This is a genomic window from Rhizobium sp. RAF36 (assembly GCF_052114105.1).
Lineage (GTDB): Bacteria > Pseudomonadota > Alphaproteobacteria > Rhizobiales > Rhizobiaceae > Rhizobium.
The window spans coordinates 443,630-498,905 of record NZ_JBFREC010000001.1 but is presented as its reverse complement, the minus strand read 5'-3'; the positions used below and the strand labels follow the sequence as shown (position 1 = coordinate 498,905).

At 62.0% G+C, this 55,276-nt stretch carries 56 protein-coding genes and 1 other RNA gene (1 of these 57 only partly in view); 26 read left to right on the top strand and 31 right to left on the bottom strand.

Annotation, left to right across the window (positions count from 1 at the left end; translation table 11 throughout):
- The 3 genes from ilvC to AB4Z25_RS02490 form a co-directional block, all read right to left on the bottom strand.
- A protein-coding gene (gene ilvC, locus AB4Z25_RS02500) for a ketol-acid reductoisomerase (RefSeq protein WP_112387060.1) crosses the window boundary here: on the bottom strand, window positions 1–425 show its 5' end (the start). Its footprint begins 595 nt before the window's first position; the window shows 425 of its 1,020 coding nt (coding positions 1–425); the start codon lies at window positions 423–425; its stop codon lies off the left edge, out of view.
- 51 nt (window positions 426–476) lie between these two features.
- A complete protein-coding gene (locus AB4Z25_RS02495) occupies window positions 477–1,142 on the bottom strand; it encodes a TetR/AcrR family transcriptional regulator (RefSeq protein WP_310294738.1) in 666 nt (221 codons plus the stop codon).
- A 96-nt stretch (window positions 1,143–1,238) separates the two neighbouring features.
- Window positions 1,239–2,147 (bottom strand): AraC family transcriptional regulator, encoded by a 909-nt coding sequence (locus AB4Z25_RS02490; protein ID WP_112537699.1) that lies wholly within the window; start codon window positions 2,145–2,147, stop codon window positions 1,239–1,241.
- A gap of 189 nt (window positions 2,148–2,336) precedes the next feature.
- On the opposite strand from AB4Z25_RS02490, the gene AB4Z25_RS02485 reads away from it, so the two are divergent.
- A complete protein-coding gene (locus AB4Z25_RS02485) occupies window positions 2,337–3,383 on the top strand; it encodes an NAD(P)-dependent alcohol dehydrogenase (protein WP_112537701.1) in 1,047 nt (348 codons plus the stop codon).
- A gap of 83 nt (window positions 3,384–3,466) precedes the next feature.
- On the opposite strand, the gene AB4Z25_RS02480 is transcribed toward AB4Z25_RS02485, so the two are convergent.
- Window positions 3,467–4,732, bottom strand: a complete 1,266-nt coding sequence (locus AB4Z25_RS02480) for an NAD(P)/FAD-dependent oxidoreductase (RefSeq protein ID WP_112537994.1) — start codon at window positions 4,730–4,732, stop codon at window positions 3,467–3,469.
- Window positions 4,733–4,821: 89 nt separating this feature from the next.
- Window positions 4,822–5,286: an Lrp/AsnC family transcriptional regulator gene (locus AB4Z25_RS02475; protein WP_442207837.1), complete on the bottom strand. Its 465-nt coding sequence runs from the start codon at window positions 5,284–5,286 to the stop codon at window positions 4,822–4,824.
- Between the two features lie 156 nt (window positions 5,287–5,442).
- Here AB4Z25_RS02475 and AB4Z25_RS02470 point away from each other — a divergent pair, with 156 nt between their 5' ends.
- From AB4Z25_RS02470 to AB4Z25_RS02455, 4 genes are all read left to right on the top strand, one after another.
- Window positions 5,443–6,156, top strand: coding sequence for an aspartate/glutamate racemase family protein (locus AB4Z25_RS02470; RefSeq protein ID WP_112537703.1), 714 nt, complete (start codon window positions 5,443–5,445; stop codon window positions 6,154–6,156).
- A 59-nt stretch (window positions 6,157–6,215) separates the two neighbouring features.
- Window positions 6,216–7,133, top strand: a complete 918-nt coding sequence (locus tag AB4Z25_RS02465; protein WP_442207836.1) for a bifunctional helix-turn-helix transcriptional regulator/GNAT family N-acetyltransferase — start codon at window positions 6,216–6,218, stop codon at window positions 7,131–7,133.
- Between the two features lie 61 nt (window positions 7,134–7,194).
- Window positions 7,195–7,812 (top strand): TetR/AcrR family transcriptional regulator, encoded by a 618-nt coding sequence (locus AB4Z25_RS02460; RefSeq protein WP_112515950.1) that lies wholly within the window; start codon window positions 7,195–7,197, stop codon window positions 7,810–7,812.
- Window positions 7,813–7,886: 74 nt separating this feature from the next.
- A complete protein-coding gene (locus AB4Z25_RS02455; RefSeq protein WP_112537705.1) occupies window positions 7,887–9,095 on the top strand; it encodes an MFS transporter in 1,209 nt (402 codons plus the stop codon).
- 287 nt (window positions 9,096–9,382) lie between these two features.
- On the opposite strand, the gene AB4Z25_RS02450 is transcribed toward AB4Z25_RS02455, so the two are convergent.
- Entirely contained in the window at window positions 9,383–9,793 is a 411-nt protein-coding gene (locus AB4Z25_RS02450; RefSeq protein WP_112537706.1) for a winged helix-turn-helix transcriptional regulator, read from the bottom strand.
- Window positions 9,794–9,907: 114 nt separating this feature from the next.
- Between AB4Z25_RS02450 and AB4Z25_RS02445 the strand changes: the two genes are divergently transcribed.
- Window positions 9,908–10,795: an SDR family oxidoreductase gene (locus AB4Z25_RS02445; protein ID WP_112537707.1), complete on the top strand. Its 888-nt coding sequence runs from the start codon at window positions 9,908–9,910 to the stop codon at window positions 10,793–10,795.
- A 49-nt stretch (window positions 10,796–10,844) separates the two neighbouring features.
- Here the strand turns inward: AB4Z25_RS02445 and AB4Z25_RS02440 are convergent, their stop codons facing one another.
- The gene (locus tag AB4Z25_RS02440; RefSeq protein ID WP_112537995.1) at window positions 10,845–11,597 is read right to left on the bottom strand and encodes a pyridoxine 5'-phosphate synthase; all 753 of its coding nucleotides are present in this window, start codon (window positions 11,595–11,597) and stop codon (window positions 10,845–10,847) included.
- On the opposite strand from AB4Z25_RS02440, the gene AB4Z25_RS02435 reads away from it, so the two are divergent.
- Together AB4Z25_RS02435 and AB4Z25_RS02430 are read left to right on the top strand one after the other, a co-directional pair.
- The gene (locus AB4Z25_RS02435) at window positions 11,596–11,889 is read left to right on the top strand and encodes a hypothetical protein (protein ID WP_162698673.1); all 294 of its coding nucleotides are present in this window, start codon (window positions 11,596–11,598) and stop codon (window positions 11,887–11,889) included. The two genes, AB4Z25_RS02440 and AB4Z25_RS02435, sit on opposite strands and share 2 nt — an antisense overlap.
- A gap of 141 nt (window positions 11,890–12,030) precedes the next feature.
- Window positions 12,031–12,723, top strand: coding sequence for a MerR family transcriptional regulator (locus tag AB4Z25_RS02430; protein ID WP_112537708.1), 693 nt, complete (start codon window positions 12,031–12,033; stop codon window positions 12,721–12,723).
- 66 nt (window positions 12,724–12,789) lie between these two features.
- Here the strand turns inward: AB4Z25_RS02430 and AB4Z25_RS02425 are convergent, their stop codons facing one another.
- A complete protein-coding gene (locus AB4Z25_RS02425; protein ID WP_112387048.1) occupies window positions 12,790–13,917 on the bottom strand; it encodes an ATP-dependent DNA helicase in 1,128 nt (375 codons plus the stop codon).
- Between the two features lie 172 nt (window positions 13,918–14,089).
- Here AB4Z25_RS02425 and AB4Z25_RS02420 point away from each other — a divergent pair, with 172 nt between their 5' ends.
- From AB4Z25_RS02420 to AB4Z25_RS02395, 6 genes are all read left to right on the top strand, one after another.
- The gene (locus tag AB4Z25_RS02420) at window positions 14,090–14,641 is read left to right on the top strand and encodes a DUF922 domain-containing protein (RefSeq protein ID WP_112537996.1); all 552 of its coding nucleotides are present in this window, start codon (window positions 14,090–14,092) and stop codon (window positions 14,639–14,641) included.
- Window positions 14,642–14,663: 22 nt separating this feature from the next.
- Window positions 14,664–15,872, top strand: a complete 1,209-nt coding sequence (locus AB4Z25_RS02415; RefSeq protein ID WP_162698674.1) for a YcaO-like family protein — start codon at window positions 14,664–14,666, stop codon at window positions 15,870–15,872.
- Window positions 15,869–16,582 carry a TfuA-like protein gene (locus tag AB4Z25_RS02410; RefSeq protein ID WP_112537709.1) on the top strand — a complete coding sequence of 238 codons (714 nt, stop codon included), beginning with the start codon at window positions 15,869–15,871 and terminating at the stop codon, window positions 16,580–16,582. The genes AB4Z25_RS02415 and AB4Z25_RS02410 overlap by 4 nt, the downstream gene beginning before the upstream one ends.
- Before the next feature lie 67 nt (window positions 16,583–16,649).
- Complete coding sequence (locus AB4Z25_RS02405) at window positions 16,650–17,030, top strand: hypothetical protein (protein WP_112537710.1); 381 nt, start codon at window positions 16,650–16,652, stop codon at window positions 17,028–17,030.
- Between the two features lie 10 nt (window positions 17,031–17,040).
- Entirely contained in the window at window positions 17,041–17,556 is a 516-nt protein-coding gene (locus AB4Z25_RS02400; RefSeq protein WP_112537711.1) for an RNA polymerase sigma factor, read from the top strand.
- A complete protein-coding gene (locus AB4Z25_RS02395; protein WP_112537712.1) occupies window positions 17,553–18,335 on the top strand; it encodes an anti-sigma factor family protein in 783 nt (260 codons plus the stop codon). The genes AB4Z25_RS02400 and AB4Z25_RS02395 overlap by 4 nt, the downstream gene beginning before the upstream one ends.
- Before the next feature lie 3 nt (window positions 18,336–18,338).
- On the opposite strand, the gene AB4Z25_RS02390 is transcribed toward AB4Z25_RS02395, so the two are convergent.
- From AB4Z25_RS02390 to AB4Z25_RS02375, 4 genes are all read right to left on the bottom strand, one after another.
- Window positions 18,339–18,710 carry a nitrile hydratase accessory protein gene (locus tag AB4Z25_RS02390; protein WP_112537713.1) on the bottom strand — a complete coding sequence of 124 codons (372 nt, stop codon included), beginning with the start codon at window positions 18,708–18,710 and terminating at the stop codon, window positions 18,339–18,341.
- Window positions 18,697–19,356 carry a nitrile hydratase subunit beta gene (gene nthB / locus AB4Z25_RS02385; RefSeq protein ID WP_112515941.1) on the bottom strand — a complete coding sequence of 220 codons (660 nt, stop codon included), beginning with the start codon at window positions 19,354–19,356 and terminating at the stop codon, window positions 18,697–18,699. Before nthB ends, AB4Z25_RS02390 begins: the two co-directional genes overlap by 14 nt.
- Window positions 19,353–20,012, bottom strand: a complete 660-nt coding sequence (gene nthA, locus AB4Z25_RS02380; protein WP_112537714.1) for a nitrile hydratase subunit alpha — start codon at window positions 20,010–20,012, stop codon at window positions 19,353–19,355. The genes nthB and nthA overlap by 4 nt, the downstream gene beginning before the upstream one ends.
- Window positions 20,013–20,085: 73 nt before the next feature.
- Window positions 20,086–20,679 carry a LysE family translocator gene (locus tag AB4Z25_RS02375; RefSeq protein WP_112537715.1) on the bottom strand — a complete coding sequence of 198 codons (594 nt, stop codon included), beginning with the start codon at window positions 20,677–20,679 and terminating at the stop codon, window positions 20,086–20,088.
- Window positions 20,680–20,841: 162 nt separating this feature from the next.
- Here AB4Z25_RS02375 and AB4Z25_RS02370 point away from each other — a divergent pair, with 162 nt between their 5' ends.
- Window positions 20,842–21,690, top strand: a complete 849-nt coding sequence (locus AB4Z25_RS02370) for an aldo/keto reductase (protein WP_112537998.1) — start codon at window positions 20,842–20,844, stop codon at window positions 21,688–21,690.
- A 73-nt stretch (window positions 21,691–21,763) separates the two neighbouring features.
- Here AB4Z25_RS02370 and ilvN read toward each other — a convergent pair whose 3' ends face one another.
- Both ilvN and AB4Z25_RS02360 read right to left on the bottom strand, forming a co-directional pair.
- Window positions 21,764–22,336: an acetolactate synthase small subunit gene (ilvN, locus tag AB4Z25_RS02365; RefSeq protein WP_112387039.1), complete on the bottom strand. Its 573-nt coding sequence runs from the start codon at window positions 22,334–22,336 to the stop codon at window positions 21,764–21,766.
- Window positions 22,337–22,358: 22 nt separating this feature from the next.
- Window positions 22,359–24,155 (bottom strand): acetolactate synthase 3 large subunit, encoded by a 1,797-nt coding sequence (locus AB4Z25_RS02360; protein WP_442207835.1) that lies wholly within the window; start codon window positions 24,153–24,155, stop codon window positions 22,359–22,361.
- A 348-nt stretch (window positions 24,156–24,503) separates the two neighbouring features.
- Between AB4Z25_RS02360 and AB4Z25_RS02355 the strand changes: the two genes are divergently transcribed.
- Window positions 24,504–26,549: a helicase HerA domain-containing protein gene (locus AB4Z25_RS02355; protein WP_112537716.1), complete on the top strand. Its 2,046-nt coding sequence runs from the start codon at window positions 24,504–24,506 to the stop codon at window positions 26,547–26,549.
- A gap of 4 nt (window positions 26,550–26,553) precedes the next feature.
- Here AB4Z25_RS02355 and miaA read toward each other — a convergent pair whose 3' ends face one another.
- Window positions 26,554–27,453, bottom strand: coding sequence for a tRNA (adenosine(37)-N6)-dimethylallyltransferase MiaA (miaA, locus tag AB4Z25_RS02350; protein WP_112537717.1), 900 nt, complete (start codon window positions 27,451–27,453; stop codon window positions 26,554–26,556).
- On the opposite strand from miaA, the gene serB reads away from it, so the two are divergent.
- Both serB and AB4Z25_RS02340 read left to right on the top strand, forming a co-directional pair.
- Window positions 27,454–28,344 carry a phosphoserine phosphatase SerB gene (gene serB / locus AB4Z25_RS02345; RefSeq protein ID WP_112537718.1) on the top strand — a complete coding sequence of 297 codons (891 nt, stop codon included), beginning with the start codon at window positions 27,454–27,456 and terminating at the stop codon, window positions 28,342–28,344.
- The gene (locus AB4Z25_RS02340; RefSeq protein WP_112387034.1) at window positions 28,341–28,898 is read left to right on the top strand and encodes a GNAT family N-acetyltransferase; all 558 of its coding nucleotides are present in this window, start codon (window positions 28,341–28,343) and stop codon (window positions 28,896–28,898) included. Before serB ends, AB4Z25_RS02340 begins: the two co-directional genes overlap by 4 nt.
- A 2-nt stretch (window positions 28,899–28,900) precedes the next feature.
- On the opposite strand, the gene AB4Z25_RS02335 is transcribed toward AB4Z25_RS02340, so the two are convergent.
- From AB4Z25_RS02335 to AB4Z25_RS02305, 7 genes are all read right to left on the bottom strand, one after another.
- Window positions 28,901–30,553: a Do family serine endopeptidase gene (locus AB4Z25_RS02335; RefSeq protein WP_112537719.1), complete on the bottom strand. Its 1,653-nt coding sequence runs from the start codon at window positions 30,551–30,553 to the stop codon at window positions 28,901–28,903.
- Between the two features lie 103 nt (window positions 30,554–30,656).
- Window positions 30,657–30,842: a DUF2065 domain-containing protein gene (locus AB4Z25_RS02330; RefSeq protein ID WP_112387032.1), complete on the bottom strand. Its 186-nt coding sequence runs from the start codon at window positions 30,840–30,842 to the stop codon at window positions 30,657–30,659.
- 10 nt (window positions 30,843–30,852) lie between these two features.
- Window positions 30,853–31,791 carry a protease modulator HflC gene (gene hflC, locus AB4Z25_RS02325; protein ID WP_112387031.1) on the bottom strand — a complete coding sequence of 313 codons (939 nt, stop codon included), beginning with the start codon at window positions 31,789–31,791 and terminating at the stop codon, window positions 30,853–30,855.
- Between the two features lie 3 nt (window positions 31,792–31,794).
- A complete protein-coding gene (hflK, locus tag AB4Z25_RS02320) occupies window positions 31,795–32,886 on the bottom strand; it encodes an FtsH protease activity modulator HflK (RefSeq protein WP_112387030.1) in 1,092 nt (363 codons plus the stop codon).
- A gap of 149 nt (window positions 32,887–33,035) precedes the next feature.
- Window positions 33,036–33,557, bottom strand: coding sequence for a dihydrofolate reductase (locus AB4Z25_RS02315; protein WP_112537720.1), 522 nt, complete (start codon window positions 33,555–33,557; stop codon window positions 33,036–33,038).
- Between the two features lie 58 nt (window positions 33,558–33,615).
- A complete protein-coding gene (locus AB4Z25_RS02310) occupies window positions 33,616–34,581 on the bottom strand; it encodes a GGDEF domain-containing protein (RefSeq protein ID WP_442207834.1) in 966 nt (321 codons plus the stop codon).
- 150 nt (window positions 34,582–34,731) lie between these two features.
- Window positions 34,732–35,526 (bottom strand): thymidylate synthase, encoded by a 795-nt coding sequence (locus AB4Z25_RS02305; protein ID WP_112387455.1) that lies wholly within the window; start codon window positions 35,524–35,526, stop codon window positions 34,732–34,734.
- 115 nt (window positions 35,527–35,641) lie between these two features.
- On the opposite strand from AB4Z25_RS02305, the gene ssrA reads away from it, so the two are divergent.
- From ssrA to AB4Z25_RS02285, 4 genes are all read left to right on the top strand, one after another.
- Window positions 35,642–36,006: a transfer-messenger RNA gene (gene ssrA / locus AB4Z25_RS02300) on the top strand.
- Between the two features lie 129 nt (window positions 36,007–36,135).
- On the top strand, window positions 36,136–36,651 hold the full coding sequence (locus AB4Z25_RS02295) for an SspB family protein (RefSeq protein ID WP_112387028.1): 516 nt from the start codon (window positions 36,136–36,138) through the stop codon (window positions 36,649–36,651).
- Window positions 36,652–36,718: 67 nt separating this feature from the next.
- On the top strand, window positions 36,719–36,916 hold the full coding sequence (locus AB4Z25_RS02290) for a DUF4169 family protein (RefSeq protein ID WP_112537721.1): 198 nt from the start codon (window positions 36,719–36,721) through the stop codon (window positions 36,914–36,916).
- Between the two features lie 72 nt (window positions 36,917–36,988).
- Window positions 36,989–37,198, top strand: a complete 210-nt coding sequence (locus AB4Z25_RS02285) for a ribbon-helix-helix domain-containing protein (RefSeq protein ID WP_112537722.1) — start codon at window positions 36,989–36,991, stop codon at window positions 37,196–37,198.
- A gap of 169 nt (window positions 37,199–37,367) precedes the next feature.
- Here the strand turns inward: AB4Z25_RS02285 and AB4Z25_RS02280 are convergent, their stop codons facing one another.
- The 4 genes from AB4Z25_RS02280 to AB4Z25_RS02265 all read right to left on the bottom strand — a co-directional run bounded on the left by AB4Z25_RS02280 (window position 37,368) and on the right by AB4Z25_RS02265 (window position 44,755).
- Window positions 37,368–38,207: a glycosyl transferase gene (locus AB4Z25_RS02280; protein ID WP_112515906.1), complete on the bottom strand. Its 840-nt coding sequence runs from the start codon at window positions 38,205–38,207 to the stop codon at window positions 37,368–37,370.
- 121 nt (window positions 38,208–38,328) lie between these two features.
- Window positions 38,329–42,078, bottom strand: a complete 3,750-nt coding sequence (locus AB4Z25_RS02275) for an AsmA family protein (protein ID WP_112537723.1) — start codon at window positions 42,076–42,078, stop codon at window positions 38,329–38,331.
- Between the two features lie 89 nt (window positions 42,079–42,167).
- Window positions 42,168–43,580 carry an FAD-linked oxidase C-terminal domain-containing protein gene (locus tag AB4Z25_RS02270; RefSeq protein ID WP_112537724.1) on the bottom strand — a complete coding sequence of 471 codons (1,413 nt, stop codon included), beginning with the start codon at window positions 43,578–43,580 and terminating at the stop codon, window positions 42,168–42,170.
- Window positions 43,581–43,720: 140 nt separating this feature from the next.
- Window positions 43,721–44,755 (bottom strand): aldo/keto reductase, encoded by a 1,035-nt coding sequence (locus AB4Z25_RS02265; RefSeq protein WP_112537725.1) that lies wholly within the window; start codon window positions 44,753–44,755, stop codon window positions 43,721–43,723.
- Window positions 44,756–44,847: 92 nt separating this feature from the next.
- Between AB4Z25_RS02265 and AB4Z25_RS02260 the strand changes: the two genes are divergently transcribed.
- The 3 genes from AB4Z25_RS02260 (at window position 44,848) to AB4Z25_RS02250 (ending at window position 47,386) form a co-directional block, all read left to right on the top strand.
- A complete protein-coding gene (locus tag AB4Z25_RS02260; RefSeq protein WP_112537726.1) occupies window positions 44,848–45,750 on the top strand; it encodes a LysR family transcriptional regulator in 903 nt (300 codons plus the stop codon).
- Window positions 45,751–45,869: 119 nt separating this feature from the next.
- The gene (locus AB4Z25_RS02255) at window positions 45,870–46,085 is read left to right on the top strand and encodes a DUF6719 family protein (RefSeq protein WP_442207833.1); all 216 of its coding nucleotides are present in this window, start codon (window positions 45,870–45,872) and stop codon (window positions 46,083–46,085) included.
- Between the two features lie 203 nt (window positions 46,086–46,288).
- Entirely contained in the window at window positions 46,289–47,386 is a 1,098-nt protein-coding gene (locus AB4Z25_RS02250) for an AbrB family transcriptional regulator (RefSeq protein ID WP_112537727.1), read from the top strand.
- Here AB4Z25_RS02250 and AB4Z25_RS02245 read toward each other — a convergent pair.
- Window positions 47,346–48,251, bottom strand: coding sequence for an AraC family transcriptional regulator (locus AB4Z25_RS02245; RefSeq protein ID WP_442207832.1), 906 nt, complete (start codon window positions 48,249–48,251; stop codon window positions 47,346–47,348). The genes AB4Z25_RS02250 and AB4Z25_RS02245 overlap by 41 nt on opposite strands.
- Window positions 48,252–48,266: 15 nt before the next feature.
- On the opposite strand from AB4Z25_RS02245, the gene AB4Z25_RS02240 reads away from it, so the two are divergent.
- Window positions 48,267–48,674, top strand: coding sequence for a DUF2000 family protein (locus tag AB4Z25_RS02240; protein WP_112387019.1), 408 nt, complete (start codon window positions 48,267–48,269; stop codon window positions 48,672–48,674).
- A 50-nt stretch (window positions 48,675–48,724) separates the two neighbouring features.
- On the opposite strand, the gene AB4Z25_RS02235 is transcribed toward AB4Z25_RS02240, so the two are convergent.
- The 4 genes from AB4Z25_RS02235 to AB4Z25_RS02220 all read right to left on the bottom strand — a co-directional run bounded on the left by AB4Z25_RS02235 (window position 48,725) and on the right by AB4Z25_RS02220 (window position 55,206).
- Window positions 48,725–49,390: an OmpA family protein gene (locus tag AB4Z25_RS02235; RefSeq protein ID WP_112515899.1), complete on the bottom strand. Its 666-nt coding sequence runs from the start codon at window positions 49,388–49,390 to the stop codon at window positions 48,725–48,727.
- 205 nt (window positions 49,391–49,595) lie between these two features.
- Window positions 49,596–50,594 (bottom strand): flagellin N-terminal helical domain-containing protein, encoded by a 999-nt coding sequence (locus AB4Z25_RS02230; protein ID WP_112537728.1) that lies wholly within the window; start codon window positions 50,592–50,594, stop codon window positions 49,596–49,598.
- 266 nt (window positions 50,595–50,860) lie between these two features.
- Window positions 50,861–54,013, bottom strand: coding sequence for an efflux RND transporter permease subunit (locus AB4Z25_RS02225; protein WP_112537729.1), 3,153 nt, complete (start codon window positions 54,011–54,013; stop codon window positions 50,861–50,863).
- Window positions 54,010–55,206, bottom strand: a complete 1,197-nt coding sequence (locus AB4Z25_RS02220; RefSeq protein ID WP_112537730.1) for an efflux RND transporter periplasmic adaptor subunit — start codon at window positions 55,204–55,206, stop codon at window positions 54,010–54,012. Before AB4Z25_RS02220 ends, AB4Z25_RS02225 begins: the two co-directional genes overlap by 4 nt.
- Window positions 55,207–55,276 lie beyond the last annotated feature (70 nt).

The following is a 55,276-nucleotide window of genomic DNA, read 5'->3' as shown; positions in this document are numbered from 1 at the left end:
TGGTATTCGCCGCGAACCGTGTGGCCCGGGCCCTTCGGCGCGATCATGACGATGTCGACGGATGCCTTCGGCTCGATGAGGCCGAAATGGATGTTGAGGCCGTGGGCGAAAGCGATCGCAGCGCCGTCACGGATGTTGGCAGCGATGTCGGCCTTGTAGATGTCGGCCTGGAGCTCGTCCGGGGTCGCCATCATCATCAGATCGGCCCAGCCGGCAGCTTCGGCAACGGTCATGACCTTGAAGCCGTCGGCTTCGGCCTTCTTGATCGTCGGCGAACCGGCCTTGAGGCCGATGACGACGTTCTGTGCGCCTGAATCCTTCAGGTTCAGCGCATGGGCGCGGCCCTGCGAACCGTAGCCGATAATGGCGACCTTCTTGGACTTGATCAGGTTGAGATCGGCATCACGATCGTAATAGACGCGCATTGTAAAGTTCCTTCCCTTTTGCTTGTCGCATCGTTTGATAGAAGCGGAAAATCAGGCGAGTGCCGGCATTTCCGCGAGAACCTTCTCCGTTCCGTACAGACGCAGGAAGGCGGTGACCGCCCTCTCCGCCTGACGGGCGGTATCCTTGAGGCCCGGTTCGCCGAGCAGCATGCGCACATGCAGATCGGAGACAACAAGGCCGTAAAGCGTGTGATATGCCTCATCGGCATCATGGAAGCGCAGGAGCCCTGCCCGCTTGCCGGCATCGATCAGCGCCATGGCGCGGCGGTCGATCTGGCGGCGGCCGCGTTCGAGCAAAAGCTTTCCGAGCTTGGAGCCGTCGCGATGCGACTGGCCGATCGCCAGCCGGTTCAGCGCCAGCGACACGTCGCCCGCCAGAACCTCCAGCAAATCGCGTGCAAAAATGACGACGTGATCGTGCAGGCTGGCGGATGTCAGGCGTTCGCCGTTGCGCTCGAAAGTGCGCACCTTGCTGGCCTGATAGGCAATCATCGCCGACAGCAGGCCGTCGCGGTCGCCGAACCACTTGTAGAGGCTTTCTTTCGAGCAGTTGGCGGCGCGCGCCACACCCGAGGTCGTCAGCGCTTTTTCTCCGCCATCGACGAGAAGCTGCAACGCCTGCTCCAGAACGGCGTTCTGACGCGGCGAAAATTCGCTGGGCTCCAAGGTTTCGACAGACACGATATGCGCTCCCAAATACGTACCGTACCGTACGGTTCGCGACGTCTTATGCCGGAGCCTATAATCGCCGTCAAGCGAAATTCGTTGCTGCAACGCATCAAAAAACAGCGGCTATTCGGCGGCCATCTGCCCGCGCATGGCGTCGATGTCCTTCAGCGGCGGCAGACCGTAGAGGCGGCCATATTCGCGGCTGAATTGCGACGGGCTCTGGTAGCCGACGCGGTAGCCGGCGGTGGCGACATCCACACGCTCGGTCAAAAGCAGGCGCCGCGCCTCGTGCAGCCGCAGCTGCTTCTGATATTGCATCGGCGTCATCGCCGTCACCGCCTTGAAATGGTGATGCAATGACGAGACGCTCATGCTGACATGATCGGCCAGCGCCTCGATCCGCAACGGTTCAGCAAAATTCGTCCGCAGCCAGGCGACGGCGCGGGCAACCTTGTGGCTCTGGCTTTCCGCCAGCGTCATGTCGAGCAGCCGCGAACCATCAGGTCCCGTCAGCAGCCGGTAGGAGATCTCCTGCTCGATCAGCGGCGCCATGGCGGCGATGTCATCGGGATTGTCGAGAAGCCGCAGCAGCCGGGCAGATGCATCGATCAGCTCCGGCGGCGCCGTCTTCACGACCAGGCCGCGCGAATCCTCCGGCGGCGGCGTGGCGCGCGAAACCTTGGTGCGCGGCAACAGGTCGCTCAGCTTCTCGCTGTCGATGAACAGCGTGAAGCAGAGATAGGGAACATCGGCCGTCGCCTGCGTCACATGCGAGGCGACAGGCAGATCGAGCGACGTCAGCACATATTGACCGGCGCCGTAGACATGCACGTCGGAGCCGACCATCAGCCGCTTGCTGCCCTGGAGAACCAGCGAGAAACTCGGCTTGTAGGCTACGTGCTGCAGCCGTGTCGGACAGCTGCCCTTGAACACATGCAGGTTCTCGATCGCCGTTTCGGAATTCCCGTCCTTCTTGGCATAACGGGCAATGATCGATGTCATCTCATCGAAGGGGCCAATATGTAACGTCATAACATTACCGTTTATTTTCTTGATATTACGCCTGCGGCGCTTGCCCAAATGATGGGATGGATCGTGCTCTTGCGCAAGGAGATTTGCAGGATCGTACAAAAAGCTTGCAGGATCGCTATACCGCTTTTGATGCGACCCGGGGCATAGTCCGCCATCCCTTCCACCCTCCTGAAAAGAAGGAAACTACCCATGCCCATCGCTAAAGGCTATGCCGCAACCGATGCCTCCAAGCCGCTGACACCGTTCACCTTCGAACGGCGCGAGCCCAATGCCGACGACGTCGTCATCGACATCAAGTTTGCCGGCATTTGCCATTCGGACATTCACACTGTCCGCAACGAGTGGAAGAACGCCGTCTACCCGATCGTTCCGGGCCACGAAATCGCCGGCGTCGTCACGGCCGTCGGATCCGCCGTCACCAAGTTCAAGATCGGCGACCACGTCGGCGTCGGCTGCTTCGTCGACAGCTGCGTTGGCTGCGCCAGCCGCGATGTCGACAACGAGCAGTACATGCCCGGCCTCGTCGGCACCTACAACAGCGTCGAAGCCGACGGCAAGACGGCGACCCAGGGCGGCTATTCCGACTCGATCGTCGTCAAGGAAGGCTACGTCCTGTCGATCCCGGAAAACCTGCCGCTCGACGCTTCCGCGCCGCTGCTCTGCGCCGGTATCACCCTCTACTCGCCACTCAAGCACTGGAATGCCGGCCCCGGCAAGAAGGTTGCGATCGTCGGTATGGGCGGTCTCGGCCATATGGGCGTGAAGATCGGCGCCGCCATGGGCGCTGACATCACCGTGCTCTCGCAGTCGCTGTCGAAGAAGGAAGACGGCCTGAAGCTCGGAGCCAAGGAATATTACGCGACGAACGATGCCGAGACCTTCACGAAGCTCGCCGGTACCTTCGACCTGATCATCTGCACGGTCAGCGCCGAAATCGACTGGAATGCCTATCTCGGCCTGCTCAAGGTCAACGGCTCGATGGTCGTGGTCGGCGCCCCTGAAAACCCGATCCCGGTTCACGCCTTCTCGCTGATCCCGGGCCGCAAGAGTATTTCGGGCTCGATGATCGGTTCGATCAAGGAAACCCAGGAAATGCTGGATTTCTGCGGCGAGCACAACATCGTCTCGGAGATCGAGAAGATCAACATCCAGCAGGTCAACGAAGCCTACGAACGCGTTCTGAAGAGCGACGTCCGCTACCGCTTCGTCATCGACATCGCCTCGCTGGCGGCCTGATTCCTTTAGGAGGTGGCGCCAAGCGCGCCACCTCTCATCCTTTGCCTGTCACAGAAATCCGGCCCGAGCGCGCCAAACTTCTCCTAATTCTCCTCCCGCATCGTCTCCTTCTGCGTGATCAGCCGCGCGCTGTGCTGGCCGCTGAGATAGATCCACAGCCAGCTCCAGGCGACGGCGAAGCGCGAGCGTGTGCCGATCAGGAAGTAGATGTGGGCAAGGCCCCAGACCCACCAGGCCAGCCACCCTTTCAGCTTGATCCTGCCGAAATCCATGATCGCCGCGCTCTGGCCGATGGTCGCGAGGCTGCCCTGATGCCGGTAGCGGAAGTCGCCGGGCGGCTGCCGGCTCGCAATCCGGGCGCGAATGACTTTCGCGGCATAGGCGCCCTGCTGCTTGGCGGCCGGCGCAATGCCCGGCACTGGCTTGCCGCCCTCCTGGATCACCGACGCCGTGTCGCCGATGACGAAGACATCGGGTAGTCCCGGCGCCGTCAGGTTCTTCTCGACCACGGCACGCCCTGCCCGGTCGGCCTCCACACCCAGCCATTTCGCCGCCGCCGACGCCTGGACGCCTGCAGCCCAGACGATCGTCCGGCTCGGAATGAACTTCTCGCCGATCGATACGCCCTCGACGCTGCAATTGGTGACGGGTTCGCGAAGATGCACCTCGACGCCGAGCTTTTCGAGCTCGCGCTGCGCGTAGGCCGACAGCTCCCCGGCAAAGGCAGGCAGCACGCGCGGCCCGGCCTCGACCAGCACCACCCGCGTCTTGCGGGTATCGATGTTGCGGAACTCGCCGGGCAAGGTCTTGTGCGCCAGCTCGGCGATGATGCCGGCCAGTTCCACGCCTGTCGGACCCGCGCCGACGATGGTGAAGGTCAGGAGCGCCTCGCGGGCAACAGGATCGGTTTCGACCTCGGCACGTTCGAAGGCGATCAGCAGGCGGCGGCGGATGGTCGTCGCGTCCTCCAGCGTTTTCAGCCCGGGCGCCACCGGCTCCCACTCGTCGCGGCCGAAATAGGCATGTGTCGCACCGGTCGCGAGCACCAGCGTGTCGTAAGGTAACGATATCCCGTTACGCAAGGTCACGATCTTTGCCGCGGTATCGACACCGGCGACCTCCCCAAGCAATGTCGTTACGTCAGGACGGTTGCCATAGAGATGGCGGATCGGCCAGGCGATCTCGGAGGTGGAAAGGATGGTCGTTGCGACCTGATAGAGCAGAGGCTGGAAAAGATGATGATTGCGCCGGTCGACGAGCGTGATTGCCGCCCCCGCGCCCTTCAGATCGTTGACGAGCTGTAGCCCGCCGAAACCGCCGCCGACAACGACGACGCGATGTTCGCTCATGACAACCCCCTTGTGCGCCATTCAGCCAACGCCAATGTCGTCAATTCCGCGGGGCTTTCAATGGATGTTTGCGAATAGCTCCCTTGCACTTACCCGGCATAACTAACGGGAATGGTGGTGCCGCTCTTCAATATCTCCATCGAGATCGATGCCGAGACGTCGAAGAGCTCTATCTTGCGGACGATCTGCTTGTAGATCACGTCGTAATGCTCGACGCGCGGCAGAACGATCTTCAGGATATAGTCGTAATTGCCGGTCAGCCTGTGCGCCTCGACGATCTCAGGAACGCTGCTGATCGCTCTGCGGAAGCTCTCGATCCATTCATCCGAATGATGCGCCGTCTTGATCAGTGCAAAGACCGTGGTCGGCACGCCCATCTTTTCGCGGTCGAGGACGACGATCCGCCGGGCGATATAGCCGCTTTCCTCCAGCCGCTGGATGCGACGCGAGCAGGCCGAGACCGACAGCGAAACACGCTCGGAGAGATCGCTGACGGAAACGCCTGCGTCCGCCTGTAGCAGGTCGAGAATCTTCCGATCGCGATCATCCAGCATTGCCAAACCTTAAATTCACGCCGATTTTTTGCACATTACTGGAAAATGGCGCAAACTCAAAGCCGCTTGCTGCAATATCGCCCGAACAATGCAAACATTCGGCGCCACGCCTGCGGCATGATCTGCCTATCGAAATCAACAAACGGGAACACGGAAATGCGGACAATCGGCCTGATCGGCGGCATGAGCTTCGAAAGCTCCGCGGTCTACTATCGCCTGGTCAACGAGATGGTGCGCGAGCGCCTCGGCGGCCTCGCCTCGGCCGAAGTGCTGATGCATTCCGTGAATTTCGAAGAGATCGTTTCAATGCAGAAGGCCGGCGATTGGGATGGCGCGGCGCGCCGTCTCGGCGACGTTGCGCTGAAGCTCCAGGTCGGCGGCGCCGACTGCGTGCTGATCTGCACCAACACCATGCACCTGATCGCCGAACAGGTCGCCGCGCGCATTTCCGTGCCGTTGATCCATATCATCGACGAAACGGCTTCGGCGCTGAAGGCTGCCGGGCGCAAGCGCCCCTTGCTGCTCGCCACCCGCTACACGATGGAACACGGATTCTATGCCGACCGCATGAAGAGCCTCGGCGTCGAGATCGCCGTGCCGGAAGTCGAAGACCGCACAGTCGTTCATGACATCATCTTCAACGAACTTTGCGCCGGTAAGGTGCTGGATTCGTCGCGCGAAAAGCTGATGCGGATCATCGAACGCGAGATGGCCAAGGGTGCAGACAGCATCATTCTCGGCTGCACAGAGATCTGCCTGATCCTCGACCCGAACAATCTGCCACTGCCGGGATTCGACACCACGACGATCCATGCGAAGGCCGCGATTGAATTTTCGCTAGGTGCCGACCGCAAGCGGGAAGCCGCCTGATAAATATTTGACTCAGTCAACTAAATATTGGACAAGGTCTCCAATAGGAGATCTTGTCCATGACCGATTCAGCGCTCATCGAAGCCGCCCGCGATTTCAACCGCTTCTATACGAACCTGCTCGGCGTGCTGAACAAGGCCTATCTCGATACGCCCTTCGCGCTGACGGATGCACGGGTGCTGTTCGAAATCGGCTCGCATGACGGCATCGGCGCCGCCGCACTTGCCGCCGATCTTCATCTCGACCCTGCCTATCTCAGCCGCATCCTCAAACGCTTCAAAGCCGAAGGGCTGGTCGAGACTGAGGCCGATCAAGGTGACCGGCGCAGCCAGACCATCCGCGTCACCAGCAAGGGACAGGCGCAATTCCAGGATTTCGGCCGCCGCTCCAATGCCCAACTGGCCGAACGCTTCGACCGGCTGGCGGATGGCGAGCCGCAGAACATCGTGTCCGCAATGCAGACGATCCGCTCGCTTCTCGATCCCAAGACGCAGCCGCCCGCCCCGGTCATCCGCGCCCACCGCCCCGGCGACATGGGCTGGATCGTCCAGAGCCAGGGCAAGGCCTATGTCGAGGAATATGGCTGGAACATGCGCTTCGAAGGCCTCGTCGCCGAGGTCGCCGGCAAGTTCCTGGCGAATTTCGATCCCGCGATGGAATATTGCTGGATCGCCGAGCGCAACGGCATCAACATCGGCTCAGTGCTGATCACCAATGGCGGCGACGGCATTGCCAAGCTCCGCTTGCTCTATATCGACAAGGCGGCGCGCGGCCTCGGCCTTGGCAGGACGCTGGTCAACGAATGCATTCGCTTTGCCCGCGCGAAGAATTACCGGCAGATCTCGCTCTGGACCAACGATGTCCTGCATTCGGCGCGCGCGATCTACGTCAAGGCGGGATTCCAACTTGTCTCCGAAGAGAGACACAGCATGTTCGGCACCGAAGAGAACGGCCAGACCTGGGTGCTGGATCTCTGAAATCAGCTGTCACGAATATTTCGCTTGATTTGGAAACGATCATTTCCTAATTGAGTGAACCATGAGCACGCTTGCCCCCGAAGATATAAGCCGCAGCCGCGGCCGCCCGCGCGAATTCGACATGGACGCCGCCCTCGACAAGGCGCTCGCCGTCTTTTCCGAACGCGGCTACCACGCCACCTCAATCAGCGAACTGACCGAGGCGATGGGGCTAACCTCCGGCAGCGTCTACAAGGCCTTCAAGGACAAGCGCGGCGTCTTTCTCGCCGCCTTCGACCGCTATCGCAAGATCCGCCGCGGCAAGATTACCGAGAGCATGGCGGGTGCAGAGACCGGACGGCAGAAACTGCGCGCCCTGCTCGGCCTCTACGCCGTCTCGTCGCACGGCGAATCCGGCCGCCGCGGCTGCCTCGTCGTCGGCAGCGCCAATGAGATCGCCACCTTCGATCCGGAAGCCGCCAAGCGCATCGAGGATGCCTTCACCTCGAACGAGGAATTCATCCTCGACCTCATCCTGATCGGACAGGCCGACGGGTCCGTTGCGCCGTCGATCGATGCCGCATCGGCGGCGATCAGCCTGCTCTGCGTGATGAACGGCATGCGCGTCGTCGGCAAGACCGGCAGTACCGCGGCCGAAATGAATGCCGTCGCCGACACCGCCATGAAATTACTGACCTGACGCCGCCGCCAAAGCGGCTGACCTGAACCGACTTTTATACCGATCCTCCCCCAGATCCGCATACTGGAGTTCCCATGAGCATTTCTTCAGCAACGGATGAGACGGCCGCCGCCCCGGCCATCTCGTCCCTGATGACATTTCTGTTTGCAGCCACCTGCGGCCTCGTCGCCGCCAATCTCTATTACGGCCAGCCGCTGGCAGGCCTCATCAGCGCCGATCTCGGCTTCACGCCCGCCGCAACCGGTCTCATCGTCACCTTGACCCAGATCGGCTACGGCCTTGGCCTGCTGCTGATCGTGCCGCTCGGCGATCTTCTCGAAAACCGCCGCCTGATCTTGCTCCTGATCGGCGTCTCCGCCGTCGCCCTCATTGGTGCATCCTTCGCCTCGACCCCGGCGCTCTTCCTGCTGGCCTCGCTCTGTATTGGCCTGTCCTCCGTCGCCGTTCAGGTGGTCGTGCCCTTCGCCGCCCATATGGCGCCGGATGAAAGCCGCGGCCGTGTGGTCGGCAATGTGATGAGCGGCCTGCTCTGCGGCATCATGCTGGCCCGTCCCTTCGCCAGCTTCGTCGCCGAAGCCTCCTCCTGGCACATGGTCTATTACGTCACCGCCGTCTTCATGGTGCTGCTGGTCCTGCTGCTCCGCGCCACGCTGCCGGTGCGCACACCGCATACGAAGCTGAGCTATGGTGCGCTCCTCGCCTCCATGGGCCATCTCGCCATGACCTCCCGGGTCCTGCAGCGCCGCGCGCTCTACCAGGCCGGTATGTTCGGGGCCTTCAGCCTGTTCTGGACGACGACGCCGTTGCTGCTCTCCAGCCCGGCTTTCGGCTTCAGCCAGAACGGCATTGCGCTCTTCGCCCTTGCAGGCGCTGCCGGCGCCATCGCTTCCCCGATCGCCGGACGCCTCGCCGACCGCGGCCTGACGAAGGTGGCATCGACGCTTGCCATGGTGCTTGCGATGGTATCGTTCCTCGTCAGCCATTTCGCCACCGACGGATCGACGCTGGCAATCGGCCTCCTGACGGCTTCCGCCATCCTGCTCGACTTCGGTGTCACCACCAATCTCGTCTGCAGCCAGCGCACGATCTTCTCGATCAGCGCCGAACATCGCAGCCGCCTCAACGGCCTGTTCATGGCGACATTCTTCATGGGTGGTGCTGCGGGCTCGGCGATCGGCGGCTGGGCCTATGCCACCGGCGGCTGGACGATGACGGCCTGGATCGGCTTCTGCTTCCCGGCCTTCGCCTTCCTGCTCTTCCTCACCGAGGGACGCGGCAAGTAAGCCGCGTCTCAGCCTTCCTAGAGCGTTTCCTGGTTATATTGAAGCATTCTGTTGGCTCAAACGGAGTCGGATGATCGACCGGCTGGCGCGCGGCGTAGCCAGATCTACGGCCAAGCCAGCCGGTCGATCAGGCGGCCCGTTTCAGCCAACCCTTCGGGCCGGGCATCTTTCCGCCAGGATCAAAGGCGATCGGCTCGACCGTACCTTTGGGTATGCCCTTCGCCAATCGCCTTTGCCCTGTCGAAAACCTGCGCCGGCAGAATGCTTCAATATAACCAGGAAACGCTCTAGGCATCGAAACGAATTCGGGCGGCGCGAACAGCTTCATGGTTCGCTTCCGCCCAATTCAGCAAAAGCGCCAGCGTTGCGTAGAGCGAGACGCCAAGCTCGGTGATCCGGTACTCGACGCTCGGCGGCTTCGTCGCAAACACCTCGCGCTCGATATAGCCTTCGCGCTGCAGGTCCCGCAGCGTCTGCGTCAGCATGCGCTGTGAGATATCGGGGATCTTGCGTCTCAGTTCACCAAAGCGGTACGGCCGCGCTGCAAGCGCTTCCAGCATCAGCGTCGACCATTTTCCGCCGATCTGCTGCATCATGTCCCTGACCGGGCAATTGCCGAAATCGAGCTGCTCGAAATCGATCTCGCGGCGAACGCCGGAGGCAGGCTTGCTCTTCAGGCTGACGACAGTGCCACTCATAACGGGTGGTTCCCTTTTGGTAACGTAGAGCTAAAAAACTGCCTCCTTTACAGAAGGACGTCAATTCCTATTTTAGTGCTAGTCTCTTTTAGAGACCATAAAAAGGATAGATCCATGAGCGATACAATTCTCGTCACCGGCGCCGCCGGTCAGCTTGGCCAGCGCGTTCTCCACCACCTGCTTGAGACCTACAAGGTACCCGCTTCACGGATCATCGCCGCAACGCGCGATCCGTCGAAGCTTGCCGATCTGGCCGCCAAGGGCGTTGCCACCCGCAAGGCGGATTTCGACGATGCCGCAGGCCTCGTCTCGGCCTTTGAAGGCGCAGGCACGGTCCTGATCATCAGCACCGACGCGCTTGCCGTCCCAGGTCAGCGCCTGAAGCAGCATACGGCTGCCGTCGATGCCGCCAAAAAAGCCGGCGTCAAGCAGCTCGCCTACACCTCGATGCCCTCGCCCGACAAATCGCTCGTCACCTTCGCGCCCGACCATCTCGGCACCGAGAATGCCATCAAGGCCAGCGGCCTCTCCTACACGATCCTGCGCGACGCCTGGTATTTCGACAATTTCATGCATTCGCTGCCGCATAATCTGGAAGGCGGCAAGTGGTACACCGCCACCAAGGGCGGCAAGGTGCCTTACATCTCGCGCGAAGACTGCGCGCTGGCGATTGCCGCCGCGCTCGCTTCCGGCAAGGCTGAAAACAAGACCTGCACGCTGACCGGCTCGACCTCCTATTCGATCGCCGATGTCGCCTCCGCCGTCAGCGCCATCACCGGCCGCCCGCTGGATGTCGTCGAGGTCAGCGACGAACAGCTCTCCGCCGGCATGACCGGCGCCGGCCTGCCCTCTTTCGTGGTCGAGATGCTGGTGTCTGCCGATGCCAATATCCGCGCCGGCAATTTCGATAGCCTGAGCGGCGACTTCACGGCGCTGACAGGCAGGGAGCCGCAGACGCTGCGCAGCTTCATCGAAGAGAACAAGGCAGCGCTTACCGCCTGAGCGAAGCCTGACAGCCCGCCGTGCACCACCGCGGCGGGCTCTTTTCAGATCAGATCTTCTGGCCGCAGGCGCGGCAGAAGCGGCGCACGGTTTCGGCCATCCCGTATTCCAGCGCATCCGCCGTCAGCCCATGGCCGATCGAAACTTCCGCGAGAGCCGGAATCCGCTTCACCAGCGGCGGCAGATTGGCAACCGTCAGATCGTGACCGGCATTGACGCCGAGGCTGATCGCCAGCGCCGCATCCGCGGTCTTGCCAAGCGCTTCGAGAATGGGGCCGACCCGCTCCGGCGCGTCGTAACAGCCGCCATAGGGGCCGGTATAGAGCTCGATCCGGTCGGCGCCGACAGCCTTGGCGATCTTCACCGCTTCCACATCGCCGTCACCATCGGCAAACAGCGACACCCGGGTTCCCATCGCCTTCAGCTTGGCGATCACATCGGTCAGGAAACGCTCGTCCTTGCGGAAATTCCAGCCGTGATCCGATGTCGCCTGGGTCGGATCGTCGGGCACCAGCGTCACCTGTTCAGGCGCAGCGCTGCGGCAAAGGTCGAGAAATTCCCCGGTCGGATATCCCTCGATGTTGAACTCGGCTTCGGGGAATTCGTCGTCGATCAGGTTGCGGATCACCGGCAGGTCGGAGAAGCGGATATGCCGCTGGTCGGGCCGCGGATGCACCGTCAGCCCGCTTGCCCCCGATTTCAGCGCGATGCGGCCAAGGCTTTCGACGCTCGGCCACGGCAGATCGCGGCGATTGCGCAGCATGGCGACGGCGTTGAGGTTCACGGAAAGCGTGGTCGGCATGACGATGATCCATTCGATGGCAGATGCGTGCTCCGCTTTTATGCCAATGGCGCCGCCAAGGCCAACGAGATTCGCAGATGGCAGCATGCAAATTCGTGATGCTTCACGCTGCGTGACGCGATCCGTACCGCAAGGAGTATTTCCCGTTCCGCTGGAAGAAACGCTGACGCTCGCGCAAACGGCATCCGGCTATCTTTTCGCGGCGTTTCAAGCTTTTCCGCCCGCATTGCTATCCTATTTAAAAACGATTATTTTTAGCACTTACAAAAAAGACCGTTCACGCATAACGTGAAGAATATGTATCGAGTTTAGTACGCCGCGTACTGCTTCCTTCCCCAACGACAAGAACGCCTCGAGGAAAACCCCACTCCGCAGCGCCGTCGAAAGCAACTGGCAACCGCATGAGGTGCAACAGTATGCCCTAGGAGGGTTCATGCCAGACGGTTCCAAACGCATGTTTGCTGCCGCCGGCAACGCTTCGGAGGCCCGGTCGAAATACCGGTTCCTGCCTTCTGCCGCGCTGCCGCCGGATCTCCCTGATGGACCGGTGCCAATCGCCGACATGGCGAATGCATTCGGTGTCACCCACAGGACATTACATTTCTACGAGGAGAAGGGCCTGCTTTCGGCCAATCGCATCGGCCTGATGCGAGTCTACGGTCAGGACGACGTGATGCGCATGGCCGTCATCAACGTCTGCCGCGAGACCGGCATGCCGATCGCCGTCATCCAGGATCTGATGGATGAGCTGCGCCATGCGCGATCGCAGGAGGAAGCAGAGATCATGTTTCGCGAGGCGCTCGGGGTGCGCAAGCGCGAACTGACGGCCGAAATGTCGACGCTGCACCGCCAACTGCAGCAGGTCGGCGACCTGCTCGATCTCGATGCCCACGGCGAAATGCCGCCGCTCAACGACAACGAGGATCCCGATGGGCTCTCGGAGAAGGAACGGCGCTGCCTGTCGCTGATGGCCGAGGGCTATTCGACACAGCGGATCGCCAGGGCGCTCAGCCTTTCCCATGACGAGGCAAAAGCGCTGGAATCGGCAATCATCCTGAAGTTCCGGGCCAATAACCGCTTCCAGGCAATCGCCAAGGCTGTTCTGCTCGGCATCGTCCAGGTCTGAAGACTTTTCACTCCCACGGGAACGGCGTCCGCCACGCCTGCCCGCTGATCGCACGATCGTCCCGGCCTATCGAACGATGGTCAAAGTCTCGGCTGCACGGGTGATTGCCGTGTAGAGCCAGCGCTCGCGCGTATCGCGGAAAGCCCAGCTTTCATCGAACAGCACGACATTGTTCCACTGCGAGCCCTGCGCCTTGTGAACCGTCAGCGCATAGCCGTAATCGAACTCGTCGTAGCGCTTGCGGGTATTCCAGGGGATCTCGCCCTCGACATCCTCGAAGGCCTGCTTCAGCAATTTGATTTTCGCAGCACCACGATCCATGTCGTCGTCTTCCGGACGGATCAACAGGTTGATACCGGGTTTCGTCGTTTCCTTGGAAGACGTCATCACCTGCCACAGCGAGCCGTTGAGCAGTCCCTTGGCCGGATCGTTGCGCAGGCAGACCAGCTTGTCGCCGGTCTGGGGATATTCGGCATTGAAGCCCTTCAACTCGCGCAGCCGCTGGTTATAGCGCCGTCGCGTCCGGTTGGTGCCGACGAGCACCTGATCGGCCTTCATCACCAGGTCCTGATTGACCTCGTTTTTCGAGATCACCTGCGCGGCGCCATAATCGCCATACATGATCTCATTGCCTTCGCGCACCTGCATCGCAAGCTTGATGATCGGATTGTCGCGCGCCTGGCGGTGAATATCCGTCAGCAGGTAATCCGGATCCTGATTGGTGAAATAACCCCCGCCCGAAACCGGAGGCAGCTGGCCGGGATCGCCGAGCACCAGGATGGGCGTGCCGAAGCTCATCAGGTCCCTGCCGAGCGCCTCGTCCACCATCGAGCATTCGTCGACGATGATCAGCGCCGCCTTGGCGACCGGGCTCTGGCGGTTGATGGTGAACATCGGCGCGATCGAGGTCTTGCCGGTTTCTTCGTCCTCGACCGCCTCCTCGCCGCGCGGGCGATAGATCAGCGAATGAATCGTCTTGGCGTTGGAGGCTCCGCGCGAGCGCAAAACCTGTGCCGCCTTGCCGGTGAAGGCCGCAAACAACACGTCACCGTCGACATTCTCGGCGAAATGGCGCGCAAGCGTCGTCTTGCCGGTTCCGGCATAGCCGAAAAGACGGAAGAGCGGCGACCGTCCCTCCTTCAGCCATTTCGAAACGGCCTTCAGGGCTTCATCCTGTTGCGGGGCAAATTGCATGATGCGCGACTTGGCAGGATTCGTGCGCCGGACGCAAGGCGAAAACGCCTCTCAGTTGCGCGATCGCCAGATTGAAAGCCGGAGCGCGCGCCTCTAGTCTCGCAGCAGTCCGGCGAAAGGGATTCGTGTGAAGAAAGCGGCCGCGTTGTTTCTCCTGACGGTATCAGCATCGATGCCGGTTGCCGCCCATGCCGACTGGCAACCTGTCGAACAGATCAAGACCTATGCGATCTCGGGCACGACAGGCGCCGGTCTTTACCAATCGATCGGCGAACGCGGCCCGGCGGCCGGCAACGGTCAGGTCATCGCCCACACGACGTTCAAACTGACATGGACGCGTAAATACGAGGTCCAGCCGGACAAGTCCTGCAAGATCACCGTCGCGCGCCCGAAGCTGATCATCATCTACACATTGCCGAAACCGTCCTCGCCGCTTTCGCCCGCCGTGCAGGCAAGCTGGGAGAGCTTCATCTCCGGCGTCGAGACCCATGAGCGCTGGCATGGCGGCACGATCAAGGAAATGGTCAAGCAGATCGAGGGCTACAGCCTCGGCCTCAGCGCCGCCGATGATCCGCAATGCAGGAAGATCAGGGTCACGCTGCAGCAGCGGCTGGGCGAACTTTCGGGTTACCAGCGCCAGCAGGGTCGCGACTTCGACAAGGTCGAGATGGGTGACGGCGGCCATATCCAGGGCCTTATCCTGAAGCTGGTCAACGGCCCTTAACCCTCGAAAGCAAGGAGCTGATGTGACGATACCTGACGCAACGCTCCTGACCCGAAGCACCTATTCGGACCGCGCCTGCGCGCCGGAGGAAACGCTCGCCCGCATTGCCCCGCTGCTGTCCCATTTCGGCATCACCCGGCTCGCCCGCGTCACCGGCCTCGATTGCATCGGCATTCCGGTCTGGAACGCCATCGTTCCCAATGCCCGGTCGATCGTCGTCAATCAGGGCAAGGGCCTGACCGATATCGACGCCAAGGTCTCCGCCGCCATGGAAGCGCTGGAGCGGACCATTGCAGGCAATCCGGTGCTGACCACGCGGCTTTGCAGCGGACAGGACCTCACCGCCGACGGCCACGCCTGGCATCCGCTGAACGAACTGATCGCCGCCGGCGCTGCCTATATCGAGCCGGACGAGACAATCGGCTGGGTCGCCGGCACAAGCCTCGAGGACGGCAGAACCATTTTTGTCCCGAAGGACGCCATCCTGCTCGACCGGACTATCGGCCATTGCCGCTTCTGGCAATCGTCCGACGGCCTCGCCTCCGGTAACACCATCGACGAGGCACGCCTTCACGCCCTTCTCGAACGGATCGAGCGCGACGCCTTCGCGCTCTGGCAGATGACGCCGCCGAAGCGTATCGAGGCGATTGCCCCGGAAAGCTTCGCCGATCCGGCCATCGGCGCGCTCTACACGAAGATTGCCGCTGCCGGTCTCGCCCTTCGGCTCTTCGACGTGACCAGTGATATCGAGATTCCCTGCATCGCCGCCCTGCTCGGCCCCGGCGATGTCACCGCCGCCAGACATACCCGCTATGTCGACGTCACCCACGGATGCGGCGCCCATCCCAATCCGGTCCGCGCCGCGATCCGCGCCGTCACCGAAGCCGCGCAGTCGCGCCTGACATTCATCAGCGGCGCCCGCGACGATATCTTGCCGGAGGTTTTCGAACGCCCGCTTCCTCCCGGGACGCGCGCACTCTTCGCCGCCCCCGTTAGGGAGGTGGTGATGGAGAGGCCTGATCTGCCAGATGGCGCCGCTGCGCTGCTGGCGGGCGTGGTGGGCAAGCTCAGCCATATCGGCCTCGGCCCCGCCATCGCCATCGAGCTGCATGAACCCGGCCTCGCGATCGCCGTCTCCAAGGTCTTCGTCCCCGCGCTGGAAAACCCCGAAGGTGACCGCAAACACCGTTTCGGCCCGCGCGCCCTCTCGCGGTCGATGGAGCTCCTATGAAGATCATCTTCGTTGGCCCCACCCTGCCCGATGCCGCAGCGCTGACCGGCGGCCGCCTCGATATCCGGCCACCGGCTGCCCAGGGCGATATCCTGACAGCCGTCAGACAGGGCGCAACGGCAATCGGCCTGATCGACGGTTATTTCGAATATGCCGCGCCCGTCTGGCACAAGGAAATCCTCTTTGCGCTCTCCAACGGAATACCGGTCTTCGGCGCCGCCAGCATGGGCGCGCTGCGCGCCGGCGAATGCGCCGCCTTCGGCATGACCGGCATCGGCAGGATCTATGCGATGTATGCGAGCGGCGCGCTGGAGGATGACGATGCCGTCGCCCAGCTGCATGCGCCGGGCGAACTCGGCTACAAGGCGCTCAGCGAACCGCTGGTCAATGTCATGTCGACGCTCGGAGAGATGCTGGTACGCGGCGTCATCGATGCGGCCGAGCAGCAGGCGCTGCTGGCCGCATCCCGCGCCATCTTCTTCAAGAAACGAACCTGGCGATCGATCCTCGACGGCGCGGCACTTCCCGCCGCACGCCGCACCGATCTGCTGCAATGGGTTGGCGGCAACGCGATCAATCAGAAGCGCCGCGACGCCGAGGAGCTGATCGCAGTGCTTTCGGCTTACAAGCCCGGAACCGCACCCCTCTCCGGCGATTGGACCTTCGCCCGGACCTCGCTCTGGAATGCACTCGAAAACGGCATGGAATAAAACGGCAGCCTCGCGTGTCTCATATCCGGCAAAGCAACAAAGCCTGCCGAACGTGAGGAGAGACCGCATGAAAATCGTATCATTCGCAACCGCATTTGCCGTTGCCGCCATGGCTGCGACCGCCGCCTTTGCAGCCGCCCCCGTCCAGACCGTCGATTCCGCCAAGGGCAAGGTTCTTGCCGGCGAAAACGGCATGACGCTCTACACCTTCAAGAAGGACGCGATGGGCACCTCCAATTGCAACGGCGATTGCGCCAAGAACTGGCCGCCGCTCGCCGCCGCTGGCGACGCCAAGGCAGATGGGGCATACTCAGTCATCGATCGCAAGGACGGGACGAAGCAGTGGGCCAAGGACGGCATGCCGCTCTATTTCTGGGTCAAGGACAAGAAGCAGGGCGATGTCACCGGCGATGGCGTCGGCGGCAACTGGGACCTTGCCAAGCCCTGAGTATCCGCGCGTGAAAACACCCGCACCCGAAACCTTCGAGGGCCAGATCCTGGCCCTCCTGCCCTCGCTGAGGCGCTATTCGCGGAGCCTGACCCGCTCCGATAACGAAGGCGAGGATCTGCTCCAGGACTGCGTCGAAAAGGTCCTGGCTCGCCGTTCGCAATGGCGCGGGCTGAACCTGCGCGGCTGGGCGCTGACGATCATGACCAATCTTTACCGCAACGCCCGGCGCAACGGCCCGCGCAATATGACCGTGGAGCTCGACGCGGCCGAGAGCCTTCCGTCGCCCGCTGTGCCCTCCGATCCGCTGGAGCGCGCCAGGCTGGAGGATGCGCTGAACGGGCTTTCGGAAGAAAACCGCGCCGTGCTGATGCTTGTGGTCGTCGAGGGCTACACCTACAGCGAGGTCGCGACCGCACTCGATATCCCCATCGGCACCGTGATGTCGCGCCTGTCGCGCGCGCGCCAGCGGGTCGCCGAGAGAATGAAAGCCGATAATGTGATTACGCTTCGGAGACCGAAATGACCGAACCCAACCCGACCGTGACCGAAGCGGATCTGCATGCCTATGCCGACGGCCAGCTGCCCGAAGCCGAGCACGCCCGCATCGAGGCATGGCTGAAGGACAATCCCGAGGAAGCGGCAACCGTCGCCGAATGGAAATCGCAGAGTGCCGCCATTCAGAAAATGTTCGGCCCCTATGCTGTTGCCAAGCCCGACGACGCCCTGCTCGTCACACTGCGTAGCGCTCGCCCGTCATGGCCGCGCCGCGCCGCAATCGCCGCCTCCATCGCAGCCGTATTCGCGGCAGGCGCGGTCAGCGGCCACTATGGCCCCGCGCTGTTCGAAAAGCCGCAACTGCAGCTGACCGCCTCCGAGACATTGCCGCAGCAGGCGCAGAACGCCTTTCTCGTCTATGCCAGCGAAGTCCGCCATCCCGTCGAAGTCTTTGCCAACGAGGAGGCGCATCTCGCCACCTGGCTCGGCAAGCGGCTGGCGATTCAGAACCTGAAGGTGCCCGACCTGCAGACGCTGGGGTTCCACCTCGTCGGCGGCCGTCTGCTGCCCGTCGATGGCAAGCCGGGCGCGATGTTCATGTATGAGGATCAGGGCGGCGAACGCCTGACCGTGCTGGTCGGCCGCAATGCCGGCAACCACACCACCAGCTTCCGCTTCGCCTCGGCGGATAATCTTGAGACCTTCTACTGGATCGACGGCGAGCTCGGCTACGCGGTGACGGGCGAGATATCGCGTGACCAGCTGCGGCAAGTGGCCGAGGAATGCTACCGGCAATTCCCGTCCTAAACTTCAGCGCAGCGGATCGTTGGCAAGCTCGATCGGCCTGCCATGCGGCGTTGCTTCCGCCGCCCGTTGCCAGCTCTGCTGCAGCGACAGGATCGTCTCACCGTCGGTGACGCCCTTGCTGGCGAGGATCTGCGAGAGTGCCGCCACCCAGCAGTCGAAATAATCGCTGCCATCGATGGCGCGGCCGGGCTGGTGCAACTCGGCAGAGAGCGTCTGCGCCCATTCGCTCCAGGTGAACAACCCGCGCTGGTGCAGATGCACGGTCATCGCGAAGGCTTCGGCTGCCCACGGTTCGGGAAAGACCGGCTCGCCCTCGGCCGATTTCGGCAGCTGCGGCGAGTCCCGCAGCGGTGACACTTGATCACACTGGCTCAAGATAGCTCTCCCAGGCGTCGATCGACACCGTCAGCGACGGGTCTGCGCCCTCGCCCCAGATCTCGCCGCCATCGAAGACAACGGTGTAGATCCATTGCGGATTCTCGCCTTTTCCATGCGCATGATCGTCGGGAAAGACGAAAGAGCCCTGCACCGCCTCGACGACGCCGGTCTTTGCCCGCGCGTAGCGCGGCAGCCGCGTATGGGTCTCGGGATTGAAGTTCCGCGTCCGCACCCGTTGCCCGGCAGCGAATTTCGCGGGCGCATCGACCGGCCGGTCGCAAGGCGCGCCCTTGGCCAGCACACCGGCCACCATGTCGGCCTTCAGCACCCGCTTCGGCACGGCGCCGTCGTCATGCTTATGGCCTTTGGCGATCTCATCCTGTGCCACGAAGCCGTGGCGTTCCAGGAGCACTTCGAGCGCCCGGGTCCAGATTTCGTAATAGCTGGCCGACAGGTAATCGGCTGGCGGGATGCGCTCGCGCGCATGGCGGCTTTCGTCGATCGTCCAGGCGCCGAAGGCACCGCAGGAAAGCACCACGCCAAGCGCCCGCTTCTCCCACTCCGCATGGAAATACGGCTCGTTCGGCTCAGGCGCCACCGGCCCGAAGCCCATCTGTCCGCCGAGATCGTGCGGCCCGTTCATGCGCCGGCTCCCGGACCGGCCGCAATACCCGTGCCGATCATCGCGTCGCGGCTGACGAGGTCGGCCAGCGCCTCCTCGTCGAAACCATCCGTGCCATCGGGGCGTTCGGGAATGACGAGGTAGCGCAGCTCCGCCGTCGAATCCCAGACGCGTATCTTCTTGTCTTCAGGCAGTGACACGCCGAATTCGGCCAGCACGCCGCGCGGATCGATGACGGCGCGCGAACGGTAGGCCGGCGCCTTGTACCAGACGGGCGGCAGGCCGAGGACCGACCACGGATAGCAGGAGCAAAGCGTGCAGACGACGAGGTTATGCGTCTCCGGCGTATTGAAAACAGCGCGCATATGCTCGCCCTGGCGGCCCGTGTAACCGAGGCTGGCGATCGCCGCCGTCGCATCGCGCTTCAGCCATTCGGAAAATTCTGGATCGCCCCAGGCCTTGGCCACGACCCGCGCCCCATTGCGGGGACCGATCTTCGTCTCGTAGGTCTCGACGATGGCGTCGATCGCTGCCGGGTCGATCAGCCCCTTCTCGGTCAGCACCGTCTCCAGCGCCCGGACCCGCGCCTGCATGTCGGTGTAGCGGTTGTCGTGATGGTGGTCGTGCCCATGATTGTGGTCATGGTGATGGTGATGGTCGTGATCATGATCGTGCAAGACGATGCCCTCCGCGATGTCGAACCCTGTTTAGGCCTTTGCGATCCAGCCGCCAAGTCACATCAGGCAAAACTCATTTCAGCATCGGCCAGAGGCTGAGCACCAGAAGCAAGGCCATGGTGATGTTGAACCATTTGAGCCTGACGGGATCAGACAGCCAGTCGCGCAGCGCCGAGCCGAAGCCGGCCCAGGTGGAAACGCTGGGCACATTGACCAGCGCGAAAGCCAGGCCGACGATCAGGACGCTGACGACATAGAGATCCGGGTTCGTGTAGGTCGCCATCGCCGTGACGGCCATGACCCAGGCCTTCGGATTGATCCACTGGAAAGCCGCGGCCGATAGGAAGGACATCGGCGCGGCACTTGTCTTGCCCTCGCTCAGCGAACGCGACGAACCGATCTTCCAGGCGATCCACAGCAGATAGGCGCCACCGGCAAACTTCAGCGCCGTGTAGAGCGCCGGAACCGTATGGAGGACAGCACCGAGCCCCAGCCCGACGGCCAGCAGCAGCGACAGGAAGCCGGCGCCGATGCCGAGCATATGCGGGATCGTCCGGCGGAAGCCGAAATTCACCCCCGAGGTGAACAGCATCATGTTGTTCGGCCCCGGCGTGATCGACGTCGTGAAGGCAAACAGCACCAGCGCTGCGAACGTATCCAATGGCATCGACGTCCTCCCGGAAGGACCGACTTTTTCGCGGCCCCTTATTTAGGTCAGTGTAACTGTCCTAATTTTCCTGTTCCACCAGATCATTGTCACCGTGACAGGATTGCTTGAAAGATGGACTATCAGCGCAATCTCCTCAACTGCATCAGGAAAGGCAGAGCCATGCAGGAAGACATCATCCCGGCCATCGCGTTCCCGGATGGCACCGAAGTCCCGGCCCTTGGCCAGGGCACCTGGAACATGGGCGAGCGCGCTTCCGAGGCCGACCGCGAGATAGCAAGTCTGAAGGCCGGAATCGAGCTTGGCATGACATTGATCGACACCGCCGAAATGTATGGCGAAGGCGGTGCCGAGCGCATCGTCGGCCGCGCCATCAAGGGGCAGCGCGACAAGGTGTTCATCACCAGCAAGGTCTATCCGCACAATGCCAGCCGCACCGGCACGATCGAGGCCTGCAACCGCAGCCTCTCGCGCCTCGGCATCGACCGCATCGACCTCTATCTGCTGCACTGGCGCGGCGAGTATGCACTCACGGAGACGGTGGAAGCCTTCGAAGAACTGATGGACGCCGGAAAGATCGGCGCCTGGGGCGTTTCGAACTTCGACACGGATGATATGGAGGAGCTCTTCTCGGTCCCGGGCGGCCGCAGATGCGCTGCCAATCAGGTGCTCTTCAATCTGGCGCGCCGCGGCATCGAATACGACCTGCTGCCCTGGTGCCAGAAGCACGGCGTCCCCGTCATGGCCTATTCGCCGATTGAGCAGGGCCGCATCCTGCACAATCCGGAGCTGATCCGTATCGCCAAGGCCAATCAGGCGACACCGGCGCAGATCGCGCTTGCCTTCGTGCTGGAACGCGACGGCGTCATCGCCATCCCCAAGACATCGAGCGCCGAGCGCGCCGCCGAGAACCGCGACAGCGTCACGTTCGATCTCAGCGATGAGGATTGGTCAGCACTCGACAAGGTCTTCCCGCCACCCGGCCGCAAGTCGTCGCTGGAGATGCTCTGACCGGCCGTGGCAAAATGAAAACGCCCGGGCCAAAGACCCGGGCGCTCTCGAATTTTGCCGATCAGCGTCAGGCTTACATGCCCTGCGCCCCACGGTTCATCGCCGCAATGCCGGTGCGGCAGACCTCGATGAGGCCGAGCGGCTTCATCACCGAGACGAACTGGTCGATCTTCGAGGACTTGCCGGTGATCTCGAGAATGAAGTGATCGACTGTGGCGTCGACCACCTTGGCATGGAAAGCATCGGCAAGGCGCAGCGTCTCGGCACGTGCATCGCCGGAGCCGACGACCTTGATCAGCGCCACTTCACGCTCGATCGGCCGGTCCTGGCCGAGTTCGCGGGCCCGGACCGTCAGATCGACGACGCGGTGAACGGGAACGATGCGTTCCAGCTGCGCCTTGATCTGCTCCAGCACCTGCGGCGTGCCACGGGTGACGACGGTGATGCGCGACAGATGCGCCTGATGCTCGGTTTCGGAGACCGTCAGGCTCTCGATGTTGTAGCCGCGGCCGGAAAAGAGACCGATGACCCGGGCTAGGACGCCGGGCTCGTTGTCGACGAGGACCGAGAGCGTGTGGCTCTCGGCTGCGGCGGTTTCCGGCGAAATGAAGTAGGCGGAACCGGTCGGCTGTAGGTGTGCGTTCATTGTCTTCTTCCTCTACTTCAGATCAAACGAGCGCACGGCCCTTGGCATCGATGGCATTGGCGACCGCTTCGTCTGTCGCTTCGTCCGGCAGCAGCATCTCGTTGTGAGCCTTGCCCGACGGGATCATCGGGAAGCAGTTGGCGAGATTGGCAACGCGGCAATCGAAGATGACAGGCTTCTTGACGTCGATCATTTCCTGGATCGTCGCATCGAGCTCGCTAGGCTTTTCGCAACGCAGGCCAACGGCGCCGTAGGCTTCCGCCAGCTTAACGAAATCAGGCATCGCTTCGGTATAGGAGTTGGACAGGCGGTTGCCATGCAGCAGCTGCTGCCACTGGCGGACCATGCCCATATACTGGTTGTTCATGATGAAGATCTTGATCGGCGCCTCATACTGGATCGCCGCCGACATTTCCTGAATGCACATCTGGATAGAGGCATCGCCGGCAATGTCGATGACCAGGCTTTCCGGATGGGCGATCTGGACGCCGAGCGCTGCCGGCAGGCCGTAGCCCATCGTGCCCAGGCCGCCCGAGGTCATCCAGCGGTTCGGCTTTTCGAAACCGTAGAACTGCGCTGCCCACATCTGGTGCTGACCGACTTCGGTGGTGATGTAGGTGTCGCGATCCTTGGTCAGCTCGTAGAGCCGCTCGAGCGCATATTGCGGCATGATCACGTCGTTGCTCTTGGTGTAAGCGAACGAGTTGCGCGCGCGCCAGCGGTTGATGTCGGCCCACCAATCGGCGGTCTGGCTCTTCGCCGGCTTGTTCGGCAGCGCCCGCCACAGGCGGACCATATCCTCGAGGATGCTGCCGACGTCGCCACGAACAGGGATATCGGCACGGACATTCTTGTTGATCGATGACGGATCGATGTCGATATGGATTTTCTTCGAGTTCGGCGAGAAGGCGTTGAGGCGGCCGGTGATGCGGTCGTCGAAACGCGCGCCGATGCAGACCATGACGTCGCAATCATGCATCGCCATGTTGGCTTCGTAGGAGCCATGCATGCCGAGCATCTTCAGCCAGTTCTTGCCCGATGCCGGATAGGCGCCGAGGCCCATCAGCGTCGAGGTGATCGGGAAATCGGCGAGCTCGACCAATTCGCGCAGCAGCTTCGATGCTTCCGGACCGGAATTGATGACGCCACCACCGCTATAGATGATCGGACGGCGCGCCGTCGCCATCAGCTCGATAGCGGCGTGGATCTGGTTCAGATCGCCTTCGAGCTTGGGCTGATAGCTCTTCTGAATGATATGCGCGGATGGCGGCGTGTAGGTGCCGGTCGCAAACTGGATGTCTTTCGGAATATCGACCAGAACCGGACCTGGACGGCCCGACTGCGCGATGCGGAACGCCTCGTGGATGATCGCCGCCAGCTGGTTGACGTCCTTGACCAGCCAGTTGTGCTTGGTGCACGGCCGGGTGATGCCGACGGTATCGGCTTCCTGGAAGGCGTCGGAGCCGATCAGCGAGGTCGGAACCTGACCGCTGAGGCAAACGAGCGGAACCGAATCCATCAGCGCGTCCTGCAGCGGCGTAACGGCGTTCGTCGCACCCGGACCCGAAGTGACCAGCATGACGCCGACCTTGCCGGTGGAGCGCGCATAGCCTTCGGCCGCATGGCCGGCGCCCTGCTCGTGGCGCACCAGGATGTGCTTGATCTCGTCCTGCTGGAAGATCTCGTCATAGATCGGAAGCACGGCGCCACCCGGATACCCGAAGATATGCTCGACGCCGTTGTCCTTCAGCGCCCGGAGTACGATCTCCGCCCCCGTCATCCGATTGCTGTCTGCCGTCTGATTGTCCGTGCCCGTCATTTTTCTGTTCCGTTTTGACTGCTGGGATTGAAGTTTGTGGTCGGCAAGCCTGAATTTCAGGCATAAAAAAAGGCCCCTGAGGGAGCCTGTCATCTAGCGCATGGGTGGCTACCGCCGGATGGTTACACCATCCTGCCCATGCGCTTTCCCACCACAATAAGAATTGCTGCTATTTTCATGGGCGCAATTGATAGACAGAAAATTTCGTAGCGTCAACGCCAGCCGAAATAAAAAACCGCCCTGGTGGGAAAGCCTCTCCTACAGGTTCTCACCCTCCAGAATTAAGGGCCGGAACCATTTGTTAAAAGATAAATCATATCTTTGTCCGCTAACGCAGGGAGTAGGCCGTTGCGCAACAACGACTTGCAGACGTCAGGTAAAGCCGGCGAGCATGACCGCCGCGATATGGGGAAACGGGGAAACCGCTTTCTCGGCCGTGTCGTCGCGTGCAGCGGATCCCGCACAACGATCGCCGCCATTGCCGAGGCCGGTGGCACTGATCTCACCGAACTCTGGTCTGTCGGACGGTTGATTTCGATCAGCGTCGGACGCAATCGCGTCGTCGCCCTCGTCTACCAGATGAATACCGGCTCCCACATGTGGGGTGAAGGCGAGGATAACGGCTTCAGCATCGAGGCCGAACTGCTGGGCGAAGTGCGCGTCGAAGAAGACGGACGCGAGGAGTTTTCCACCGGCATCTCGCGCTACCCCTATCTTGGCGCCGTGGCCCACCGCATCCGTTCGGCCGACCTGATGCGGATCTACGATGCAGGCGTAGGTACCACCGCTGTCATCGGCAATCTGACCCAGGACGAAAGCATCGACGCGGCGATCCACGTGCCCTCGATGCTGTCGAAGCATTTCGCCGTCGTCGGCTCGACAGGCGTCGGCAAGTCGACCGCCGTTTCGCTGCTGCTCAATAAGGCGATCGAAGCCGATCCGAAGCTGCGCGTGCTGATCCTCGACCCGCATAACGAGTTCGCAGCCGCCTTCCCCAAACATTCCGTGGTCATCGACACCGATACGCTCGACCTGCCCTTCTGGCTGATGCGGCTGGAGGAATTCGCCGAAGTGGTCTTCCGCGGCCGTCCGCCGGTTCCCGAAGAGCTGGACATGCTGCGCGACATCATGCCGGACGCCAAGCGCGCCTTCCGCGGCAGCGACAGCTCGCTGGTGCGCCGCACGACGGAAAAGAGCTCGATCACCGCCGATACGCCGGTTCCCTATCGCATGGCCGATCTGCTGGCGCTGATCGACGAACGCATCGGCCGCCTGGAAGGCCGCGCCGAAAAGCCGTTCCTGCGATCCCTGAAGATGCGCATCATCGCGGCGATCAACGACCCGCGCTATCACTTCATGTTCTCCAACAACACGATCTCCGACACGATCACGGAGACCGTGGCACAGATCTTTCGCATTCCGGGCGAAGGCCGCCCGATCTGCACCTTCCAGCTTTCCGGCATTCCCTCCGAGGTCGTAAACTCGGTCGCCTCGGTACTCTGCCGCATGGCCTTCGAAGTCGGCCTTTGGAGCGAAGGCGCGATCCACATGCTCGTCGTCTGCGAAGAGGCGCACCGCTACATTCCGGCAGACCCGACGCTGGGCTTCGTTCCGACAAGACAGGCCATTGCCCGTATCGCCAAGGAAGGCCGCAAATACGGCGTTTCGCTCGGGATCATCACCCAGCGCCCCGGCGAACTCGACCAGACGATCCTGTCGCAGTGCTCGACGCTGTTTGCCATGCGTCTTGCCAACGACCGCGACCAGGAGATCATCCGCTCGGCGATCCCGAACTCGTCGATCTCGACCACCAGCTTCATCTCCTCGATCGGCAACGGCGAAGCGATCGCCTTCGGCGAGGCGATCAGCGTTCCGATGCGCATGCGCTTCTCGCGCGTGCCGGAACACCTGCTGCCGAAAGCCAATGGCGCCACGGCCAAACATTCGGACGATGATCCGGATACCGTCGATCTGCGCAAGATCGTCAGCCGCATGCGCGCCGTCAGCGGCGCTGCAGGGCCTGACATCTCGTCGTTTCAGAATAGCTTCAGCGCCGCGATGCAGAGCGACATGCTATTCGACGACGAGGAGCCGCCGGAAGGGCAGCCCTATCCGCAGCCAGTCGCAGCCCCCCCGATGTTGCCGTCCGATCCGTACCGGCCGGATATGCTGCCCCGAGCTTACGCATCTCAGGATCAGCAGCCCACAGCCGCCGGATCGATCGACAGCCGCCTTGAAGCGCTGCGGCGCGAGATACGCCGGGAAGAGGCCAGCCAGCCCCGCGTATTCGGCAACCAGGAACCGGCCCCGTCGATCCGCCGGGAGCCAGGAACATCGCCACTGCGCGAAAGCATTCTCAAGAAGCCGCTGAGCAGCCTCTACAAGAAGGACTGATTGCTTACGCGGTCTGCGAAAGCCGCGTCCAGCTCTCGTCCATCTGGTTGCGAAACCACGTCATCTGCCGCTTCGCATATTGGCGCGTCGCAGCCGAGCCCTTTTCGATCACCTCTGCCCGGGTCATCTGGCCTTCGAACATCGCGGCGATCTGGGAAACGCCGATCGCCTTCATGACGGGCATGTCGGCCGGAAGCCTCAACGCCAGCAGCGCCCTCACCTCGTCTTCGGCACCCTGCTCCAGCATCTTTTCGAAACGGCCGTTGATGCGCTGATGCAGCACCGCACGATCCGGCAGCACGACGATCTTCTCTGCGGCATCAGGATCGACGATGACAGGTCCGGCCTTCCCCTGGAACTCAGCGATCGACCGTCCCGTCGCCTCAAGCACTTCGAGCGCCCGGACAATCCTCTGGCCATCGACCGGATTGAGGCTCTCGGCCATCGGCGGATCCCTGGATTGCAAGGCCGCGTAGAGTGCTGCTGGCCCCTCCTCGGTCAATTGCTGCCTGAGCCGCGCCCGGATCGCATCCGGAATTTCGGGCATGTCGGACAGACCGCCGGTCAGCGCCTTGAAATACAGCCCCGTGCCTCCTACGAAGACTGGCAATTGCCCCCTGCTCTGCAGCTCGGGAAGCAGCGCCGTGACGTCGCGCAGCCAGGCACCGGTCGAATATGCCGCGCCCGCCGGCACATGCCCGTAGAGATGATGTGGTACGCCTTCCATATCCTCGCCGGACGGACGGGCGGTCAGCACTCTCAGCGTGTCATAGACCTGCATGCTGTCGGCATTGATCACGACGCCGCCATGCTGCTTTGCCAGGTTCACGGCAAGCGCGGACTTGCCGCTGGCGGTCGGCCCGGTTATCAGGATCGCACTCGTTGTGCTCAGAAGGTTTTCCATATGGCTCTCGTTGCCACGCTTGTTGCCAATCCGTCAAACCCCGTTCTGTCGCCGGCGCTTGCCGAGAAGGCACATGACAGCGTCAACGCCGCCGGTCTCTACTGGCTGGCAGACGGAATTGCCTGCGATATCGCCCTTCGCGACGGCTCGAATGCAGCAGAGGCGGAAGCCGCGATCCGCGCCGTCATTGGCAATGAGCCTGTGGATGTCGTGGTGCAGGAGGCCGAGACGCGCCGCAAGAAGCTGCTGATCGCCGATATGGATTCGACGATGATCGGCCAGGAATGCATCGACGAACTCGCCGCCGAAGTCGGCCTCAAGGACAAGGTTGCAGCCATCACCGCCCGCGCCATGAACGGCGAGATCGCCTTCGAACCGGCACTGCGCGAACGCGTGGCGCTGTTGAAGGGCCTGCCGATCTCCGTCGTCGATGATGTCATCGCCAAGCGCATCACGCTGACGCCGGGCGGCCCGGAACTGATCGCCACGATGAAGGCCAAGGGCTTCTACACCGCTCTCGTCTCCGGCGGCTTTACCGTCTTCACCAGCCGTATCGCCGCCACCCTCGGCTTCGACGAGAACCGCGCCAACCTGCTGCTCGAAGAGAACGGCACCCTGTCAGGCTTCGTCGCCGAGCCGATCCTCGGCAAGCAGGCGAAGGTGGATGCGCTGAACGACATCGCCGAAAAGCTCGGCATTTCACCCGAAGAGTCGATGGCGGTCGGAGACGGCGCCAACGATCTCGGCATGATCCATCTCGCAGGCTCGGGCGTTGCCTTGCACGCCAAGCCGGCCGTCGCCGCCGAGGCGAAGATGCGCATCAACCACAGTGACCTCACCGCCCTGCTCTACATACAGGGATACCGCAAGACGGATTTCGTCACGCCATGACCGAGACCATCCTCACGACAGAGCGCCTGATCATCCGCAACTGGCGTGAGCAGGATCGCGACCTCTTCCACGAGATCAATTCCGATCCTGATGTCATGGAATTTTTTCCGAAGCGGCGCAACCGCGCGGAATCGGACGAATTTTTCGACTATGCTCAAAGAACGATCGCCGAAACCGGCCTCGGCTTTTACGCTCTGGAACTGACGGCCACAGGCGAAACGCTCGGTTTCTGCGGCATCGTGCGGACCTCGCATGAGCCAGCGATCCCTAACGGTACCGTCGAAATCGGCTGGCGGCTGGCAAAGCGCCATTGGGGTTTCGGCTATGTAAGCGAAGCCGCAACGGCGCTGCTCAAACACGGATTCGAGGACCACGGCCTCACCGAGATCGTCGCCTTCACCGTCCCGCAAAACCGCCGCTCCCGCGCTGTCATGCAGCGCATCGGCATGACTCACCGCCCCGAGCGCGACTTCGATCACCCGAAGGTGCCGGACACGGCGCCGCAATTCGTGCGCCATGTCCTCTACGCCATCAGCGCGCCCGAGCGCGGCTGAGCCTACTCCATCGGCACAGCGATGAAGCGCAGGTCGCCGTTGGCGGCGGCGATCATCATCTGGGCGTTGCGGCGGCCTTCCTGCTTCAGGGACTGAACCTTGGCGGCCACCGCATCCGGTGACTTCATGAATTCCTGGGCGACCTCGACGATCACGTCGCCGGGCTTCAAGCCCTTTTCGGCAGCAGCCGAGCCGGGCGTCACTTCGGTCACAACGACCCCCTCGACACTCTCGGCGATGTTGAAGGTCTTGCGGATATCCGGGTTAAGCAGCGACAGCGACAGGCCGAGCACGTTCTTCGGCAATGCCGCATCGGGCGCCACCTGGCCCTGCTGATCGGTCTGGCCCTGATTGCCCTTGGCATCCGGTGCCTTGTTCTCCGTGCCCTTGTTGTCGGGCGACGGTTGAGCCTGACCGCTATCCGGCTCGTCCATATCGTCGTTTTCGCCAGGATCGGGGTTGATCACGCCGCCATCCGAAGAGCCGCCGCTATCGCCGCTCGCCGCGGCAGCCTGATCGCTATCTTCGAGACGCCCGAGCGTCACCTTGACGGTCTGCTCCTTGCCGTCGCGGAGCACGAGGACATCGACTTCCTTGCCGACAGGGCTTTCGGCAACGACACGCGGCAGATCGCGCATCTCGTTGACCGCCTTGCCGTCGAACTTGAGGATCACATCCCCGGCCTTGATCGAGCCGTTATCGACAGGTCCGCCCTTGATGACGCCTGCGACAAGCGCGCCCTTCGCGGCATCTAGGCCGAGGCTGTCGGCGACGTCGTCGGTCACAGGCTGGATGCGAACGCCGAGCCAGCCGCGCCGCGTCTCGCCATATTCGCGCAGCTGCGCCACAACACCCGAAGCGAGCTCCGACGGCACCGAGAAGCCGATGCCAATCGAGCCGCCGCTTGGCGAAATGATCGCCGTGTTGATGCCGATGACTTCGCCCTTCATGTTGAACAGCGGACCACCGGAATTGCCCTTGTTGATCGCCGCATCCGTCTGGATGAAGTTGTCATAAGGACCGGCATTGATGTTGCGGCCACGGCCGGAAATGATACCGACCGTCACCGAGCCGCCGAAGCCGAACGGGTTGCCGATCGCCATCACCCAGTCGCCGATGCGCATGCCGCTGGAATCGCCGAACTTGACGAATTTGAGTGGCGCCTTCGGCTCGACCTTCAAGACGGAAAGGTCGGTCTTGGTATCCGTACCGATCAGCTTGGCCTTCAGCTTCGTGCCGTTGGCGAAGTTGATTTCGATGTCGTCGGCGCCTTCGATGACGTGATTGTTGGTGACGATATAGCCGGCCGGATCGATGACGAAGCCGGAGCCGAGCGAGCTGACATTGTGGTTGCCGCCGCCCTTGCCGCCCTGCTGCTTGTTGAAGAAGTCGTTGAAGAATTCCTGAAACGGCGAGCCATCGGGCGCACGCGGCGCTGGGCCCGCCCCTTCGTCGTCCTTCACGTTCTGCGATGTCGAGATGTTCACGACAGCGTCGAGAAGGCCTTCAGCAAGATCGGCGACGGAAGCCGGGCCATTTACCGGCGGCGTTCCCTGGGCTGTAGCGGAGCCGGCAAGACCGATATTGGCAAGAAGGGCAGCGCCGGCCAGGAGAGCGAGCGATCGTCTGAAGGTCGGGCGTGTCGTGGGGGCCATCAAGCTTCCTCATGTCGGGTCAAAGCGGCAGTCTGACCACCAACATAGGGCGGAATGATGGAGCGTGAAATCACCTTTTCGCGAAATCCCGCGCAATCTCAACTTAGCGTCTCAGAAGCCAGACCAAGGCCACGCCAAGGCCAACAGCGGCCAGTCCGAAGGCACGAATCTGCTGCTCGGGGATCGACGGCAGAAGCTTCGACATGCGCACAAGAAAACGAGGGGCCAGTGCATAGACCAGCCCCTCGATGATGAGAAAGAATGCAAGTCCCGTCAGGAAATCCTGCATTCTTCTATTGTCAGTTTGCCGGTGCGGCAGGTGTTGCCGGAGCCGGAGCAGCCGGCGGTACCGACGGCACGCCGGTCGAGCTGTCGAAGTAGCGGAAGAACTCCGAATTCGGCGACAGAACCAGCGTCGTGTCCTGCGACGAGAGCGCCGAGGAATAGGCCGACATCGAGCGGTAGAACTCGAAGAACGACGGATCCTTGCCGAAGGAGTCGGCGAAGATCCGGTTGCGTTCCGCATCGCCCTGACCGCGCAGGATTTCGGAATCACGCTGCGCTTCCGCGGTGATCTCGACAACCTGACGGTCGGCGACGGCGCGGCGGCGCTGGCCTTCCTCGTTACCCGAAGCGCGGATACGCTCGGCTTCGGCCAGACGCTCGGAGCGCATGGCGTTGTAGGTGTTCGGCGCAACCTCTGGCGAAAGATCGGTACGGCGGATGCGGACGTCGTCGATGTTGAGGCCGAGGTTTTCTGCATCGATCCGGAGATCGTCACGGATCTCCAGCATCATCGCAACGCGCTCTTCGGAAAGAGCGGCATTGTAGTCACGCAGACCGTAGACGCGGCGCAGCGACGAATCGAGCTGGGCGCGAAGGCGTGCTTCGGCAGCCTCGCGGTCACCCGAAACCGTTTCGCGGAAGCGGCGGACATCGGCGATGTTGTAGATCACGAAGGCATCGACATCGAAGGTCTGGCCATCCTGCACCTGCACGCGGATGTTATCGAGATCGAGGCGAAGCGCCTGCTTCTCGACATACTGGACGCGGTCCGCATCCATGAAGGCGAACGGCAGCTTGAAATACAGGCCCGGCTCGGTCTTGACCGACTGGATCTGACCGAAGCGGACGACGATCGCCTGCTCGCGTGCATTGACCACGAAGACCGACGAATAGACAATGAAGAGGATGACCGCGAGCGCGATCAGCACCGCGGGAAGTTTATTGGATGTCATGGCTCAACCTCCCTGCTGTGCCGGTTTGCCGATTTCGTTGAGCGGCAGGTAGGGAACGACCCCCTGCTTCTCGTCGATGATGACCTTCTTCGAATTCTTCAGCACCTGTTCCATGGTTTCCAGGAACAGACGCTTGCGCGTCACGTCAGGGGCCTTCGCATATTCGTCGTTGATCGAAGTAAAGCGCTGCGCTTCACCTTCGGCTTCCTTGACGACACGGTCCTTGTAGGCGGCGGCGTCTTCGCGGATCTGAGCCGCCTCGCCCCGCGCCTGGCCGAGCCGCTGGTTGGTGTAGCGGTTTGCCTCTTCGATCGTGCTGTCGCGGTCGCGGCCTGCACGCTGCACTTCTTCGAAGGCATCGGAGACTTCACGCGGCGGAGCAACGTTCTGGATCGTCACGCCGGTGACGGTGATACCCGCCTTGTAGCGGTCCATCGTTCCCTGCACGATATTGAGAACATCGGTCTCGATCGGCTGACGGTTGCTGCGGAATGCGTCCTGCGCCGGACGGCGTCCGACGATTTCGCGCATCGCACTGTCGGAAACCTGCTGCAGCGTCTCTGCCGGGTTCTCGACGTTGAAGAGATAGGCCTTCGGATCGCTGACCGTGAAGAACACGGCGAACTGCACGTTGATGACACTGCGGTCACCCGAGAGCATCAGGCCGCTCGAGGATGCAGAGGACGTGGCACCGATATTCTGCTGCTGCACGGTGACCTTGACCGTTTCGACCGTTTCAAGCGGCCAGAAATGGAAGTGAAGGCCCGGCATCGAAACTTCCTGCTTCGGCTGGCCGAAACGCAGTTCCACGCCACGCTCGTCCGGCTGGACGATGTAGATGCACTGGAAAATCCAGAACGCCACAAGGATCGCAACAACGATCAGTGCCACGCCGCCGTTAAAGCCGCCAGGTACGATCTTGCCGAGCTGATCCTGCCCGCGGCGGATGATGTCTTCGAGATCGGGCGGACCGCCCTTGCCCCCACCACCGCCTTTTGGACGGTTCGGGCCCTGCCCCCATGGTCCCTGATTATTGTTGTTACCGCCGCCGCCGCCCCATGGGCCGCCGCCGCCATTCTGATTGCTCCAGGGCATCAAAACCTCTTTGTTCGTTGAACTCCCGATCGCATAATGCCCGCGGGGGCGGCAGACGGTAAGCGATTGTGACCGTTATAGGTATCGCCGCCCCTGCTTTCAACGCGACATGCAGGACTTGGTGTTCTTTCTTGGAAAATAATTCGTTATCAGCCGTTACGGCGCTCATAGACGACGTAACGCGTCGGATAGTTGTCCTTTTCGCCGGCGGGCACGTCGAGTGTCTCGACCGGCTTCCACAATGACGCATCGATCGCAGGAAAGGACGTGTCGCCCTCGACCTCGGTCTCGACATGCGTGATGCACAGGCGATCGGCAATCGCCATCGACTGCGCATAGATCTCGCCACCGCCGGCGATGATGATCTCGCTGCCGCCGCTGGCCCGTGCCAAGTCTTCGGCAATAGTCACAGCCTCGGCAAGCGAATGCGCCATCGTCACGTCAGGGTGGTCGATCTGCGCCTGCCTGGAGATCACCACATGCGGACGCCCCGGCAGCGGCTTGCCGCCAATCGACTCATAGGTCTTGCGGCCCATGACCAGCGGCTTTCCCGAGGTCAGCGCCTTGAAGCGTTTCAGATCGGTTGACAGCCGCCATGGCATATCGCCGTCCCGGCCGATGATACCGTTTTCGGAAACCGCAACAACGATTGTCTTCACGATGCCAGACATAGCCGCCCCTCTGCACTGATTGCCGAGCGCGACACCTAACCGCTTCTCAAAAGGAAAGCTAGCCGACCGCCCGCGCGGCTATCGCCTGCTGCGGATGCGGATTGCCGAGCCAGATGACGGCGACGCGATCGCCCGTCTGCTTGGCGAGGTACATGTAATTGTCTGCCCGCTTGACGAAGGAAGCCGGCGTATCCGACGGCTCGAGCAGCGCGACACCGACGGCCGCGCCGACTTCGGTAATGGCGCCGTCGATGGCGATCGGCTTGAAGATACGCTCCGCGGCGTCGTTGACCGTATGGCGCACATCATGAATGAGCACCGGATCGACCTCGATCAGCACCACGAACTCGTCGCCGCCGATGCGGGCGATGAAGTCGTTGGCCCTGAAACTATCGCGGAAGCGGCTGGCGAGCGTGCGGATCACCTCGTCTCCGGCGCCATGCCCGAGCCGGTCGTTGACCGCCTTGAAACCGTTGAGATCGATGAAAGCGAGCGCCATCGCCTTGTCGGCAGCACGCGCTGCTGCGATCTGCTCGGCAAGCGTCTCGTCGAAACAGGCCCGGTTCGGGAGCCCTGAAAGCGCATCGGTGCGCGCCGACGCCCGGAGCGCCAGTTCGATCTCGCGCTGATGGCGCACGCGGGCCGAGACATCCATGATCACTTCGACATCGAAGGAGACGCCGTCGACGATCGTTCTCTGCGCGGAAATCAACGTCGGGATGATCGTTCCGTCGGCATGGCGGATATCGACCTCTTCGAGAACATAGGCGCCCTCTTCGGCCAGCATGCGGTGGCGCCGGTCGCGTGCCGGGTTGTCGATCGCAGCCCCATCCGAGGTCAGCTTCTTGCCGCTGATCTCTTCCCACTTCAGCCCGGTCAACTTCAGATAGGCATCATTGACCTTCGCGTAGCTCGACGTCCTCGTGTCGCTGGTGGTGATTGCCATGGCAATCGGCGCAAACTCGAACATGCGCATCAGCATCGACGAAAGAACGTCTGGAGGAAGGAGGTCAGTATCGTCCATAAAAGCCCCGGGAGCTTCACCTAAGCGGGCGAAAATAACCGAGATCTATTAAGATCTTACTGATGGAATGCCGCCGATTTTCAGACATTGCAGCAAAGTGACGTTTTCCGTCGCAGATGCGGCCTGTTCTTGCCTGAAATTGCCGACGCCTCAAACGGCGATCGGCGCCTTGATGTTGGCATCGGCGTCATAGCCGACGAGTTCAAAGTCCTCGAACCTGAAGTCGAAGATATCCTTCACATCGCGCTTGATCAGCATCCGCGGCAGCGGCTTCGGATCCCGCGTCAGCTGCAGCTTCGCCTGCTCGAAATGGTTGTGATAAATGTGTGTGTCACCGAGCGTGTGAACGAACTCGCCGTATTTCAGCCCCGTCACCTGCGCCACCATCATTGTCAGCAACGCGTAGGAGGCAATGTTGAAGGGCACGCCGAGAAAGACGTCCGCGGAGCGTTGATAGAGCTGGCAGGAAAGCTTGCCGTCGGCGACGTAAAACTGGAACAGGCAGTGGCACGGCGGCAGCGCCATGTTGTCGACCTCGGCCGGGTTCCAGGCCGAGACGATATGGCGGCGCGAATTCGGGTTCTTGATGATGCCGTTCACCAGATTGACGATCTGATCGATATGACCGCCGTCGGGCGCCGGCCAGGAGCGCCACTGGGCGCCGTAGACAGGCCCGAGGTCACCGTTCTCATCGGCCCATTCGTCCCAGATCGAGACGCCGTTTTCCTTGAGGTATCGGATATTCGTTTCGCCCTTCAGGAACCACAGAAGCTCATGGATGATCGAGCGCAGATGCAGTTTCTTGGTGGTCAGGACAGGAAAGCCGTCGTCGAGATCGAAGCGCATCTGATATCCGAAGACGGAGCGCGTGCCGGTACCGGTCCGGTCGCCCCTGTCGGTGCCCTTGTCCATCACATGGGTCAAAAGATCGAGATATTGCTTCATGGCCGCCAGCGACTCCGTTTGTGCCAATATTTAAGCCCTTCCGGGCGTGAAACCAACCGCCGCCGCTCAATTATCCAGCCATTTCCGCACCGTCTGCGATGGTTCTGTGACGAAGCCTCTTCCCATGCTGTCAGGAAAACACTATATCAACCCTTGCCGGTCTTCGGACCGGATATGGCGATAAATGAGCGGTGTAATAAACCTATTGGACCCGGGGGCGGTACCCGGCGCCTCCACCAAAAACAGCCGGTTGGCGACTGCTTTTGATGGGGGCGAAATAGGATCGACAAGGGTGTAAAGATCGTCTTTTTGCTCGGCATGATACCGCCGTTATCGGGTCACAAGTGTAGTTGCAAACGACAACAACGCTAAGGAATACGCTCTCGCTGCCTAACGGCGGTGCGGGAATTCCGCTCCAAGTCCTCTAGGTTAGCCCCTTGAGGCGGGGTCCGAAGGCACCTGGCAACAGAAGCCTTCACCTTCTCCCTGCTATTGAAATCATGTATGCTTCTCATCAAGCATGACTCGGAGCGAGACTTTCGCAGGGCGGCCAGACATGGCATATATCCCTGAGAAAAGACTCCCGAACCAACGAAAGACAGGAAAAGCATGGGGCAGGACCACATCCGCTACGACATTCTGGCACAGGACGCGCTTCGTGGCGTCATCCGTAAGGTTCTGTCTGAAGTCGGAACGACGGGCCGCCTCCCCGGCGACCATCACTTTTTCATCACCTTCCTGACCGGCGCTCCCGGCGTGCGCATCTCGCAGCACTTGAAGAGCAAATATCCGGAACAGATGACCATCGTCATCCAGCACCAGTTCTGGGACCTGAAGATCACCGAATCGCTGTTCGAGATCGGCCTGTCCTTCTCCGACGTTCCGGAAAAGCTGGTCATTCCGTTCAACGCCATCCGCGGCTTCTACGATCCCTCGGTGAATTTCGAGCTGGAATTCGACGTGCCGCTGGCCGATGGCGAAGAACTGCCGGAAGCCGAGATCACCGCCTATCCGGTTGCGGCCGAAAAGAGCGAGGAAACCCCGGCGGCCGCCCCTGCCGAAGGCGGCGAGGAAAAGAAGCCCGGTTCCGTCGTCTCGCTCGACGCATTCCGCAAGAAGCAGTAATCCGAAGGGAAGCAATCGCTTCCCTTTTTTCATTCCGGCCCATTTCTTTTGCAGATGGAGGCACGCCGTGAGCGCCGAAATCGTCAATCTCCGCCAGTTCAAGAAAACGCAGGCCCGTTCCGAAAAGGACAGGCAGGCCGAGCAGAACCGCATCAGCTTCGGCCGAACCAAGGCCGAGAAGCAGCTGACGAAGGCGCTGAACGACAAGGCCGAAAAGACGCACATCGATGGCCGGATCGAAAAGGACGGCGGCGAAGAGCGCTGAAAAGCCGTCTCACGCCAGCCATTTATCCCGGTCTCCTGAATCAATCTCTCAAGCAAGCACCGAAACCGGACGATGATCCGCAAGCATTCCGCAACGCTTCATGGCCACCGCACCAGCTTCTCGCTGGAAGACGAATTCTGGTCTGAACTGAAAACGATCGCCGCAGCCCGCTCGATACCGCTTGCCACCCTGATCTCCGAAATTGACGACGGCCGCGATTCCGAGAGCAACCTCTCCTCGGCATTGCGGCTACATGTCCTGGCCTGGCTGAAGACGCGATAGATTTGGCGAGGTCGTTGCCGCACCCGTGGGCGCCCGGCAACGACCCCTTGATGGCTAGGTTAGCGGTAACCATCCAAGTTCATCTTATGCAATCTGCAGGCACATAAAACTTGGCCGTTTGTGCAAGCGGCACATCCTTCCAGCCAGCAGCATCGCTGAAAAGGAGCAGCTACTCCCGCCAATGCTTCTTCACCCACGGCGTAGGGCGTATGAAGTGCCGGAGGTGGGAAAACACGCTCTCGCCTCCGCGAGACGTTCTGTTGACGATCCGTGAAAGATGCTCGCGCGCATTGTCGGCAGCGCCGTCCCGATATTGGCCGGCTATCGCGTGTTCAGGCCGCAGCCCGCGCGGAAAGATCACCACTTTGGCTCCGGATGGCAACCGGGGACCGAAGAAGTAATTGAGCGGTGTCGGCCACCGGCAGTCCTGCCGGAAATGCAGCACCCAGCTCCGCGGGAAGAACTTCGGGCCCCCCGGCACGTTCTTGGTAACGAACCGCTGCTCGAAACGATACTCGTCGGCGATCTTTTGCGGATTGGCAAAAAACTTGTCCTGCAGAGAAACCAGCTTGCCGACCGGAAACCGGAAAAGCGACGTTTGGCCAAGTCTCTCGAACGGGGTCGTCTGATTTCGGGTCATGACCACGTCATCTGGGCCGCCAACTTCGAAGAAGGCATCGAGCGAGCCGACAATCACCAGATCGAGATCCAGGAAGAGGACGCTGCCTTTCAAGTTCCCGAGCGTCGGTCCCCAGAGGCGCGACTTGTTCCAGATCCCGGGCGTATTGACCGGCAGGCTCGGGATGTTGAGCGGCGGCAGGTCCTCGCAAAGGATCTCGGGATGCAGTCCCTCGCGGCTATCCGTGAAGCAGGTGAAGGTAAAGGGCGGCGTGATGTTGCGCGCAACCATCGCATAGAGACGGTTGATATAGGCCGGGCCGAACATCGTGCCCCAACTGATGCAGATGACCTGCTTCACGCCATTGCTGCCATCCAAGACGCCTGTCATTCCTGCTCCATAAGTCATCGCGCGAGTTTTCCCGGTGCGTATCAACCTATCAGCATCCTGTGAAGACCGGCGCGCGCGAATTTAGGAATCCGCGGAGAACGGTAATCCCGATCCGCTCTGATTATTGCTGCACCGGCACGCCCGGCAGCGTGTCGAAATTCAGCTTGTTGCCGCTCACGGGCGGTGCCGGATCGACCAGTTGCCCTTCGGCACGGCGCTGCGCTTCCGCGGCAGCGGCCGCCTTGGCGTCTGCAGCGGCTTTCGCATCCGCCTCGGCCTTTGCCTTTGCATCAGCTTCTGCCTTGGCTCTCGCATCGGCTTCCGCCTTCTGCCGGGCAGCCTCTTCCGCAAGCGCTCTCAGGCGGTCTTCCTCGGCCTTGCGCTCAGCCTCGATCGCCGCTGCCCTGGCGCGCTCGGCGTCATTGAACTTGTAGAGGGCCACTTCGCGGCGCAGCCGCTGCTTTTCCAGTACGTTGGCCTGCAGCCGCTCGACACGGCGGCGTTCGCGCTCGAAGGCGCGCAGCGACAGGTAACCGGTGATGTCGGTGACATCCATCGTCCGGCCGGGCGATGCCAGAAGGCCGGAGAAATCGAGCCGCAATGCCGGGTCGGCACCGGACAGCACCTCGTTGCCGGGATTGAGGCCGATATCGAGCGAAGCGTTCACCCGCTCCTGCGGCAGATCGATCTGCGCATTGCCGGTGACCTTGGCAAGGTCGTTGGCGACGGTGACGTTCTGCACGCGCAGCACGCCGTCGGTAATGTTGAAGGGAATACCCAGCGGCGGCAGCTTCGCCTCGCCGTTGTTCAGCAGCGTCTCGACGATCGGATGCACCTTGCCGGCGTTCAGCTGGTCCTTCATCGGATCGGTGGCCGACAGCAGCGGCGCAAGGATCGCAAGATTCAGGCCGCGCACACTGGTGTCGCCCAGCCGAAGTTCGCCCGAGCCGGTCAGCGAACTCGCAAGCTCCGTCATCGTCTTGCCCGAGGCTTCCGAGCTCATCGATAGGCCGAACTTGCCGCTGGCAACCGGCGTTCCGTCACGCGCCCAGATCACACCGCCGAGATCGGCATCGGCGAGCGCCAGCTTGGTCTGGAAGAACCCGGTTCCGTCGGCATTGGTGAAGAGCATATTGCCGGAAAGCTTGCCGCCGTCCCAGTTGCCCTGCATGCCGTTCAGCTGCAACTCGTCGCCCTTGTAGGCAATGGTGCTCGAAAAATCGTTGATCGCGCCGGACCAGCCCGGCCAGAACTGTTTCGCCGAAAACTTCAGATTGACGTCGGTGTCCTTGAACACCGGCTGTCCGAGCCCCTGTGTCGTCAGATTGCCGGTCGCGGCATCGGTCATCGGTCCATAGACGGTCTCACCGAGCCAGATCGCATCGGCACGGTCGAGCGACAGGTCGCCTGTCGCAGTGGTCTTGTCAGCTTTGCGGTCAACGGTCAGCCCGCCGGAAAACTTGTTGTCGGCGGCGTGGCCCTTCAGATCAGCAAAGACGATCTTTCCGCCATCGATGGTCGCCGTCGTCTGCAGCCCGAACGGCAGGCCGGTTCCGAGCTGCGGCAACGCAATACCGTTCATAATCAGGTACGGGTCGAGATCGGCGCTCTCAAGCGATATGCCGATCTGGCCGTTCATGAAGTTTTCCGGGCGGACATCGACCTTGCCACTGGCAGTGAACGACGTCCGGTCGGTCGCAAAGGCCAGCGATGCATCGGCGGGATCCGAGTCGGTAACTTGAACCTTGAGCGACAGCCTGCCATTGGCATCGGCCTCGACAGGCAGCGGGTCGAGCCCGGCCTGGCCGAAGAGCACGGCCGTGGTCGCATTCTCAAGCGTCCCCTCCAGGCTGGTCGTTCCCTTGCCTGTCAGCGCCAGAAGATCGGACATCCGGTAATCGAGATTGACCCGGCTGCCGTTCGAAACGCCGGCGAGCGTCAGCGTCAGCCCGTCGCCCTGATCGCCACCAAGCGTCAGCGCTCCGCGAAGCGCCGTGTTGGTGTACCAGGCGGCATTGCGCACCAGCCGGTCCATTACGGGATGACCAGGCAGATGCTCCTTCAGCATGGTGAAGAACGGGCCGGGGTCGGCCGACTTGAAGGTGATCTCGCCGGAGCCCTTGTAGTCGAGCAGCGAGCCTTCGGCGCGGCCGGTGGCAGTCAATTCCGCACCGGCAAAATTCTTCACCGCCAGCTTTTCGATCGCCAGCGCGCCGTCTGCAATCGTAAAACTGGTCTCGACATTGGCCGCCTCGACGCCGAAAGCGGTAAACTTGTCGGCCTTAAGCTGCGCGGTGATCTTGTGATCGAGCACGTTGTCGCCGGCGTCCTGGCCGGTGAACAGCCCAGTCAGCGCCCGCAGCGCATCGAGATCGAGCGCGTCGCCGCCGAGCGCCACGTTCAGCGACGGCGTCTGGTCCTTCGGTGCCAGCCGCTCCAGCCTGCCCTTCAGCGTTGCCGGACCAACGGCGATCTCCAGATTGTCGAAAGCCTGCCTATGGTGGGTCAGGCTGACATCCGCCGAGAAGCCAGCCTGCCGCAGCTGGCGGATCGACGGATCGACGGAACCGGCGAGCCATGATGCAAGCCCGCTCGGCTGGTTGGATGCCACTGTCACATGCCCGTTGAAGGACGGCTGACCGCGCAGCGCGAGGCGCCCCGTGCCTTCCACCTGCGTGCGGCCGGGCAGCGTTCCGACAGCATCGTCGATCGTCCAGCCGTCGCCGGCCGGTTGCAGATCGAGCTGCACGTCGCGGATCGTCGTATCGCCGGCAACGATCGCCGGTAGCCGGACGCTCGCCTTGCCGGGCACCTGCGGGATCGGGACCTGGGCAACGATATTGATAAGCGAATTGAGACGCTGGCGGGCCGACAGGCCAGGATCGCGCGCCGTCTTGCCGCCGGCGCCCTGATTGCCGATCCTGTTGACGTCGATCTGCTGGCCATTGGCGATCAGCAGGAACTCCGGCGCACTGCCGGTATCGAGCGTCGCTTCGCCTGTTATCACATAGGGATCGTCGGTCGAGCCGATTTCCAGCCGGTAATCAGGCACGCGGATGCGCTCGTTGGTCAGTTCGAAGCGACCCTTGACGCGAGGGGGCGGTGCAGTCTTGTCGCTCTTCGCCTGCCCGCGGTTCTCGATCGCCGCCGACATCGTGCCTTGATAATTCGGCTTGCGATCGACGAGCTTCAGCTCGCCATCAAGATCGACGCTGACGGGATGCTGATCCGGAACCAGCCGGGTGCGGACCTTCAGCGCACCGTTTTCATCCGGCTGACCACTGGCGATCACGAAACTGCCATGCTCACCATCGAGCGTCGCATCACCGTCGATCCGCCAGGGACCGGCAAGCGATTTCGCCGACATCTCGGCATTGAGGCCGGTAATATGGCGCGAGCGGCCGGACTGATCGTCGATGAACTGCACATCGCCGCCACTGACATGCACATTTTCGAGTACGACTGTCTTGGCCGGGATCTCAGACTGGCTGCCGCGCGTCCAGTCCAGCGTCCCGTCTTTCTGTAGCCGCAGGCGAACCTTCGGATTGACGACCCGCATGTCGAAAATCAGCGCTTCGCCCGACAGGAAAGGCGCCAGCTCGGCATCCATCGAAAACTGCTCGACCTGCACGATCGGCTGCCCATCGGGCTCCTGGCCGACGCGCACGTCATGCAGCGTCACTGATGGAAACGGCAGAAGCCGCGCATCGACGGTGCCGTGCACGGTGACTTTCTTGCCGATGATGCGGCTTGCCTGATCCTCGAAATTCTTGCGGAAATCGGTCCAGTCTATGAATAGCGGTGCGAATAGCGCCACAACGAGCACTACGACGATCACTCCCCCCAGAAAGACGAGGAACCGGCCTATCAAATCAAGGATTCTCCATTCGGAATTCTGTTGCCGACACTACTGTTATTCATGCCGGTAGCAAGACCGAAGATCATGAGATTGTTCCGTTTTCAGCCGAGATGGAAAATCTTGCCGGGGTTGAAGATATTGTCCGGATCGAGCGAGCGCTTGACCTGCCGCATCAGATCGACGGTGCCGCCGAGTTCCTGTTCCAGAAATGACATCTTCCCCTGCCCGATCCCATGTTCGCCGGTGCATGTTCCATCCATCTCGAGCGCCCGGGCATTCAATCGCGCCACGAAATTCTCGACGGCCGAAATGCCCTCGCTGGTCTTGTCGTCGAAAAGCACAAGCACATGAAAATTCCCGTCGCCGGCATGCCCGACGATCATCGCCAGCAATCCGTTCGCTTCGATATCTGCCTGCGTCTCGGTGATGCAATCCGCCAGCCGTGAGATAGGAACACAGACATCCGTCGAAAGTGCGGCAAGCTCGGGCGCCAGCGCCCGCGAAGCCCAGTAGGCGTTATGGCGGGCCTTCCAGAGCTTGGCGCGCTCTTCGGCATTGACGGTCCACAGGAATTCGCCGCCGCCGCATTCGGTAGCGATCTCGGCAAACTGCTGCGATTGCAGCGCGACGGTCTCGTCGGTACCGTGGAATTCCAGAAACAGCGTCGGCGTTTCCTCATAGTCGAGGTTCGAATAGGCGTTGCAGCACCTGATCTGCAGCGCATCGAGAAGCTCGATGCGGGCGACCGGAATGCCCATCTGGATGGTCATGATGACAGCGTCACAGGCTGCCTTGATCGTCGGGAAGGCGCAGACGCCGCCTCCGATCTTCTGCGGAATGCCCTGCAGCCGGAGCGTCACCGAGGTCAGGATGCCGAGCGTGCCCTCGGAACCGACAAAGAGCCGCGTCATGTCGTATCCCGCCGAAGACTTGCGCGCCCGCCGCGCGGTGTGGACTTCCTCGCCACTCGCGGTGACTACAGTCACCGACAGCACGTTGTCCTTCATCGTTCCGTAGCGCACGGCGTTGGTGCCTGAGGCGCGCGTCGAGGCCATGCCGCCGATCGAGGCATTGGCGCCGGGATCGATCGGGAAGAACAGACCGGTATCGCGCAGATAGACGTTGAGTTCTTCGCGGGTGATACCGGGCTCGACGGTGCAGTCCAAATCCTCGGCATTGACTTCGAGAACACGGTTCATCCGGCTGAAATCGATCGAGATGCCGCCATTCGGCGCGTTCACCTGCCCCTCCAGCGACGAGCCGGTGCCGAAGCCGATCAGAGGTACTTTGTGCTCCGCGCAAACCCTGACGGCGGCTTTCACATCATCGGCGGTCTCGGCAAAGAGAACGCCATCAGGTAGCTGCGCCGGAATATAGGTGGTCGTGTGGGCGTGCTGGGCGCGAAAGGATTCGCCGGTCTGGAAGCGCTCGCCGAAGCTCTGTTTGAGGATGCCGAGAACGGCGGCGATCCCCGCCTCGTTGCGCGATCCGGATTTCGCGTCCTTGAGAGCCATCCCGTTGATCTCCAATACATTCCACCATCGACAGGCAGGCTGGTATGAGACAACTGGGAAGACATGTCCAGTCAAGATTGACCGTAATCAGGATGATGACGGGGCGGCCTTTTGCATGAGGCCGCCCCTGCTATCAGCGGTCAGACGATCGGCGGATTGAGCCGGGCAAAGCCTTCCTGCCGGCGGTAGGGAAAGTAGGGATAAGGCGCCGTCTGCGTGCTGACTCTGTCCAGCCTGCCGATCTGCTCCTTGGTCAATGACCAGCCGACGGCTTCGAGGTTCTGGCGAAGCTGGGCTTCGTTGCGGGCGCCGATGATGACGCTTGAGACGGTCGGACGGCTGGTCAGCCAGTTGATGGCGATCTGCGGCACCGTGCGGCCGGTTTCCGCTGCGATCGCTTCGAGCACATCGACAATGTCGTAGAGCTTCTCGTCGTCAACCGGCGGGCCGAATTCCGCCGTCTGATGCAGGCGGCTGCCTTCGGGCAGCGGCTGGCCGCGGCGGATCTTGCCGGTCAGACGGCCCCAGGCAAGCGGGCTCCAGACCAGCGCGCCGACGCCCTGGTCGGCACCGAGCGGCATCAGTTCCCATTCATAGTCGCGGCCTGCCAGCGAGTAATAGACCTGGTGCGCGACATAGCGCGGATGGCCGTTGGCGTCAGCGGCGGCGAGCGATTTCATCAGCTCCCAGCCGGCAAAGTTCGAGACACCGGTGTAACGCAGCTTTCCGGCCGCGACGAGACCATCGAGCGCTGCCAGAACTTCCTCGACCGGCGTCGAAGCATCGAAGGCGTGCAGTTGCAGCAGATCGATATAGTCAGTGCCAAGACGGCGGAGCGCGTCGTCGACAGAGCGGATCAGACGCGACCGCGAAGTCCCCCAGTCTGCCGGTCCGTCGCCGGTGGGCAGCCCGGTCTTGGTTGAGATCAGCACCTGATCGCGCTTGCCGCGGATCGCCTGCCCCAGCACCTCTTCCGAAGCGCCAGCCGAATAGACATCGGCGGTGTCGAACAGATTGACGCCGGCCTCGAGGCAGATATCCACCAGCCGCCTTGCCTCAGTGGCGTCGGTATTGCCCCAGGCGCCAAACAGCGGCCCGGATCCACCAAAGGTGCCGGCACCGAAGCTGAGCACCGGAACGCGCAGGCCAGATCTGCCGAGATTTCTGTATTCCATGGTCTTTCTCCTGTTGCTCCAGCAGAGATAGACACTGCGAATACCGCGATATAGATTGCTGCAAGGAAACTCATCTATGACTTGAATTCATCATGAGCAGACAGGACATCAACCGCTCGGGCGAAATGGAAGTCTTCGTCCGGGCCGTCGAACTCGGCGGATTCTCGGCGGCCGCCGCGGCCTGTCGCATGACGCCGTCCGCCGTCAGCAAACTGATGACCCGCCTCGAAGCGCGGCTCGGCACACGCCTGATCAACCGCTCGACCCGCAAGCTGCAACTGACGCCCGAGGGAACCGCCTTCTACCAGCGCAGCGTCACCATCCTCGCCGATATCGCCGAGGCCGAACGCTATGCCTCGGCTGGCGAGCAGGCGACCGGCCCTATCCGCATCAATACCAGCGGCTCGTTCGGCAATCATATCCTCGCACCGCTGGTGCCGCAGTTCATGGCGCTGCATCCCGGCATCACCCTCGACATCACCCAGACAGACCGGATCGTCGATCTGATGGAAGAGCGAGCCGACGTCGCGATCCGCGCCGGTCCGATGAAGAGCTCCAGCCTCGTCGCCCGCAAGCTTGGCAGCACTCGCAATTTTATTGTCGCCTCGCCGGACTATCTCGCCCGGCATGGCGAGCCCAAATCCATCGCCGATCTCGAAAAGCACTGCCGCGTTGGCTTTTCCTATTCGCGCGCCATTCAGGGCTGGCCGCTCATCAGCGATGGCCAGACGGTCAACGTACCGGTAACGCCCGGCGTGCAGGTCAGCGATGGCGAAGCGATGCGCCATATGGCGCTCGCCGGCGCAGGCATGGCCCGGCTCGCGGCCTTCACGCTACGGCAGGACATTGCCGCTGGGAGACTTACCGTCGTCATGGAAGCGTTCAATCCCGGCGATATCGAGGATTTCTATGCCGTCTATATCGGCCAGGGTGGCCCGCTTCCCGCCCGCGTTCGCGCCCTCCTCGATTTTCTGGCTACCCACGCCAAGCTATGATCCCCCACACAGCTAGCTCTAAAAGGCGAATTGGCAGAGGACGCAAAGCATAGTTGTGTTCTTTCCGGCAACGGAGGGACACCGAGATGCAAGCCAAGGCCAACCCGAAAATGAGAGGAATGACCGTTCTGTCGTCGGCAGGAGCGGTCCTTGCGATGCTGACATCCCCGGCGAGCGCAGAGACCAAGACGGTGACGACAAAGCCGACGGCGGCGACGATGACGCCGGGAGAGCCGGTGCTGTTCGACGACAAGACCTGCCCCGCCGGGATGATCGCAAAGTTCACCAAAGCGAAAAGAAACAACAACATCAGCAAGAAATGCGTTCATAAGTGAACGGACACGCCGCTCGACTCACACGCATCGCGTGCCACCGGTGATGGTGGCGCGCAATGCCAGATTTGCAGTTGACCCTGACGCGCGCTGACAAATATACCGGCACTGCGCCCCGGCATCCCCCACCGGTCTGAGAAGTCATGCCGATCCCTGCCTTCGACCGCCCCGCGCGGTAAACTCGATCGGCCAAAAAGATCGCATCAATGCCGTTCAAAGCCCTTGCCAGCGTCCTGCCTTCGAGAGCGAGCCTGCCCCGCTGGGCGATCCTGCTCGCGTTTTCGACGCTTCTGGTTCTCGGGCTGGAAATGCTCGGCCTGCCGGCATCGCTGCTGATCGGACCGATGGTCGCCGCGATCGTTCTCGCGTTGACCGCCTCGAAATCGCAGCTCCGCGTCCCGCGCTGGCCGCTGCTCTTCGGCCAGGCACTCGTGGGCTTCCTGATGGCCCGCGCCATCACCGTCGACATCGTCCAGACAATGGCCGACGACGCCCTGCTCTTCCTGTCGATGATCTTCTCGATCATCGCTGCCGCGGGCTTGCTCGGCTATGTCCTGACCAGATGGCAGGTCCTGCCAGGCACGACCGCCGTTTGGGGCTCGTCGCCCGGTGCCGCCTCGGCGATGACCATCATGTCGGAAGCCTACGGGGCCGATGCCCGCCTCGTCGCCTTCATGCAATATCTGCGTGTCGTCTTCGTTGCCGTCGCCGCCTCTGTGGTCTCGACACTCTGGGCAAGTGCGGAAGGCACTGAGCCGCCGCCGCTGATTTTCTTCCCGCCGATCGACTGGCCGGCTTTTGCCGCAACGATGGCGCTGACCTGCCTCTGCACCTATTCCGCCGCCCGCTTCCGCATTCAGGGCGGCACGATCATCCTGCCGCTGATCGCCGGGTCGACGCTGCAGGGCCTCGGCCTGCTCACCATCGAGCTGCCGCTCTGGCTGCTCGCCATCAGCTACGCCCTGATCGGCTGGAGCATCGGCCTGCGCTTCACGCCTTCGATCATCGCCCATGCCGCCCGCGCCCTGCCGCGCGTGGCCGCCTCGATCCTGACGCTGATGTCGATCTGCGGATTGATGGCCTTCGCGCTTCACAAGCTCGCCGGCGTCGATCCCCTCACGGCCTATCTGGCGACCAGTCCCGGAGGCGCGGATTCCGTCGCCATCATCGCTGCATCGAGCGATGTCGACGTGCCGTTCGTCATGGCGATGCAGGTCGGGCGTTTCCTGGTGATCCTGTTGACCGGCCCGATGCTCGCCCGCTTCATTGCGCGAAAGAGCGGACTGGCGATGAGCCGCGTCTGAGAGAAGCCCACTGCCCCGGCGTCATCCCATAGGCCTTCTTGAAATGCCGGTTGAGATGGCTCTGGTCGGCGAAACCGGTCGCAAAGGCGACCTCCGGCAGCTTCTCGCCTGCAATGATCAACGCCTTTGCCTGCTGCAGCCGCCGCATCAGCAGATAGCGGTGCGGACTGGTGGCGAAGGCGGCGCGGAAATGCCGGGACAGCGTGAACCGGTCGAGGCCGGTCACCGTCTCCAGTTCGCTGGAATGAACGGCGCGCGTCGCATGGGCCTCGAGATAGTCCCGTGCCCGCCGCGCCTGCCGCCAGGCGATCTTGCCGATCGGGCGGACCGATGCACCAGCGTGCCGCACCAGGCCTCCCGCCACGTCGGTCAGAAAATCGTCGACGAACAATCCGTCCAGCTCACCATCGAGATCCGCAAGCGCGCCGAGCAGCACGCCAGCCAGCGCCGTATCGCCGAAAACGGGTTCATCGACAAATGGCAGCCCCACCTTCTCCATCTCCAGACAGTCGGCGACCAGCGCCGGCTCTATGTAGAGCATGCGGTATTGCAGCCCATCCTCGGTCCCCGCACCGCCGTCATGTTCCTCGTCCGGATGCAGCACGATCACCTGCCCCGGCATGCTGAAACGCCTCTCGCCACGATAGCTGAAGGTCTGCACGCCCTTCAGCGTCACGCCGATCGCATAGGTGTCGTGGCGGTGCGGCTCGAAGGCATTGCCTGAAAACTGCGCCTCGATGCGCTCGATCCCCGGAAATGCCGGCGCGGTCAGGATCCCGTCGCCCGCAAGAGGGGCGCACAAATGTTCAAGACCCGCAAAGACCGTTGAATTTACATCCTCGCTCAAGGCTACCTCGAAACGCATCTGAAAGACTTGAACATGTTTGATACCAAAATTGCGATCGTCCTGCGAAACAATCTTGCATCCTGGCAGACGCTGAACGTCACAGCCTTCCTGATGAGCGGCATCGCCGGACGGCACCCGGAGATCCTCGGCGAAGCCTACAGGGATCGCGCCGGAAATCTCTACAACCCGCTTTCCATACAGCCAATCATCGTGCTGTCGGCCGACGACGCGACGATATCAGCCGTTCACCGGCGATCTCTTGAGCGCGGCGTCGCGACGTCGATTTTCATCGAGGAAATGTTTGCCACCGGCCACGATGCCGCCAACCGCGCCGTCTTTGCAGAATTCGCGCCCGATGACGCCAAGGTCGTCGGCATCGCGCTGCGCGCCGACAAGAAGATCGTCGACAAGATCACCAAGGGCGCATCCATGCATGCCTGAACGAAAACGGCCGGGCGATGACCCGGCCGTCTGCAATCGAGAAAGACGAATCAGCCCTGGGTAACCGGAGCGATCTGGATTTCGACGCGGCGGTTCTGCGCACGGCCCGCTTCCGTCGCGTTCGATGCGACAGGCTGCGACGGACCGAAGCCCACGGCCGAAACGCGCCGCTGATCGATGCCCTGGCCGCCGAGATAATCGGCAACCGACAGGGCGCGGCGCTGCGACAGATCCTGGTTATGCTGCAGGCTGCCGGTCGAATCCGTGTGGCCGTTGACGTCGATGAGCGTGCGGTTGAACTTGCGCAGCACGATCGCGACCGAATTCAGCGTCTGATAGAAGCCCGGCTTCACCGCGTCCTGATCGACGTCGAAGGTGATGTTCGATGGCATGTTGAGAATGATGCTGTCGCCGTTGCGGGTCACCGAGATGCCCGTGCCTTCGAGCTGCTGGCGAAGCTCCGCTTCCTGTTGGTCCATGTAGTTGCCGATCGCGCCACCGGCAAGCGCACCGACGCCGGCCCCGATCAGTGCCGCGTTGCGCGCACCATGGCCGCGTCCGCCGAGCGCTGCCCCTGCCAACGCGCCGCCAACGGCACCCAGCATCGCACCACCCGCGGTGTTCGACATCTTCTGCTCGCCCGTATAGGGGTCGGTCGTGGTGCAGGCGCTCAGATAGCTGGCGGCAAGCGCCAGAAGAAGGAATTTCTTGATCATGGGCAGAAGGCTCTCCGTTCGAAGCTGACCCGAGCAAATATTAAGGAATGCGGCAACAAGATGAATGCGATCATCCGATAGCCCAAAATTCTGGAAATGCACACGCAGGACTGCCAACTGTGCCCGGATATCACCAGCTTTACGAAGCGGCCGAACGCAAACAGCCCGGGGATGGCCCGGGCGATTCGATTTCAGCGTATAGAACTCAGATGCCCTGGAAGAGCTGGGTGATCGTGTTGTAGCTGGCATTGGCGATCTGCAAAGCCTGCAGACCGAGCTGCTTCTGCGTCTGCAGGGCCGCCAGCCGGCCGCTCTCCTCTTCCATATTGGCGTCCACGAGGCGTCCGATGCCGGACGTGTAGGAATCGGTCAGCGACTTGGCGAAATCGTTCTGCAGATCGATGCGTTTTTCCAGCGCCCCGAATGACGAGCCAACGGTCGTCATCTGCTTCAGCGCCGCATCGGTCACGCCGATCATATCCTTGATGTCGTCAGCCGAGCTATTGGCGTCGAGTCCGACCTCGACCTGACCGGCCGTATTTCCCTCTTTGCTGAACATCATCACGTAATTCTTCGCGGCACCAAGCTCGGTCGCAAAATGATCCGTGGTCAGCGCCCCATATTCACCGGTGCCGCCGGCGCGGTCGTCGACCATGTATCGGGCGTCCTGAGAGGTCGTCACACCAGTGGACGGCATATCGATGTGATAGGTGAGCGTCGAGACCTTGACCGAGCCATCATCGCCCCGAATGAACGCCGCCGGGATCTCCTTCGGCTTCGTCGGATCGTCTTCGTCGGTCAGAACCACCCAGTTGTCGCCGTTGAAGCTCGCTGCTTCAGACACCGAGCGCAGCTGCGCCTTCAGCTGGGTGATCTCATCGTTGATCTTGGCCTTGTCGACACCGTTCTCGGTGGCCGCAACCAGCTTCGATTTGATCGTGGAGACGATCTCGATGGCGCTGGAAACCGCGGTATAGGCGACCCCCATGGTGGCCGCCGCCATGCCCAGCGCGTCCTGGATCGCTCCGTTCGCCTTGTTGTCGGTGCGGACGGTCGTGGCAATCGCCCAATAGGCACCGTTGTCCTTCGCCTTTTCGACGCGAAGGCCCGAGGAAACATGATTTTGTGTCGTGGTCAAATTGCGGTTGGTATCGCGCAGGATATGAAGCGCCGCATCAACCGATGTGCGTTGAAAGATACTCACAGAACTAGAACTCCGAACACAACTATACGCAACTAACTGACATGACCGGGTCCGCGAAACGTCATGTTCGGGCGCTGAAAATCAGCGGAAAATGCACCTCCAAAAACGCTGGAGGCATTGATCGGTCACGAGGCGATCATTGCCGCTTATACTTAAAAAACGGCTAACATTCGCAATTGATTCACGCTGTTTTGCAATTGCTCGTTGACTATAAAAAGGTGCCGCGGACGAGCCGCGGCACCTTCTCGAAATAGAGTTGCAATGCGTTACTCGGCGGCCTGGAGCTGCTGTGGATCCGGCACCGGTTTCGGGCGCGCCGCATCCGACATTTCCTCGTGCAGCCGGGCCTCTTCATGCGCATGCGGCTTGGCGAAACGGGCGATCAGAAGGTAAGCGACGGGGGTGATGAACAGCGTCACCAGCGTTGCGAAACCCAGCCCACCGACGATCACCCAGCCAAGCGCGACGCGGGCTTCGGCACCGGCACCATGCGCAAAGACCAGCGGAACGCCCCCAAGAATGGTCGCGATCATCGTCATCATCACGGGGCGTAGACGAAGCTCGCAGGCCCGCTCGATCGCCTCGCGCACCGCTACGCCATGATCGCGCAGCTGGTTGGCGAACTCGACGATCAGAATGCCGTTCTTCGCCATGACGCCGACAAGCAGCACCAGGCCAATCTGGCTGTAGATGTTGAGGCTCGATCCGGTGATGATCAACGCAAAGACCGCGCAGGCAAGACCGAGCGGCACCGTCGACATGATGATCAGCGACGACAGCACGCTTTCGAACTGCGCCGCCAGCACCAGGAAGATGATGACGATCGCGAAGCCGAAGGTCAGCGCCATGCCGCTGGAATTTTCCTCCAGCGTCGCCGCTTCCGCCAGCGGCAGCAGCCGGGCGCCCGGCGGCAGCAGCGGCGTTGCGATCTCGGTGACCTGCTTGACGGCATCGCCGAGCGACATGCCATCCTTCAGACCCGCGGTGATCGCCACCGAGGCCAGCTGCGATTCGCGGTTCAGCTGCGGCGCCACCGAGCCTTCCTTCAGCGAGGCGATGACCGACATAGGCACGATCTTGCCGTCTCCGGTTTTCAGGAAGACGTTTTCGAGATCGGTCGGATCATCGATCGGCCGTGTCGTCGAGGTCAGAAGCACCGGATAGGACTCACCATCAACGAACACATCGACCACCGAACGCCCCTCCAGCAGCGACTGGATCGCCGTCGAAAGACCGGTGATATCGATACCGAGATCGGATGCCCGCTCGCGGTCGATCGCCACGGAAACCTGCGCCTGTGATGGCTCGTTGGTCAGGCGCGGCGTGTCGTACTGACCGGTGGCATCGAGTGCCTGAACGAGCTTCAGCGCTGACGCCGTGAGATCGTCGTAATTGTTGCCGATCAGCGCCAGCTGCAACCCGTTGCCGGCGCCGCGAATGCGCAAGCTGTTCGAGGAGATCGCGTTGCCGCGCAGCGCCGGAACGCGCGATGCCGCCTGGTTGATATCCTGGACGATCTCCGCCTGCGTCCGCTCGCGCTCGCCCCAGGGCGCAAGGGTCAGCACCATGAAGCCGCTATTGGCCTGGCCGCCCTGTCCCGAAATCGAGAAAACGTTGCGGATATCACCACTATCGACCAGCGGCTGCAGATATTCCTCGACGCGCTGCATCTTGTCGCGCGTATATTCGAGGCTGGAGCCCTGCGGCGCCGTCAGCCGCATCATTACCATGGCGCGGTCTTCGTTCGGCGTCAGCTCGCTCTTGACCGTCGAAAAGGCGATCAGCGCCGCGCAGCCGAACAGCAGCGAAGCGACGATGACCACGAAAGGCGCATTCAGGCAGCGCTGCAGACCCCATTTATAGGTGTCGGCAAACAGCGTTCCGAAGCGGCCGAGCAGGCCATGATCTTCCTTCATCGGCTTGGTCAGCATCCGCGACGCCAGCATCGGGCAGAGCGTCAGCGCCACCAGCGATGAAAGCCCGACCGAGAAGGCGAGCACGAAGCCGAATTCGCGGAACAGACCGCCCACCTGCCCCGGCAGGAATGACAGCGGAATGAACACGGCCGCCAACGTTGCGGTTGTCGCGATAACCGCGAAGAACACTTCGCGGGTGCCGAGAACGGCCGCAGCACGCGGCCCCATCCCCTCGGAGCGCCGCCTGACGATGTTTTCGAGCACGACGATCGCATCGTCCACGACGAGGCCCGTCGCCAGCACGATCGCCAGCAGCGTCAGGATATTGATCGAGAAGCCGACCATATAGATCGCCGCCAGCGTGCCGATCAGCGCCACCGGCATGCTGACCGCCGGGATCAGCGTTGCCCGCCAGTCGCGCAGGAAGAGATAGATGACGGCGGTGACGATGACGGCAGCCAGAATCAGCGCCAGCTCGACCTCATGGATCGCGCCGTCGATGAACACCGCATCGTCGCTAGTAATGGCGATCTTGGTGCCCTCCGGCAGCGTCTTCGACAGCTGCTCGACGGCGGCATGAATGCCGGTCGAGATATTCAGCGTATTCGACTGCGCCTGGCGGATGATGCCGAGGCCGATGCCCGGATTGCCGTTGGAGCGCAGCGCGGTTTCGCCATCGCGCGGTCCGAGCGTGACGGTGGCGACGTCGCCAAGCCGGACGCGATCCTGCAGGATGACGTTTTGGAAATCCTCCGGCGTCTGCAGATTGGCCGTGGCTCGCACGACGATATCCTGGGTCGTGCTTTTCAGCGAGCCGGCGGGCACGTCGAGCGCCGAGTTGGCGAGCGCCTGCGTCAGATCGCCGACCGTCAGGCCGCGGCTTGCCAGTGCGCTTTGATCGACATCGACGCGGAACACCTTCTCCTGGTCGCCATATTCCTCGACATCGGCAACGCCATCGACGGAAGCGAGCCGGTCGACGATCTCGTTTTCGACGAGCAGCGTCAGGTCGTCCATGTTGAGCGTGCTTGATGTCACGGCGAGGCGCATGATCGCCTGCGAATCCGAATCCGCCTTGACGATCTGCGGCGCATCCGCGTCATCGGGCAGGTTCTGGGTGATGCGGCCGATCGCATCGCGCACGTCGTTGGCGGCAACTGCCAGATCGATGGAATCGGAAAACTCCAGGGTCACCCGGCTCTGGCCGAACTGCGACTGCGAGGAGATCGACTTGAGGCCGCTGACGCGAGCAACCGCGCCCTCGATCACCTTCGTCAGCTCCTGATCGATGGTCTGCGGCGAGGCGCCGTCGAATGTCGTGCGCACGGTGACGACCGGACGATCGACATCAGGCAGTTCGCGCACCTCGACGCCGACATAGGCGGCAAGGCCTGCGACGACCATCAGCGTATTGAAGACCAGCGCCAGGATCGGCCGGCGCACGAAGAGCGCAGTAAAACTCTGCTTGCCAGAGGCGCGCTCGGGAATCTCGGTCACGCTCATTGGGTCGCCACTCCGTTGCTGGAGGCAACCTCATTGCTGACGCGCACCGCTCCGCCCTCACGCACACGCTGCAGGCCCTGGGTGACGATCGCGTCGCCATCCTTGATATCGGCCTTGACGAGAACGAAGTCCGGATTGCGCTGGACGATGCTGACGCGCACCTTGTGCGACTTGCCATCGGTGACCTGCCAGACGAAGGAACCCTGCGAATCCCACTGGACCGACAGCGGATCGACCGCCGGATATTTGTCGCCCGCAAACTTCATGCCGACATTGAAGGACATGCCGGCGCGAAGCTCGTCAGATGTATTGTCGATACGCGCCCGGATCCGCAGCGTCCGGCTGGCGGCATCGATACGGTTGTCGACCGCCTCGACCGAGCCAGAGAACACTTGGCCCGCCCGCGCAACCGACGTCGCATCGACCGGCTGGCCGACGGACACCGTGTTGGCGAACCGCTCCGGCACCCAGAAATCGACGAGAATCTCGCTGCGGTCGTCGAGCGTCACGATCGGCGTGCTCGTCGTGACGTTGTCGCCGATATTGACCGGCACGATGCCGACGATGCCATCGATCGGTGCGACGATATTGCGGCGCGTCAGGTTGAGATCGGCAGCCTGCAGCTGCAGGCGCGCGCCCTGCTCGGCGATCTCCGCGTCGAACACATCCATGCGCGACACGCTGGATTTGATGTTGTGGTAGAGATTGGACTTCTCGAGCGCCGCCTTCAGCGCAACTTCGGCCTGGCCCTTGGCGATTACCTGCTCTTCGCTATCGAGCGTCGCCAGAACCTGACCGGCCTTCACCTTGTCGCCGGACTTGATGTGGATTTCGCGTAACGTGCCCGTCGCCTGCGGTGTCACGGCGACGGAGCGGATCGCATCGCCGGTGCCGATGGCGCTCAGCTGATCGTTGACGACACCCTGCACCACGGCTTGCGTCACCACCAGCACGGCGCCGTTTCGTCCGCCGCCATTGCGCCGGTTGCCGCCCTCACCGCGGCTCTGGCCTTCGCCGGCCGCTGGCGCTGTTGCCTCGGCGGTTTTCTCTGAAGAGGAAATCTTTGAAACGAGACTTTCGGGAACCCCGGCATTTCTCAAACTGTCAGCCGAACCCGGCACAAAAAATATCCATCCGGCAAAACCGGCAGCAATCACGATAATAGAAAGAATAAACTGCTTCCAGAAAGCCATTCACGTCTCCAGAGGGACTCGAGGTTGGACCAGGGTCGGTCGAAAGAGGCGTATGGGGCAAGATTCCCGC

What these genes read in the sequence shown, in the direction of transcription:
- miaA (WP_112537717.1), bottom strand. Translation starts at nt 27,453, where the DNA reads ATGGAAAACCTTCTGAGCACAACGAGTGCGATCCTGATAACCGGGCCG.
- nthB (WP_112515941.1), bottom strand. Translation starts at nt 19,356, where the DNA reads ATGAACGGGCCGCACGATCTCGGCGGACAGATGGGCTTCGGGCCGGTG.
- AB4Z25_RS02480 (WP_112537994.1), bottom strand. Translation starts at nt 4,732, where the DNA reads ATGAGCGAACATCGCGTCGTCGTTGTCGGCGGCGGTTTCGGCGGGCTA.
- AB4Z25_RS02245 (WP_442207832.1), bottom strand. Translation starts at nt 48,251, where the DNA reads ATGCGTTTCGAGGTAGCCTTGAGCGAGGATGTAAATTCAACGGTCTTT.
- ilvN (WP_112387039.1), bottom strand. Translation starts at nt 22,336, where the DNA reads ATGAACGCACACCTACAGCCGACCGGTTCCGCCTACTTCATTTCGCCG.
- AB4Z25_RS02310 (WP_442207834.1), bottom strand. Translation starts at nt 34,581, where the DNA reads ATGGACGATACTGACCTCCTTCCTCCAGACGTTCTTTCGTCGATGCTG.
- AB4Z25_RS02280 (WP_112515906.1), bottom strand. Translation starts at nt 38,207, where the DNA reads ATGACAGGCGTCTTGGATGGCAGCAATGGCGTGAAGCAGGTCATCTGC.
- AB4Z25_RS02220 (WP_112537730.1), bottom strand. Translation starts at nt 55,206, where the DNA reads ATGGCTTTCTGGAAGCAGTTTATTCTTTCTATTATCGTGATTGCTGCC.
- AB4Z25_RS02330 (WP_112387032.1), bottom strand. Translation starts at nt 30,842, where the DNA reads ATGCAGGATTTCCTGACGGGACTTGCATTCTTTCTCATCATCGAGGGG.
- AB4Z25_RS02455 (WP_112537705.1), top strand. Translation starts at nt 7,887, where the DNA reads ATGAGCATTTCTTCAGCAACGGATGAGACGGCCGCCGCCCCGGCCATC.
- AB4Z25_RS02395 (WP_112537712.1), top strand. Translation starts at nt 17,553, where the DNA reads ATGACCGAACCCAACCCGACCGTGACCGAAGCGGATCTGCATGCCTAT.
- AB4Z25_RS02255 (WP_442207833.1), top strand. Translation starts at nt 45,870, where the DNA reads ATGACCGTTCTGTCGTCGGCAGGAGCGGTCCTTGCGATGCTGACATCC.
- AB4Z25_RS02450 (WP_112537706.1), bottom strand. Translation starts at nt 9,793, where the DNA reads ATGAGTGGCACTGTCGTCAGCCTGAAGAGCAAGCCTGCCTCCGGCGTT.
- AB4Z25_RS02295 (WP_112387028.1), top strand. Translation starts at nt 36,136, where the DNA reads ATGGGGCAGGACCACATCCGCTACGACATTCTGGCACAGGACGCGCTT.
- AB4Z25_RS02440 (WP_112537995.1), bottom strand. Translation starts at nt 11,597, where the DNA reads ATGCCGACCACGCTTTCCGTGAACCTCAACGCCGTCGCCATGCTGCGC.
- AB4Z25_RS02250 (WP_112537727.1), top strand. Translation starts at nt 46,289, where the DNA reads ATGCCGTTCAAAGCCCTTGCCAGCGTCCTGCCTTCGAGAGCGAGCCTG.
- AB4Z25_RS02315 (WP_112537720.1), bottom strand. Translation starts at nt 33,557, where the DNA reads ATGTCTGGCATCGTGAAGACAATCGTTGTTGCGGTTTCCGAAAACGGT.
- AB4Z25_RS02270 (WP_112537724.1), bottom strand. Translation starts at nt 43,580, where the DNA reads ATGGCTCTCAAGGACGCGAAATCCGGATCGCGCAACGAGGCGGGGATC.
- AB4Z25_RS02420 (WP_112537996.1), top strand. Translation starts at nt 14,090, where the DNA reads ATGCCGGTTGCCGCCCATGCCGACTGGCAACCTGTCGAACAGATCAAG.
- hflC (WP_112387031.1), bottom strand. Translation starts at nt 31,791, where the DNA reads ATGACATCCAATAAACTTCCCGCGGTGCTGATCGCGCTCGCGGTCATC.
- AB4Z25_RS02305 (WP_112387455.1), bottom strand. Translation starts at nt 35,526, where the DNA reads ATGAAGCAATATCTCGATCTTTTGACCCATGTGATGGACAAGGGCACC.
- AB4Z25_RS02405 (WP_112537710.1), top strand. Translation starts at nt 16,650, where the DNA reads ATGAAAATCGTATCATTCGCAACCGCATTTGCCGTTGCCGCCATGGCT.
- AB4Z25_RS02485 (WP_112537701.1), top strand. Translation starts at nt 2,337, where the DNA reads ATGCCCATCGCTAAAGGCTATGCCGCAACCGATGCCTCCAAGCCGCTG.
- AB4Z25_RS02460 (WP_112515950.1), top strand. Translation starts at nt 7,195, where the DNA reads ATGAGCACGCTTGCCCCCGAAGATATAAGCCGCAGCCGCGGCCGCCCG.
- AB4Z25_RS02475 (WP_442207837.1), bottom strand. Translation starts at nt 5,286, where the DNA reads ATGCTGGATGATCGCGATCGGAAGATTCTCGACCTGCTACAGGCGGAC.
- AB4Z25_RS02410 (WP_112537709.1), top strand. Translation starts at nt 15,869, where the DNA reads ATGAAGATCATCTTCGTTGGCCCCACCCTGCCCGATGCCGCAGCGCTG.
- AB4Z25_RS02470 (WP_112537703.1), top strand. Translation starts at nt 5,443, where the DNA reads ATGCGGACAATCGGCCTGATCGGCGGCATGAGCTTCGAAAGCTCCGCG.
- AB4Z25_RS02235 (WP_112515899.1), bottom strand. Translation starts at nt 49,390, where the DNA reads ATGATCAAGAAATTCCTTCTTCTGGCGCTTGCCGCCAGCTATCTGAGC.
- AB4Z25_RS02285 (WP_112537722.1), top strand. Translation starts at nt 36,989, where the DNA reads ATGATCCGCAAGCATTCCGCAACGCTTCATGGCCACCGCACCAGCTTC.
- AB4Z25_RS02490 (WP_112537699.1), bottom strand. Translation starts at nt 2,147, where the DNA reads ATGACGTTACATATTGGCCCCTTCGATGAGATGACATCGATCATTGCC.
- AB4Z25_RS02260 (WP_112537726.1), top strand. Translation starts at nt 44,848, where the DNA reads ATGAGCAGACAGGACATCAACCGCTCGGGCGAAATGGAAGTCTTCGTC.
- AB4Z25_RS02425 (WP_112387048.1), bottom strand. Translation starts at nt 13,917, where the DNA reads ATGCAATTTGCCCCGCAACAGGATGAAGCCCTGAAGGCCGTTTCGAAA.
- AB4Z25_RS02445 (WP_112537707.1), top strand. Translation starts at nt 9,908, where the DNA reads ATGAGCGATACAATTCTCGTCACCGGCGCCGCCGGTCAGCTTGGCCAG.
- AB4Z25_RS02465 (WP_442207836.1), top strand. Translation starts at nt 6,216, where the DNA reads ATGACCGATTCAGCGCTCATCGAAGCCGCCCGCGATTTCAACCGCTTC.
- AB4Z25_RS02225 (WP_112537729.1), bottom strand. Translation starts at nt 54,013, where the DNA reads ATGAGCGTGACCGAGATTCCCGAGCGCGCCTCTGGCAAGCAGAGTTTT.
- AB4Z25_RS02335 (WP_112537719.1), bottom strand. Translation starts at nt 30,553, where the DNA reads ATGGCCCCCACGACACGCCCGACCTTCAGACGATCGCTCGCTCTCCTG.
- serB (WP_112537718.1), top strand. Translation starts at nt 27,454, where the DNA reads ATGGCTCTCGTTGCCACGCTTGTTGCCAATCCGTCAAACCCCGTTCTG.
- AB4Z25_RS02370 (WP_112537998.1), top strand. Translation starts at nt 20,842, where the DNA reads ATGCAGGAAGACATCATCCCGGCCATCGCGTTCCCGGATGGCACCGAA.
- AB4Z25_RS02430 (WP_112537708.1), top strand. Translation starts at nt 12,031, where the DNA reads ATGCCAGACGGTTCCAAACGCATGTTTGCTGCCGCCGGCAACGCTTCG.
- AB4Z25_RS02360 (WP_442207835.1), bottom strand. Translation starts at nt 24,155, where the DNA reads ATGACGGGCACGGACAATCAGACGGCAGACAGCAATCGGATGACGGGG.
- AB4Z25_RS02240 (WP_112387019.1), top strand. Translation starts at nt 48,267, where the DNA reads ATGTTTGATACCAAAATTGCGATCGTCCTGCGAAACAATCTTGCATCC.
- AB4Z25_RS02340 (WP_112387034.1), top strand. Translation starts at nt 28,341, where the DNA reads ATGACCGAGACCATCCTCACGACAGAGCGCCTGATCATCCGCAACTGG.
- hflK (WP_112387030.1), bottom strand. Translation starts at nt 32,886, where the DNA reads ATGCCCTGGAGCAATCAGAATGGCGGCGGCGGCCCATGGGGCGGCGGC.
- AB4Z25_RS02435 (WP_162698673.1), top strand. Translation starts at nt 11,596, where the DNA reads ATGACGATGATCCATTCGATGGCAGATGCGTGCTCCGCTTTTATGCCA.
- AB4Z25_RS02265 (WP_112537725.1), bottom strand. Translation starts at nt 44,755, where the DNA reads ATGGAATACAGAAATCTCGGCAGATCTGGCCTGCGCGTTCCGGTGCTC.
- AB4Z25_RS02375 (WP_112537715.1), bottom strand. Translation starts at nt 20,679, where the DNA reads ATGCCATTGGATACGTTCGCAGCGCTGGTGCTGTTTGCCTTCACGACG.